Genomic DNA, 57671 nt, shown 5'->3' with positions numbered 1-57671 from the left:
ATAGCCGATCTTTTCCCCATTTTCATAGCCTTCCTTACGCATGGCAAGTCCCCGATTGTAGATGAACCGGCAACATCCCAGGGTCTGATGGATGAAGTTTTTCTGTTCTCTGTTCGGGTAGATTCTGAATTTAATTCCTTTTTGCATTATCCCATCTTATCCTTTTGTCTCTGCGATGTTTTCTGGTTTTCAATATACTGTTTTACTGTTTCCAGCGGAGCACCGCCCACCGTCGATACAAAATAGCTGTTTGTCCAGAGAGTCGGCATTTTCGTTTTAAGATAGGGAAATTCCTGTCTTAAAATTCTGGACGTATAGCCTTTAAATGACTTTACAGCTTTGTGGATGCCAAACTGAGGATCTACTTCCAAAAGCATATGAACATGGTCTGGCATGATCTCCATTTCCAGAATGTCTACAGAAAGATTTGCAGCATACTCTGTGAGCAGCTCCTTCAGCCGGACGTCCACACCATTAATTAATACTTTTCGTCTATACTTTGGACACCATACTACATGGTATTTACAGGAATAGACGACATTGTTGTTTGATTTATATGTTGTGTTCATATTTGTATTATACTATAGTTTATTAGTTGATACAATTACTATTTTGTCCATCTTCAATTACTTGCATAAATTCGATGGACGCGTCTTATATCCCCATAGCTGAAGCAAAGGGTTTTACGACGCATTGGATAATATAATTTTCACACCATAAAAATTCCCCTGAACGCGGATAATTTTCCGTATCCAGGGGATTCTTCTTTCTTCTCTATAATTGCCAGCTCATTACCATCATATTGGTCCGGATTTTCCCGAAAGCTACTCTGTTCAAAGTACTTTTCGTCCGTTTACAGTCAGCTTGAAGGTTGTTCCCAAAATTTCTGCTGATTTTCTGCAGAACATCATCCGATCAAGAAAAATCTCAAAATAGTCATACATGGAACAGATATTTTCATCGATCTGAAGGTTCAGTGCGATCACAGATTTTTCTTCATCAATCTTAAGCTTCGAATCTGTCACAGCATAATTCACACGATCGTGAATATCAAACGCAGATCTTTCCTTCTGGCGTACACGGCTTCTTCTGACATCAGTTTTGTCCGCAATGATAAGTGCTGCTGATATAACATCTTCCGGGCTTCCTGTTGATTCATCGTGATTTCCGATTGCAGCTATGACAGTTACTCTGTCCTCAAGAGACATGTTGGTATCCTTCAGCAGATCATTTGCAAGAAGGGCACCGTATTCCGCATGATGGTTTCTGTTAATCGCATTTCCGATATCATGCATATATCCGGCGATTTTTGCAAGCTCGATCTCATGCTCCGGATAGCCTAGTCTTTTCAGGATCTTCCCGGCCTGATGTGCTACCTGAACACAATGTGCCTGTGAATGATCTGTAAATCCAAGCTGTCCCAGGTTTGAATTTCCCTTTTTCAGATATGCATTGATTTCCTTATTATTCGCTACATCCTTATACTTCAAGTTTTTTTACTCTCCCTACGTGTTTCGTGCAGATATTCCCACTCTGCTTATGCTTCTTAGCCATATAGTCAGAGTCTCTTTATTGCGTCCATTGCCAGCGATGATCTCTCGCATTCTTCAGCTGACAATGTGATCTGCCAGCAAAGAGGACTATCCACCATATGTTTCGCCGCATAGCTTAAACCATTTGTCCTTTCATCCAGAAAGGGCCTGTCGATCTGCTGCGGATCTCCCAGCAGTATGATCTTCGTTCCCTGGCCTGCTCTTGTGATAATGCCCTTTACCTGATTTGGTGTCATATTCTGAGCTTCATCAATGATCAGATATGTCTTCGCAATAGACCTTCCTCTGATGAAATTCAATGCTTCCGTCTGAATGATTCCACGTTCAAAAATCTCCGCTATCTTATCACTCAGCTCGTCTTCATCTTCATATCTCTTCTTTTCATCCGAATCAAGGATCTGTTCCAGATTATCGATCACCGGTCTCATCAAAGGTGCTATTTTTTCCTTTTCATCGCCCGGCAGAAATCCTATATCATCGTCAAACTGTGCGTTGGGTCTGCATACGATCACACGGCGATATTCCTGTGCCGGATTGTTATATACCTTTTCCATTCCAACAGCAAGCGAATAAAATGTTTTCGCGGTTCCCGCCATTCCTTTGATGATAACAAGGGGAGCTTCTTTTGCATCTGTCATAAGGGCTTCCTGCATAAAATATTGTCCGACATTTCTCGGTGATATTCCATAGGGCTTGCTTTTTTTGTAAACAAGCTGGACTATCTTTCCTGAGGATACTCTTCCAAGAAGTGTCTTTTTTGTAGACTGATCCGGCTTCAGTATCACAAATTCATTCTCATGAAATTCCGGTATGGTATGATTTCCTTCCTCGTCACTCTGATAAACCTCTTCAAGAGAAATTCCTTTTTTCTTGAACTCCTTGACCTTATCTTCCGGAATGTATACTTCTGTACGACCGGTATACTGTGCATCATCATCTGAGATCTGCTCACGCTCAAAATCCTCTGCCTGAATTCCCATGATCTGTGCCTTCAGACGAAGTACGATATCCTTTGTCACCAGAATAACCTGCTCATCTGTTTCCGCAAGACCTCTGCATACCTTCAGGATCCTGTTATCCGGTTTGTCATCCGGAAGATCCGGCGGCAGCTCTACGTGTACAAAATTTTTTTCAATACGCAGAATACCACCGCCGGAAAGTGCTACTCCCTGTAACAGATCACCCTTCTGCCTGTACCATTCCAGCTTTCGGACTGCGGCTCTTGCATTGATTCCTTTTTCGCCCTCTGCCTTTTTAAGTCCATCCAGTTCTTCCAGCACCACCAGCGGAAGTACCAGATTATTGTCCTCAAAACACTCCAATGCATATGGAGCCTGGATCAGTACATTCGTATCTATCACATAGGTTTTTATCATATATGCATGCGCTCCTTTTCTGACTTCTGTCCCTTTTTCAGAAAATATGGTAGCATGCTTATTTTTTCGGTACTATCTCATTATTATGATTTTTGTATAAAATTATCGTAAAATCTTCTATTCCATGATGAAGCGGAACCTTCCTACAGTGCCTCTTTATACAGTGCCAGGATATCCTCCCGAACGGTTTTCTGAGGATTTATCGCAATGTTTCCGCTTTTCATGGCATCCTCTGTCATCTGTGCAAAATACTCATCCGTAACCCCTGCATCCGATAATTTCGCCGGGATCCCAACCTGTGTATTCAGCTCACGGACTGCCTGCTCCAGCATTCCTTTTGAAAACTCAGACTCACATTTCTTTTCCGTGGAAATATAATTATAAATCTTCTGATATTTTCCGAAGGCTGCCTCTTCGTTATATTTCACGATATACGGAAACAGGATTCCGTTTGCAACACCGTGAGGCACATTGAAAAAAGCACTGACCGGATGGCTCATGGCATGGATATTTCCAAGTCTTGCCCAGGAAAAAGCAATCCCGGCAAACAGAGAGCCTGCCAGCATATCGGAAGCTGCTTCCAGATTGCTGCGGTCTGCCACGTAGGTGCGGATGCTCCGCCCGATCAGCTCCATCGCTTTTTCGCTCATTGCCTCGGAAAATGGAGATGCGTCCAGAGAAACGTAGGATTCCTCTGCGTGGATCAGCGCATCGATCCCGCAGGCAGCCGCCACGGAAGCAGGTGCGGAGGTAAGAAGCAGCGGATCCAGAAGTGCATAAGCCGGGATCAGCTTATAGGAAAATACTGTAAGCTTGTAATTTCGTTTGTGATCGGTAATAACAGAAAAAGCCGTAACCTCTGAACCGGTTCCGGCAGTTGTGGGAATAGCGATCAGTGGGATGATCTCCCCCGGAACCTTGTCCGCACCTTCATATTCTGTGATGCTGCCGCCGTATTTCGCCACAACGCCTACTGCTTTTGCCACATCCATAGGGGAACCGCCGCCAAGAGCAACAATAAAATCCGCCCCGCTTGTCAGGAATGCTTCAGCTGCACGTTCCACAGTCTCCACCGATGGATTTCCTTCTGTATCACAGAAGGTGCTGACTGCAATGCCGGCCTGTGTAAGGATTTCTTCACACTGCCCCACTACGCCAAGTCTGTTCAGTGTGGGGCCGGAAATGATAAAGCCATGTTTTCCGCCAAGCTTCCCGGCTGCCCCGGGAAACTCCTTTAATACACCTTCACCAAAAAGAATATTCTGCGGTACGGAAAATGTAAATCTTTTCATGCTGTTCGTCTCCTCTGCTTATTCTGAAAGTGCATTTACCGTCTCTTCAATGATGGCAGCCGCCTGATCACAGTCTTCCTCTGTAATGATCAGCGGCGGTACCATACGGATGGTATGTGCTCCGATGGCAGTGATCAGGAGATGTCTGTCAAGACAGCCATGCTTTACATCCACACCGGAAATAGTATCATCAAATTCCACACCTACCAGAAGACCCTGACCACGAACCTCTTTTACATGAGGGATCTTTGCAAGCTTTTCCATAAAATAAGCTCCCATTTTTGCCGCATTGCCAGCCAGATCTCTGTCAAGAAGTTCACCAACCTCGGCCAATGCTGCAGCACAGGAAACCGGATGTCCGCCGAAGGTTGTTCCGTGAGAACCAGGTGTGAAAGCTTTTGCCACTTCCTCTGTAGCACAGATCGCGCCGATCGGCATACCGCCTCCAAGTGCTTTTGCCATGGACACGATATCCGGTTTGATCCCGTAATGCATATAGCTCATCACCTTACCGGTTCTGCACCAGCCTGTCTGAACCTCATCAATAAGAAGGAGCATATCGTTCTCATCACAGAATTCCCGGAGTCCCTTCATAAATTCCATGGTTGCCGGATGGACACCGCCCTCGCCCTGTACAGGCTCTATCATAATGGCAATGGTATTTTCCGTGCAGGCATCTTTGAAAGCCTCAAGATCATTGTACGGTGCATAGGAAAATCCGTAGGTCATGGGACCAAAGCCAACCTGGCATCCGTTTCCCGGCTGTCCGGTGGCGGACATGGCGCCAAAGGTTCTTCCATGGAATCCCATTTTTGCAGTTACGATATGATAACGGTTCGGACCATATTTTTCGATTCCGTATTTTCTTGCCATTTTGATCATGGCCTCATTTGCCTCTGTACCGGAGTTCTGGAAAAAGATCTTATCCATTCCGATGGTTGTGCAGACCTTTTCAGCAAGAAGAGCCTGGGGAATGGTGTACGGATAGTTGAAGGTATGCATCAGTGTCTGCGCCTGGTCTACAACCGCTTTTACTACCTTCTCATTGCAGCTTCCTGCGGAGTTTACTGCGATACCTGCATAAAAATCCAGATATTTTTCGCCCTTCTCATTGTAGATATACTGGTCTTTTGCACTTTCTGCCAGAAAATCCATTCTCTCATAGGTCTCGATCATGTATTTGTTTACTTTTTCCTTGATATCCTCAAATGTCAGTCCTGTTTCTTCCAGCTTCATTTCTTTTCCTCCCCTTTTGTGATCTGTTCTGATAAGATCTGTTCCCGTGTGATCAGACCCTTCATCACCAGATATTCTTCGATCATCTTTACGCATCCTGCAATTCCGACTTTTTCACTGTTCAGCGTCATATCGTAGTTGACGGGATTGGTCCAGTAATTACCTTTTGTATAATATTTATAATAGTCCGCTCTGTACTTATCTGTATTCTCAATGGTGGCTGCTGCCACATCTGAGGATACCTTCATCCTCTGCATGGTCCGCTCCAGACAGAAGGCACGCGGCGCTTCGATATAGATACTTACCACATTTTTTCTGCCCTTTAAGACATAATCCGCACATTTTCCGACAATCACGCAGGATTCCTGATCTGCCAGGTTTCTGATGATCTGTGACTGATACTCAAACAACCGGTCATCGGAAACAAATTTCTCATTTCTTGCAATGTACTGCCTGGATCTGGGCAGCCCTTTAAGGAATCCTGTAAATCCTCCGTTATTCCGGATACGCTCATTGATATCCAGGAAGAGCTTTTCATCCAGTCCGCTCATCTGGCTTGCCAGTGTCAGGATACGGTTTTCATAACAGTGGATCCCAAGATCTTTTGCCAGCATGGAGGCGATTTCCTTTCCGCCGGTTCCAAAACCTCTGGCAAAGGTTACAATAAAATTTTCCATTTTATACTCCTTCCTATCCTGCCAGATAACGGCTCAAAAATTCTCTGGTACGGGCATTTTTAGGATTTTTAAACAGCTCCGCCGGAGGTGCATCCTCCACAATGTAACCCTGATCCATAAAAATCGTCCTAGTGGAAACATCTCTGGCAAATGCCATCTCATGAGTCACAATGATCATGGTAAGGCCTGTGGTCGCCAGCTCCTTCATAACATTTAAAACCTCGCCTACCATCTCCGGGTCCAGTGCTGATGTAGGTTCATCAAAAAGCAGGACCTCCGGATTCATGCAGAGCGATCTTGCAATGGCAACCCTCTGCTTCTGTCCACCGGAAAGCTGTGTTGGATTTGCATTGATAAACGGTGCCATTCCTACCTGCTTCAGATGTGTGATCGCCCTGTCAAAGGCTTCTTCCTTTGACAGATGAAGGACTTTTCTTGTACAGAGCATACAGTTCTGAAGAACAGTCATGTTATTAAAGAGATTAAATGACTGAAATACCATGCCGACCTTTGACCGGTAATCATTGATCTCCTTCTGGACTGCTCCGATCTCTTTTCCATGATAGCGGATCTTTCCGCTGGTCTGGGTTTCCAGCTTGTTGATACAGCGAAGCAGAGTGGATTTTCCGGAACCGGAGGAACCAACGATACAGATGATCTCACCCGGCTCCACGTTGAAATCGATTTTTCGCAGTACCTCATGCTGCCCGAATGCTTTACTTAATTCCTCAACGGATATGATTGCATCACCCATTATTTTTCCCTCCTTACGGATTTTCCATATATTCCACTGCCAGTGCGTAGTTCTCTGTTTTCTTCACCTTCTTTTCAAGGAATGTAAACAGACGGTTGAATACAAAGCAGAGTACAAAATAGATCACTGCAATAACAAGATAGGATTCAAAATATTTATAATAATTTCCGCCTACAGTTTTCGCTGCCATAAACAGCTCCTGAACTGCGATAACATTCAGAACGGAAGTCATTTTCAGATTTGTAAGAAATGTATTTGCCATCTCAGGGATGATGTTTTTGAAGGCCTGTGGAAGTACTACATAGATCATGGTCTTCATAGGTGACATTCCCATGGCCCAGGCGCCTTCTCTCTGTCCCATATCAATGGAACCGATGCCGGCTCTGACAGTTTCTGCCATGTAAGCTCCGGTGTTCAATACCGTTACCATAACACCTGCAAACAATGGTGTAATATTCACATTTGCCTGACGGATACCATAATACAGGACCATTGCCTGAACGATCATTGGCGTATCTCGGAAAACCTCCACATAGATCCTGCAGATTGCCTTTAAGATTTTAAAAATTCCTTTTTTCAGAATGCTGTCGCCTTCATTGATACGGATATCCTGGATGATACCGATGATATAGCCCAGCAGGAAACCAAGAATGGTTCCTGCTACAGCTATATAGAGAGTCAGCCAGGTTCCTTCCAGAAACATACTGGAATATTTTTTTGCCAGAAAGATCATCCATTCCAGGGAATTGGAAGGATCTGTGATTGAAAAGCCTAACATATCTCCACCTCACTTGGACTAGTTCGCTGCCGGCTGCTGTGTCAGAACAGTATCCATCAGCTCATCCATTTTCTCTTTATCGTTCCAGCCGATGTCATCCATAGCACCCTGCAGCTTATCTCTCAGCTCTGTGTCATCTTTTCTTGTTGCGATGCAGACATTGACCATTTCATCATCATCTTTAAAGGTATCCTTCTCATCCAGGTTGATGATCTTCAGATCCTTGTTTGTCAGTGCTGCTGATTCTGCTGTAGGAACATCTACAACGCAGACATCTGCAACTCCGTTGGAGATTGCCATAAAGCACTCTGATGTTGTCTCATAGTTTCCGGACTGCTCTGCACCGTCGATCTGATCCAGAAGCGGTACCCATCCGGTTCCAAGCTGTGTGGTAACCTTACAGCCTGTTCCTGCAAGATCGGAAAGACCTTTGACATCGTCATATTTGCCGCCTGCCTTTACCACGATACAGTTATCTCTGTAATAATATGGTTCTGTAAAAGCATATGATTTTTCTCTTTCTGCCGTTTTTCCCATACCTGCGATGATACAGTCATAATCGCCGGCATCCATGGAGATTCCGATGGAGGACCACTCAACCTTGTGGATCTCCAGCTTCATTCCAAGCTGATCTGCAAGCTTCTGGGCTACTGCCACATCGTAGCCATATGCGTAATAATCACTGTCGTAAATAGGTTCTGCCTTGCTTCCGTCCGGGGTTGTGTCTGTATCCTGGGTCCAGTTGAACGGTGCATATGCACATTCCATACCAACCCTTAACACATCCTTATCGGATTTGTCTGCTGCCCATGTGGAAGCTGCTGTAGATGCTAACATTGCTGCGGAAATAATACCTGTGATCACCATTTTGCCTAAAAGATTTTTTTTCATATTCGTTTCCTCCTCTTCTACATAGCTGGCACAAAACATATTTAACTGGTCGACCTGAACGTTTTCGCCTGTAAACAAAAAGGGCGCTGAAAGAAATTTTTTATTTCCTTCAACGCCTTCGTTGTTTGATAGACTTCATTATACTCAGAAGAAGCCTTTCGTCAACTTTTATTTTGCACAAACAAACTATTCATTTTGCACAGTGTTGTAAATATATGAACCTGCTCTTCAGGAAAACATCAGCTGTTTGATCAGGATACAGTTTATCATATCCAGATATTCCATATAGTCATCCAGCTCAAAATCTATCAGCTCCTGGATCTTATTCATCCGGTACTGCAGGGAATTTCTGTGGATAAAAAGTTCCTTCGCCGTTTTTCCGACGCTGAACCCGTTCATGTAATAGGCAAGCAGGGTATCCAGAAGAAACGTTCCGTTGGCATGATCATATTCCTCCAGCTTTCCCAGCCGTTCATTGCAGTAATTCAGGATCTCATCATGGTTGTCGTTATTGAACAGATACTGATAGATTCCCATGGCTGTTGCACTTAAGACTTTCTTGTGCTTGGGATTTGGAAGTATGTCTTTTTTGGGGATCAGACGCTTTGCCTCCTGATAGCTGGTGCCGAAATCTGCCGGATTGGTGTAGATACCGCCCAGGATACAGGTGCTTCGGATGGTTCCGTGAAACTGCGGACTGGCATCGATCTTCTGCAGAACCTTCTCCAGCTCATGTTCAATGCTTTTGTCTTTTTTTGCCTCAAAAAGAAGAACAAACTTGTTAAGAAACCTGAGGAACATGGGCTTTCCTTCCATTTCCATAACTTCCTGGTTCAGATAATTGGCATAATATTCATAGATATGTTCATCCTGTTCCAGATTGATGCCGTACTTCCGGTCAGCCACAATGATCCCGACTCTGCAGGGTGTGGTAAAGTTGATCCCGAACTGCTGGGAGATTTTTTCGATATAGCGATCATTAATATCATAGCCAAACAAAAGATTGTAAAGATAATCTCCCATCCGTTTATTCTGCATTTCATATTCCAGGATGATCTTTCCCACACTCTGGGCAATATCCACAAAAGAAGCTCCTTCCCACCGGATGTAAAACAGCGGAAGCTTCAGTTCATTTGCTTTGTCGATCATCTCCTTCGGGACGGGCTCCTTGTCATCGGTGATAGAGATCCCAAAGCCGGAAATTCCAAGCCCATACAGTTCTTCCATGGCTTTCTGTGCTTCTTCCAGGTCAAACCGGACATAGTCCACCACACACAGGGCAAAATTCCCCTGGTTCATATGCTCCTCAAAAGGCCGGGTCTGCACCATATAGGTCCATGTGACAGGTCTTGTGAGACCTTTTTCCCCGGCGATCAGTTCCACTCCGTCCAGCTGCAGTTCCAGTATATCCTGACAGGTGATCATATGCATCAACTCCTTATTTTTGCAGTATTTCACACACTCGCATCCATAAACAGGCAAAACAATATCTGATTTTCTCATCCTTCCGTTATCCTAGCAGAAATATCTGATTCCGGCAACTCATAAAAAAACCTGGAAGAACTCAGCCACAGGCACATTATTTCTTCCAGGTTTTTCTGTTTTCAGATTCTCAGTCAGCTGTTTTTGATCCGGCAGCCGGCACAGCTCTGCATCCAGTTACATTCAGATTTATTCTGCCTGTGGTTTGCGTACCTGTGCTGTACCCTTCTTTGCTCCGACAGATTTTTCAGCATGCTCTTTCACAAGATTTCGTCCAAGCAAAGTCAGGCATACAAATGCGATCACTGCAAAAACAGCTCCGATCCCAAATACCACGTTCATCTCATAACCATTGCTGCTCACCAGACCGGAGATCGCCGGTGCGCCAAAGGTTGCGAATACGATACCGAACATAACAAATCCATAATTTTCTCCGGTGTGTTTCATTCCGAAAATGGAGCTTGTCAGAGATGGAAAGCTTCCCATGATGCCGCCATAGCAGCCGTACATCAGCACAACGGCAACCGTTACTGCCAGGGATCTTGATACAGCGAGAACTCCCATAGCGATCACTGCCACGATCAGCACTCCTTTGATGCAGACAATCCTGCCCACTTTATCTGCCAGTGTGGGAAGCACCAGTCTTGCTCCTGCATTGACAATGGATCCAAGCATAACGGCACTGACTGCCACTGCAGACGGGATTCCAAGGTCGATCTGGTAGGTCTGGGATACCGGTGAAACCATAAAATAAGAAATCAGTCCAAAGAACATGGTCGCAAGAAGAAGATAAAAATTCTTTGTTCTCATCATCTCTCCGGATGTATACTGCTTCATCTCCGGTGTCCCGGACTTTTCCGCAGAGCCACCTGCGTTCACCAGACTCTTATCGGGTGCCTGAAAAAAGATACCGCACAGGATCCAGGAAATCGTGATGGCCACGCCAACGATCAGAAGGGTTTTCTGCACACCTTCCGCTTCCAGCAGCTTTCGACTCAGCGGTGCCAGGAAAAATCCACAAAGTCCGTTGGCAGTTACCACAACGCCGGAAGCAAATCCGGTACGGTCCGGAAACCATCTTTGTACTGTTGCCAGGATCACCGTATAGATCATTCCCTGACCAAATCCCTGCATCACTCCATAGGAGAGATACATAGGAAGCGGTGTGGGAACGATCAGAAATGCGGATGCCAGGATTCCTGCTGCAAAGATCCCGCCTCCGATCCATACAATCGTCTTTTCCTTAAAGCGGTTCTGCATCCTTCCGCCTACGATATTTCCGAATACAAAGGTGCTCAGTGCCAGATAAAAGCACATGGATGCCTGTCCCTGGCTCCAGCCTGCCTGCTCCATCACATAAGGCTGGTAAATAGACCATACATGGGGATATCCTGTAAAAAAGATCGCGAAAGCTCCGAATATCATAGTCAGCAGACGCTGTTTTTTCTGTGTTCCTGTCATAATTTCCTCCTCTGAAAAAGATTTCCGGCCTGCTCTGTACTCTCTGCCCACAGAATGCAGCCTGTTTCTGTACACACGATCTGCACGTTTTCCTGCACATTAGCTTCACTTATCTTTGATATTCTTTTGTTTGCGTGCTATTTTCTTTTATTTGCGTGTCAAATGCGTGTTAATTATGTTGTGTGTATGTTATCACACGCAGTCTTATTATGCAATATAAATTTACAGCTTTTTCTGTTTTCTCATTTTTATCCAAAGTTTACGGTTATTTCTTTGTATATTATTCACAACGGCGTTGTTTTATGCACGCATGTGCACGCGTTAATTCTTGTATGAAATCCTTATTTCATCTAATATATTTCAAATTTTGATCCTTTTCCCGCAGCAAAAAGCACGCATTTTAAGCAGGCGTGCTTTTCCGTTTTTTTATCTCTTTTTCACTTTATCTGTTCACAGTCTCATAACTGTCCCTTAAAAAATTATCTATATTGGATATTTTTAAATACACAAGTAAGTTTTATAATCTGGAACCAACAGAAATCAAACACAAAATCAATGATTACGGAGGAAAAGATCATGTCTGCAACAAATGAAAGATATAAACTGAACAAAGAACTGGCACAGATGTTAAAGGGCGGTGTGATCATGGATGTCACAACACCTGAGCAGGCAAAAATTGCCGAGGCTGCCGGTGCCTGTGCGGTTATGGCCCTGGAGCGTATTCCTGCCGATATCCGTGCAGCAGGCGGTGTTTCCCGAATGAGTGACCCGAAAATGATCGAAGGGATCCAGAACGCAGTTTCCATTCCTGTTATGGCCAAATGCCGTATCGGACATTTTGTGGAAGCACAGGTACTGGAAGCCATTGAGATCGACTATATTGATGAAAGTGAAGTTCTTTCTCCTGCTGATGATGTTTATCATATTAATAAAAGAGAATTCAAAGTTCCTTTTGTATGCGGTGCAAAAGATCTTGGAGAGGCACTCCGCCGCATCAATGAAGGTGCTTCCATGATCCGTACAAAGGGTGAGCCCGGAACCGGTGATATCGTTCAGGCAGTCCGCCATATGCGAAAAATGAACAGCGAGATCGCAAAGCTTACCAGTATGCGTGAAGATGAACTTTTTGAGGCTGCAAAAACTCTCCAGGTTCCTTATGAACTGGTATCCTATGTACATGACAACGGCAGACTTCCGGTTGTAAACTTTGCTGCCGGCGGCGTTGCCACTCCTGCAGATGCCGCTCTTATGATGCAGCTTGGCGCCGAAGGTGTCTTCGTCGGTTCCGGTATCTTTAAATCCGGAAATCCGGCAAAAAGAGCTGCTTCCATCGTAAAAGCAGTTACCAACTACACCGATGCCAGACTGATCGCAGAGCTTTCCAGAGATCTTGGCGAAGCTATGGTCGGGATCAATGAACAGGAAATCGCCTTACTGATGGCAGAAAGAGGCAAATAATGACAATTGCGGTACTGGCTTTACAGGGTGCTTTTGCAGAGCACGAAAAGGTTCTTGACCGCCTCAGCGTTTCTCATATCGAGCTGCGCCAGGCAGGTGATCTTAAAAAGCCCTTCGACGCTCTGATCCTTCCGGGCGGGGAAAGCACTGTTCAGAGCAAGCTATTAAAAGAGCTTGATATGTTTGAGCCCCTGAAAAAAAGAATCGAAAACGGAATGCCCGTTCTGGCTACCTGTGCCGGACTGATCCTTCTGGCTTCTGAGATCGAAGGACAGGACAGCTGTCATTTTGGCACCATTCCCATGTGTGTGCGCAGAAATGCCTACGGAAGACAGCTTGGAAGCTTTCATACGGAAGAAACGGTTAAATCTGTGGGCAAAGTTCCCATGACCTTTATCCGTGCGCCTTATGTGTCTGACGTCCACGATGGTACAAGGGTTCTGGCTTCTGTCGAAGACCGGATCGTTGGCGTACAGTACAATGATCAGCTGGCCTTTGCTTTTCACCCGGAACTGGATGAAGACACCCGGATCCATGAAAGATTTCTGGAGATCGTCCGGGATTCCTGCAGCTGAAACTCCGGGATAACAGCCTCTTTTCATCACATGAAATTGTTTTCTGAAAACGAATGCCACCAGGCACACCTGTAAAAAGATGTAAAAATCCGGGAACACAGAGTAATATGAACTGTGTTCCCGGATTTTCTGATATTTTCTGAGCTTTATTTCTCAGCTTATTTGATTGTCTTCAGCTCATACTCCCTGGTTCCCAGACCGATCTTTTCTGCCTGATCCAGAGTTGCCTTCCACTCAATATTCGGATTGGAATCCTTAAAGTGGTCATGATGACAGTGCCATCCCGGCTCTGCCAGATGCTCTCCAAGCTGGCTGTTGGCGATCGGTGTTGCCTTCAGACAGGCATCTGCACAGGCCTGATCCAGTGCAACCGGGTCAAAGCTTGCGAACATTCCGATATCCGGAAGGATCGGCGCATCATTTTCACCATGGCAGTCACAGTTAGGGCTGATATCCTGTACCAGTGCAATATGGAAATGAGGACGTCCGTGACAGACAGCCTGTGCATACTCTGCCATCTTGCGGTCAAGAAGCTCGTTTGCACTGCTATTCGGATTGTATACGGCATCATAGCTGCAGGCGCCGATACAGCGGCCACAGCCTTTGCATTTATCGTAATCGATAACTGCTTTCTTGTTTACATATGTGATCGCATCACTTCCGCACTCTTTCGCACAGCGGCGGCAGCCACGACAGACATCTTCATGGATGGCCGGCTTTCCGCTGGCATGCTGCTGCATTTTTCCGGCACGGCTTCCGCAGCCCATACCGATATTCTTCAGGGCGCCGCCAAAGCCGGTTGCCTCATGTCCCTTGAAATGGCTGAGACTGATAAAAATATCTGCATCCATGATAGCATGTCCGATCAGGGCAGTTTTGCAGTATTCTCCGTTTACTACCGGAACTTCTACTTCATCGGTTCCTCGAACTCCGTCACCGATGATGATCTGACATCCGGTTGTGATCGTGTTAAATCCGTTAAGATTTGCACAGTCCAGATGCTCCAGTGCATTCTTTCTGCTTCCCGGATAAAGAGTATTACAATCTGTCAGGAACGGCATTCCGCCCTGCTCCTTACAGAGATCTGCGACTACCTTTGCATAGTTCGGACGAAGGAATGCCATATTTCCAAGCTCTCCGAAATGCATCTTGATGGCTACGAATTTTCCATCCATATCGATATCTTTGATTCCTGCGGCAACGCAGAGTTTTTTCAGTTTGTCCAGCTGGCTGGTTCCCACCGGACATCGAAAATCAGTGAAATAAACTGTTGATTTCTCCATTCTGGTTTCCCTCCTGTTTGATCATTTCAAAATAAATTTACCCTTTTCCTGACAATATGTCCAGTTTTTACACAAAAAATATATAAAAAATGCGCTACGCTACTCTCGAAAAAGGATCTGCGAAAAATACCGGAACTTTCCATCATTGGTCCAGCACTGCATTCCCACAGCATCTGCCATCTTCTGCGCATCTACACAGTAGGCAGACATACAGGAATTATGCTTGTACGGCCCGGCGCTCATGATCAGAAGATCTGTTTTTCCGCACTCTTTCATCTTCTCTGCGAACTGCTCTGTCAGCTTATTATGTGCAAGCTTGGCTTTTCTGTAATCCATGAGTCTGTCCTGTGTCGTCTGGAGCACCAGTGTGTTCTCATAGCCCAGGGCACGTTCCTTCATTTCTTCTACGGTTCCGCTTTCCGGTGGACATGCAGGATTTTTATCATAATTGCCACAGGCATTTTCTTCACAGAAAACACGGTATTCCGGCACAAACACCAGCTTATCGGTTTTCATGACCGCAGCATCGGAAAAGCCAAGCTTCTTTGCTTCTTCAATAAAATCCATTTTTCTCTCTCCTGTGTTTTTTCTTTTATAGTGCCACATTTTATTTGTATTTACAAGCACAGACTTTCACTCTGCTGCCAGGCGGATAAACTCCTCCATCTCTCTCGTCTTAAACTTATTCTTATGGTAAAAAATCTGCCGGTACATGGATATCTCCACATCCTCCACATGTAAAAGGGCAATTCTTCCTTTCCGGATATCTCGCTCCACAGCCAGATAGGGAAGGAAGGAAAGTCCGTGATTCTTTTCCAGCATGCGGATGATAAAGGCGGTATCACTGATCTCCAGCACCGGTGACAGAGCCTGCTTCTTAAGCGCCAGCTGCTGATCCAGGGCCTGCCGGTAATTGGCATTCTTTTCCGTGAGAAAAAAAGGCTCTTCCAGGATATCCCCCATCTTCAGCGTCTTTCCGGCAAATTCCGAATCTGCGGAGGCCACAAATACCACAGGTTCAGCTTTCTCCATTACTTTGATCCAGTTCTGGTCCCACCTTGGAGTGTCCAGTATGTAAATAAGATCAAGCCCGTTATGCTCCATCATCCGTATCAGCTGTTCCGGTGTATCAATAGTCACCTGCAGGCTGACCTTCGGGTGAAGCTGGCGGAATTTACTCAGGACCGAAGGGAGCTTGGCAGTACACAGGGATTCGATCGTCCCGATATGCAATGGATTTTTCAGTTCTGCATCATCATTCATTGACTTTTTTGCTTTATTTACATCATATAAGATCCTGCTTGCATGCTCCATAAACTCTTTTCCGGACGGAGTAAGCACCACACGCTTTCCTGTTCTGTCAAAAAGTCTTGTTTCCAGCTCATTTTCCAGAAGACGGATCTGGACAGTGATCGCTGACTGGGTGTATCCCAGAACCTCTGCTGCCCTTGAAAAGCTCTGAAGCTGTGCTACATGTACAAACGTCTCCAACTGACGGATTTCCATGATTTTCTCCCTTTTACTATGAAATTTTTTCATCGTGATGATGAAATCTGTGAATTTGCCTTATTTTTATGTCAATGTTACAATACAATCACGAGGACGTCAATCGTATTTTTGTGCAAAATGAATAAATTCATACTTAGGAGGAAAGAATCCAAATGGAAAAGAAAAAAATCAAGATCGGACTTGTGCCAAAGCTGATCATTGCCATCATCGTAGGTATCCTGTTCGGCCAATTCCTTCCGGAAGGCTTCTGTCGCTTTGTTGTAACCCTTTCCGGATTTTTCAGTACCTTTCTGAAATTCGTCATCCCGCTGATGATCCTTGCCTATGTGACCATGGGTATTGCGGATCTTTCACAGGGTGCCGGAAAGCTTCTCCTGATCACAGTGGCTCTGGCTTATGGCTCCACTCTGATCGCAGGTTCCGCATCCTATCTGGTATCATCCAGCCTGTTCCCGCACTTTATGAGTGAAGGTGCACTGGACCAGATCGCAGCTACCGCAGACGCATCTCTGACACCGTTTTTCTCTATCACACTGGAACCGGTCATGGATACTCTTTCTGCTGTTGCCCTTGCCTTTGTCATGGGACTGTGCCTCTCTTCCATGCGTGGAAAAGAAATGGGAAACAGCCTTTATAACGGAATGAGCGACTTTTCCAAGATCATTGACAAAGTCCTTCATACCATTATCATCCCGCTGCTTCCGCTTTACATCTGCGGAACCTTCACAGATATGACTATTTCCGGAAAAACCTTTGCCATCTTAAGCATCCTCTGGAAGGTATTCCTTGTTGTTATCATCATGCACCTGATCTGCATTACGATCCAGTTCGTGATTGCAGGTACTGTCAGCAAAAAGAATCCTTTCACTCTGATCAAAAATCAGATTCCGGGATACACAACTGCTCTGGGAACCCAGTCTTCCGCAGCTACCATCCCGGTCAACCTGGAATGTGCAAAGAAGGATGGCGTATGTGAGCAGATCCGCAACTTCGTAGTACCGCTCTGTGCAAACATCCACATGGCCGGTTCCATGATCACCATCACAGCCTGTGCTACTGCAGTCTGCCTTATGAACCAGCTGCCCATCAGTCTCGGGATCATCGTTCCGTTCATCATGACTCTCGGTGTTGCCATGGTTGCATCTCCCGGTGCTCCCGGCGGTTCCATCATGACTGCCCTTCCATTCCTTTACATGGTATTCGGAGCGGAAGCCGGTGATCCGGACGGTGCCATCTGTGCTATCATGGTTGCCCTTTACATTACCCAGGATTCCTTCGGAACTGCCTGCAATGTATCCGGTGACAACGCCATCGGCGTGATCGTTGACACTATTTATAAGAAATTTATCGCAAAAACACCACAGGAGAATTAAGCAAAATGTCTTTTATCAGTGTATTTGACGTTATGGGTCCCAACATGATCGGCCCTTCCAGTTCTCATACCGCAGGGGCTGCGCGTATTGCTTTCCTTGCCCAGAAGATGATCACGCCGCCCCTGAAAAAAGTAGAATTCATCCTTTACGGTTCCTTCGCCAGAACATACAAGGGACACGGTACAGACCGTGCCCTCCTTGGCGGGATCATGGGCTTTTCCACAGATGACATGCGTATACGGAATTCTTTTGACATTGCCAGGGAACAGGGGATCGACTTTTCCTTTACTCCAAATGAAGCGGAAACGGATGTACACCCCAACACGGTAGATATCCATATGGTCAATGAACAGGGACAGGAAATGACAGTCCGGGGGGAATCGCTGGGCGGCGGCAAGGTCCGTATTGTGGAGATCAACCACGTAAAGGTGGATTTCACCGGCGAATACAGTGCCATCATCGTGATCCATCAGGATACTCCTGGTGTTGTGGCCTACATCACCAGATGCTTAAGTGAACGTAACATTAACATTGCCTTCATGCGTCTCTTCCGTGAATCCAAAGGAACCACGGCCTATACCATCGTGGAATCCGACGGTCATCTCCCGGAAGATATCGTAGAAAGCATTCACCGGAACACCAACATCCATGATGTCATGGTTGTTCAGATGTAGGGAAAAGGAGGATGTGTTTTATGGATTTCAAAAATGCCAAGGAACTCCTTGCTCTCTGCCAGGAAAAAAAGCTTCCGATTTCCGAAGTAATGCGCCAGCGTGAGATCCTTCTCGGTGAAACCACTGCTGAAATCGTGGACCAGCGCATGGACCGTGTTCTGGAGATCATGAAGGACGCTGCTTTTTCCCCCATCAAAGATCCGGTGATATCTATGGGCGGACTGATCGGCGGTGAAGCCCGAAGACTCTGCGAATTTCATGACCTGGGAAAAAGCCTGTGCGGAGATGTTCTCGGAAAGGGTATCACCTACGCTATGGCAACCCTTGAGACCAACGCTTCCATGGGACTTATCGTTGCCTCTCCTACTGCCGGCAGTGCCGGGATCGTTCCCGGAATGATGCTTGCTCTTCAGGAGGTCTACGGCTTTTCCGATAAAAAGATCCGCCAGGCACTATTTAATGCAGGCGCCATCGGCTATCTTGCCATGCGTAATGCAACAGTTGCAGGTGCTGTCGGCGGATGTCAGGCTGAGGTCGGAATCGCTTCCGCAATGGCTGCTTCCGCTGCTGTGGAACTTCTTGGCGGTACACCTCTTCAGTGTACTTATGCGGCTTCCACCGTTCTTATGAATATGCTCGGTCTTGTGTGTGACCCGGTAGGCGGCCTGGTGGAATATCCCTGCCAGAACCGTAATGCAGCCGGTGTTTCCAATGCCCTTATCGCAGCGGAAATGTCACTGGCCGGTATCACCCAGTTCATCCCTCTGGATGAGATGATCGATACCATGTATACCGTAGGCAAAAAGCTCCCTGCAGAGCTTCGTGAAACTGCTCTCGGCGGCTGTGCGGCCACACCGTCTGCCTGTGAGAAGTGTCATCTTTGCAGTTAATGAACAGGGTATAACACATAATAAACAGAGCTTCAACTGAAACAACTCAAACAACAAAACGGAGGATTCCCGAACTTCTTTTTCCAGGAATTCTCCGTTTTCTTTTGGGCATGCGGACATTTTACAGCTCTGCTGTTTTTTATGTATCAGATCTTCTCGATCTTATTTCTCAATTTCAGCATTCTGTAGTCCAGATTTGCAATTTCTTCTGCATATTTTTTTAATTCTGATTCAATTTCCGCATTATCTCTTTTTTTATAATACAATTCGTATTCTAACACAGACCAGTAATCCATTGCAATGGTCCGAAGCTGTATTTCCACCAGCTCCTTCTGTTCACCGTCCGCAGAATAGATCGGAACCTTTACAATAAGATGAAGACTTTTGTAACCGTTTTTCTTTGGATTTCTGATATAGTCCTTGATCCGGATGATTTCGATATCTCTCTGCATTTCCAGAAATTCTGCCACCTGGTAAAGCTCATCCTCAAAAGGACAGACCACGCGGATTCCAATGAGATCCTTCAGGTTTTTCCTGGCTGTGTCAAAATCCGGTTCCAACCCCTTTTTCAGAAGCTTCGCATAAATACTTTCCGCACTTTTGATCCGACTGGTAGTCTGACTGATCACAGTACGCTTTTTCTGCCCGGAAAGCTCTGCATTGATCATCTTAAGCTTCGCCATAAGGATATCGATGGCAGCCTTACAACGGAGGCGATAATCCGCATCTTTGATATAACTGTCGATCGCTGCAGTTTTTTCTTTTGCCAGCTTCTGATGCTCCGGTTCCAACGGATCCGGCTTTCTGCTTTTCTCCGCTTCCTGATCCGGATTTTCCTTTTCCTTCTCTTCTTTGACCTGTGCCAATCCCGTTTTAAAGGATTTCTGTTTTTTCCTTATTTTTTTCTTTGATTTCTTTTTTGTCATGCTTGTCTTATATTATATTTATTATTTTTCTTGTTCATCATATATATTATACCCGACACATGATATTTTTCATCAAATCAACGTAAGGCTATTGTTAAATCTATGGTAAAAAATCCTCCGAAAAGTCTCAGGATCCTATCTTCTGATATACCCGTGACTTCCCGAAGGATTTTTTCATACATAATTTTATTTTAACCGAATCAGACAAGTAGCGAAGCAGATCACGAATATCCGCTTGACTAAAACAATTTACAGAAATTCCGACTGCAGCGCATCGTATCCGGTCTCACCTGTACGGATACGAACAGCGTTACGGATCTCATAGCTGAAGATCTTGCCGTCACCGGGATCACCGGTAAACGCGGCTTTCTGCACAGCATCAATAACTTTGATCTCCCAGTCCTCGGATGATACTACGATCTCAAATTTGATCTTCGGTTTCAGAAATACGTCGATCTTGGAGCCACGGACATATTCCGTGTAGCCTCGCTGTGTTCCGCAGCCCATGATCTGGGTTACTGTAAAACCGTTAACCTGGATCTCATTTAACGCTGCTTTGACATCTTCCATTTTTTCTTCTCTTACGATTGCTTCTATTTTTATAAGCATACGATTTCCTCCATTTTCACACGATCATTGCCATAAAAAATCATTTTTTCATGATCAGTCAAATCCATTAAATGACGGATATGCATTCTCTCCATGCTGGGATGCATCCAGACCGACCATCTCTTCCTTCGGATCTACACGAAGCGGTGTAAAGATCCGCACGATCCCGATACAGATCAGCGTTCCCACAATAGCAATCACAATGGTGATCACAATACTCAATACCTGCGCAAGGAACAGACGGTGATCTCCAAACACAAGGCCGTCCCATTTTGCAACAGAATTAACAGAAGTTTTTCCGAAGAGACCTGTTGCGATTCCACCCCAGATACCACCGATGCCATGGCAGCCAAAAGCATCCAGGGCATCATCGATCTTCAGCTTCTGTTTCAGAAGGATCACAGTAAAGTAACAGATCGGGCTTACCAGGATCCCAATGATAAAGGATGCCCATACCGGTACGAAACCAGCTCCCGGTGTAATGGCTACCAGTCCGATAACAAGACCTGTGGATGCACCAACCAGTGTCGGTTTTCCCTCGCGGATCACCTCGATCAGCATCCAGGTCAGCAGTGCGCAGGCAGAAGAAATGCTGCTGGTCATAAAGGCATGTGCCGCAAGGCCGTCTGCCTTCAGCGCACTTCCTGCATTAAAGCCGAACCATCCGAACCACAGCATAGCTGCTCCGAGAAATACAAATGGGATATTGTGTGTGCGATAGGTTGCTTTTGCATAGCCTCGTCTCTGTCCAAGATAAATGGCAAGAACCAGTGCACTGACACCGGAACTGATATGTACCACATTTCCTCCTGCAAAGTCCACAGAGCCAATGGCTGCCAGAAATCCACCGTCTCCCCAGACCATATGTGCCATTGGATAATACACGATCAAAGACCAGATCGCAATAAAGAAAAACAGCGCCTTAAAACGCATTCTTCCAACCACGGCACCGGTGATCAATGCCGGTGTGATCATGGCAAACATCATCTGGAACGCCACAAATACCAGATGCGGGATCGTATCCGCATAAGGTCCCGGCTCCCAGCCTACGCCATTCAGCGCAAACCAGCGAAAATCTCCGATGATCCCGCCATGATTTCCTCCAAATGCCAGCGAATATCCAAACAATGTCCACATAACTACGGACAGTCCCATGATCGCCCCACAGGCCATCATGGTATTTACCACATTTTTCCTGCGGACCAGTCCTCCGTAGAAAAACGCAAGCCCAGGTGTCATAAAGAACACAAAGGCTGTACAGATCAGCATAAAGCCGGTATCTCCTGCATTCATCATTCATTTCCTCCTCAATTCCCTCAATTATTCTGCAACGCAAAAAGCGCCTGGAAACTCAATTTCCAGACGCCTTTGTCATGTCAGTTAGCATAGCAGATAATTTGTGGGTTTTCAAGAGTTTTTTCGCTATTTTTCTGTTTTCTTACAGAATTACTATGTTTTATGTGGATATGAAATTTATTTTCGGCAATCTATCCGGTTATAAATATTGGAGAGATTTTATTTTATCTCTTACTGTACTATAACACGGACTATGCTCAGAATCAGCAGATGTGCCGGATAAAAGATATAGAAAAACCACTTGGAAAACTTCGGTGCTTTTTCGGATTTTTTGCCATTATAGAAGCACAGGATGATGCTTCCTGATGCCACGATCCCTGCTGCCGAAAACAGAGCATGGATCATTGCCGGTCCGGCTGCCATTTTTTCCACGTAGGAGCTGTAGTTAAACAGCACAAAAAGGGCAGCACCGACTCCGAACGCTGTTATCAGCCTCTTCCTGTTCCCCCAGCTCTCATGGAACCAGATGGTAAAAACCGGTGCCAGGATCGCCCAGTCCGAACAAACGGATAGTAAAAGGAGCAGGATCAGAAGTGGAATTCTCCATTTACTTGCCATCATCTTTTCCTGAACAACCAGGATCATAAAGCAGATAAACAGAGTAAAGATCATATTCAGCTGTGAATTCCCAAAGGCTATCATATAGGGAACCTGGGAGATTCCGGCAAAGATCAGAAGCCTTTCACCGTATTTTCTCCTGGAATGTGTATAGTAAAAGCCTTCCACAAGAAAATAGCACATGGTAATGGCTGTGAAGTAGCCAATGTCTATAAACACTTCCCACAGGATCGTGTTTTCCGGCAGAAGCACGTTGGCGATATGATTCAGAAGCATGGTAAAAATTGCCAGATATTTAATGGCATCCCGGGTCAGTCCCGGCTTTTCTGTTGTTGGCATGATCTTCTCCTTCTGTGCAGAAAAATTTTCAGATCTTTCACATCTTCTGCACAATATAATACATTTATCTTACACTGATTTTCTGACTCATACAACTTTTTTTGTTATTGCTGGAGTTGCCTTTTTCTTAAGGTAAGCTTATACTGTAGAAAGCGTGCTGTATTTTATATGGCAAAACTTCTCAGCAAACACTGTAAAACAATAAATTCGGAAAGGAATTATCGATCATGATCCAGGATATCGCACCACATACCTATCACAATGAGTACAAACCTGTGGCCCCGGATAAAGAAAGCCACATCCTCGCCTATGAAGAAGGAAAGATCCTTATGAAAAAAGATGGCGAGACTATGACTCTTCCAAGCTTTGGAGAGCTGGAAGGAAAAGTTGAAAACCTATATGAGAATTATATCTATCTCTTCTCCATTGACGAAGAGCATTTTTATCTGATCCCGGATCTTGACACCAGTCTCCTTCCTGGTTATCAGTTTGAGATCACAAGAGTTCTCCGCACAGCGGAGCCACAGTATCTGGCTTTCGCAGGAATCACCGGATATCAGCTCTTTCAGTGGTACAGCAAGCGCCGTTTCTGCGGCTGCTGCGGAAAACCGATGGTACATGATAAACATGAGCGCAAGATGATCTGCCCTGCCTGTGGAAACGGTGAATATCCGGTGCTTTCTCCGGCTGTGATCGTAGGCGTTACCAACGGCGACAAGCTGATCCTCTCCAAATATGAGGGTCGAAATCACACCCGCTACGCCATGATCGCAGGTTTTGCCGAGATTGGTGAGACCATCGAGGAGACTGTCCACCGTGAAGTTATGGAAGAGATCGGCGTAAAGGTCAAAAATCTCCGCTACTACAAGAGCCAGCCATGGTCCTTCTCCGGAACACTTCTGTTTGGCTTCTACTGTGATCTGGATGGCGACGACACCCTCACTGTAGACCACAACGAACTCTCCATGGCCTCCTGGTTCAACCGGGAAGACATCCCGGATGAGGGCGATAATATCAGCCTTACCAAGGAGATGATGATGGCATTTAAGCATGGAAAAGCCTGAAATATCGCTTGCCTGATTCCGTAAACAATTTTTCGCAACCAATTTCACAAAAAAACACCGGTCATTCATCTGTACCATGTCCTGTCCAGGCTGCCAGATCATCTCTGACATCTCAGCCCCAGTACATATTCCAATGAATGCCGGCGTTTTTATTTTCTATTTTTCTATTTTTCTTCCGAGCCGGAGCAATCTGCCTAAAACCGTTTTATTTCTCCGGTGTCAGATGCCAGATATCTCTGTTGTACTCTTCGATGGTTCTGTCTGATGAGAAGTATCCTGCTTTTCCGATATTTACAAGCATTTTCTCTGCCCATGCGGTTCTGTCCTCATAATCGGACAGTGCCTGATCTTTCACCTTCGCATAATCCTCGAAGTCAAGAAGAGTCATGAACCAGTCTTTGCTTACGATCTCATGATGCAGTCTTCTTAAATGCTCCTCACTTCCAATAGAAAGAAGCTCGTTTCCTACGATAAAGTCTACTGCACGACGGATGCGCTCGTCTTTCTCATAAAAATCTCTGGAGCAGTAGTCAGCCTTTTCATAGTGTTCGATAACCTGCTCACTGGACTCTCCGAAGATATAGATATTATCCTTGCCTACCAGCTGGCTGATCTCCACATTTGCACCATCCATGGTTCCCAGTGTTACAGCACCGTTGAGCATGAACTTCATGTTTCCTGTTCCGCTGGCCTCCTTGGAAGCAAGAGAGATCTGCTCGGAGATATCGCAGGCAGGGATCAGCTTCTCTGCTGCACTTACGTTGTAGTTTTCCACCATAACAACTTTCATGTACGGGGAAACCTCCGGATCATTGTTGATAAGCTCCTGTAAGCAGAGAAGCAGGTGGATAATATCCTTTGCGATAACGTATGCAGGAGCTGCCTTTGCACCGAAGATAAAGGTTACCGGGCGCTGCGGCTTCTCGCCTGCCTTGATCTTCAGGTAACGGTCAATGATGTAAAGTGCATTCAGCTGCTGACGTTTGTACTCATGAAGACGTTTGATCTGGATATCATAAACACTGTGTGTATTGATCTCTTCACCTGTGTTGGCTTTGATAAACTCCGCACATCTCTTCTTTGCATCCTGCTTGATCTTAAGGATATTTGCAAGAACGTCCTGATTTCCCTTGAAGCCAAGCATCTTGTCAAGCTCAAAGGAATCCTTGCGGAAGCCGTCACCGATCATGGATGTGATGTACTCTGTCAGCGGATGGTTGCAGTGAAGGAGCCATCTGCGGAAGGTAATTCCGTTTGTCTTGTTATTGAATTTCTCCGGATAGATCTCATAAAACTGATGAAGCTCTGTCTCCTTCAGGATATCGGTATGAAGGGATGCAACACCGTTGATGGAAAATCCGTAGTGGATGTCCATATGTGCCATGTGTACCAGGTCGTTCTTGTCGATGATGGCAAGATTTTCCTGCGGATATTTTGCTTTGATACGCTCGTCCAGCTTGCGGATGATCGGCATCAGATCCGGAACAACCTCCTCAAGATAGGAGATCGGCCATTTCTCAAGTGCCTCTGCAAGAATGGTATGGTTGGTATAAGCGCATACATGAGATACGATCTCGCATGCCTCCTCGAACTCGATTCCACGCTCTGTAAGGAGACGGATAAGCTCCGGAATTACCATACTCGGATGTGTATCGTTGATCTGGATCACTGCGTAATCGGCAAGGTCATGAAGATTGCAGCCTTTTGCTGTTGCCTCATCCAGGATCAGCTGTGCCGCATTGCTTACCATGAAGTACTGCTGATAGATACGAAGCTTTCTTCCTGCATCATCGCTGTCATCCGGATAAAGGAACAGTGTCAGATTGTGGAGCAGATCCTTCTTATCAAAGGAGATTCCCTCGCCCACAATGCTCTCGTCTGCAATATCAATATCAAAAAGGCGAAGCTTGATTGCTTTGTTCTCATAGCCTGCAACATCAATATCATACAGTGTGGATTTCAGCATAAAGCCCTTAAATGGGACATAATAGGAAACGCCTGCATCTGTAAGCCAGCTCTCCGGCTGGATCCAAGGATTCGGTGTCTCAAACTGAAGATGATCCTTAAACTCCTGTTTGAAAAGTCCGAGGTGATAATTAAGTCCGATTCCTTCTCCCGGAAGTCCCAGAGTTGCAATGGAATCCAGGAAACATGCTGCCAGACGGCCAAGTCCGCCGTTTCCAAGAGATGGCTCCGGCTCGATCTCCTCGATCATGGAAAGCTCTTTTCCGTTTTCTTTAAGATATTTCGCAACTTCATCATAAACGCCCAGATTGATCAGGTTGTTGGAAAGAAGCTTACCGATAAGGAACTCTGCGGAAATATAATAAATTTTCTTTTTTCCTTCCTGGTAGCCGCGGCCCTTCAGCTGCTCCTTTGTCCAGGAGAGAAGTCCGTGATAGATTTCCTCGTTTGTACAATCTTTTACATTTTTGTTATATTTGTCTTCAAATACTTTGCTTAATGTTTCCATTTTGATCTCCTTTCATGGATCTTGATGGGATGAAATATGTTTTTACAAGGTTGTTTGCTTTGTTTTTGATGATATTAGGATATCACGCATTTCTTTTCAAAAATATAACAATCCTGTCATGATATGCAAGATATTTGTCAGACTGTTTTTCACTTTTTACTGTAGCTCTGCATAAAAACATAACCGATACATATGCGGTTGCTTCGGGAGATTTCTCAGATCTGTCTCATACTCTTCCTGTACTTATGCGGTGAAACCTTATTGGACTGCTGAAATTTCTTTATAAAATAACTTGTACTGTTAAATCCCACCTGCATGGCGATCTCCGTCACAGGTGCATCGGAATGCGTAAGAAGATACTTCGCCTTCTCCATACGGAAGTCATTGATGTATTCCACCAGGGTTTTTCCCGTATACTGGCGGAAAAGCTTCATAAAATAATACTCACTGTAATTGGAAAGTCCGGAAAGCTCTGAAACGGTAAGATTCTCCTGGTAGTGAAGGCTGATATGATCCAGCACTTCCTTTACTGCCGCAAGGCTCTTGTTCTGCTCTGTGCTTACCGGGATAATATAATGCTTCGTCAGCATCTCATAAAAGAAATCAAAGAACAGCATTTTCAGCTTCACATAGAAATATGGCTTCTTCTCCGAATGACAGTCATGGATCTCCAGAAAAATTTCCCGTAGCTTCTCATATCCGGAATCTCCTTCTTCTATATGATGGCAGAATTCTGCCTTGTTTTCTATTAATGGTGATACCACACATTCCTGGCAGATATCTCCCGGCTGACCTGCAAGGAAGCCCAGGCTGAAAACCACACTCTTATAATAAAGAGGCTTCTTAAGATCCGTGCGCATACTATGGAGAACTCCGCAGTTCACGATCAGGAGATCCCCCTTTTTCAGGCGGATGCTCTCCCGGTTCAGTCTGGCAAAGCCACTGCCTTTTTCAATATACATGATCTCCATCTCACTGTGCCAGTGGTCATACAGTGCATGAAAGATCTCACAGTTCGCCATATAGGTTTCCACCGGCAGCTCAAAGGAACCGTGAGGGCTTAATTCTTTTAAATTATCATCCACTTCGGATACGTGAAGAGGATTTTTTGCGGATGTGTCTGTTTCTGGCATGATTTCCTCCGTGATCAATATCTATCCTGCGAACACTTGCCTTACGCTGGATATACAATCCTTGCATGATGATTCTGTTTGACTCCCTTAGTGTAAAGGATATTTACAACCATGACAATATTATATTTTCCTGTTTTCTTTTTTATGACGTTACGGTTACTCTGTTCTCAGCAGCACGCTTCGCGATGCACTTCCATAAACGGCAACCTTGACTTTTCCCCTTCCAACTGCTATATATAATATTTAGAATAAAATAATTTGACTTTAAAAGGAACAAAAACTACCATGAATCCATTAAAAAAAGCTTACTGCCGGGTTTTCCAGAATGTCTTTAAATTCGCCCTTCCACTGCTTCCTTACCGCAATCCGAAGATCATCGGAAGCGTCAAAGGTATTCCGGAAGTTCTGGAAAAAAGAAACTATAACAATGTACTCATCATCACAGATGCAGGGATCCGAAGCCTTGGCCTTACAGAAAGGCTGGAGCAGACACTGAAGCGAAGCTGCATCTCTTACCACATCTACGACAAAACCGTTGCCAATCCAACAACCGTCAATGTGGACGAAGCCCTTCACATGTATCTGGACAATGACTGCCATGCGATCATCGGCTTCGGCGGAGGTTCCAGTATGGACTGTGCAAAAGCCACAGCAGCCCGCATTGCCAAGCCACACCAGTCTCTTGCTCAGATGAAGGGAATCCTGAAGATCCACAAAAAGCTTCCTCTTCTCATCGCCATCCCCACGACTGCAGGAACAGGAAGTGAAACAACACTTGCTGCTGTCATTACCGATGCAGAAACACGGCACAAATATGCCATCAACGATTTTCCGCTGATCCCACGCTACGCAGTCCTTGACCCGAAAGTGACTTTAAGCCTTCCGCCGTTTATCACAGCTACCACCGGCATGGATGCCCTGACTCACGCAGTGGAAGCCTACATTGGAAATTCCACTACACCTGGCACAAGAAAAAATGCCCTGGATGCTGTCAGACTGATCTTTGAAAATCTGGATACCGCCTACACAGACGGCAATAATATTGAAGCAAGACGAAATATGCTCCGCGCCTCCTATTTCGCAGGCTGCGCCTTCACCAAATCCTACGTTGGATATGTCCACGCAATTGCACATTCCCTCGGCGGAAAATATAATGTTCCACATGGGCTTGCCAATGCAGTGATCCTTCCTATGGTACTGGAAACATACGGAGATCCCATCACTCACAAACTCCGCAACCTTGCCGTAACTGCCGGTCTCTGCGATAAACATGAGGACGATAAAACTGCTGCCCGGATGTTTATTGATGCAATAAAAGATATGAAAAAACGCTATGGCATCGGAGACTATATCCCGGAAATCCAGGAAACGGACATCCCGGAGCTTGCCCATTACGCAGATAAAGAAGCCAATCCTCTGTACCCGGTTCCTGTGCTGATGGATGCCGGCGAACTTGAAACACTGTATTACAGACTGATGCCTCCGGCAGGCAATTGCTAAAACAGCCATTGGCATAGAAAGATTTTTTCGATATTTCGAATACAGTTTTTTCAGAAAGGACTACAATTCCATGGAAAAAGAACAGATCAACCAGCTTTTAGATAAACAACGCCAGTACTTCTACTCCGGCGCAACTCTTGACCTTGATTTTCGCATCAGCGCCCTGAAACGTCTCCGCGCTTCCATCCGGAAACACGAAGATCAGATCCACGCCGCGCTGAAAAAGGATCTGGGAAAAAGTAATTTCGAAAGCTATATGTGTGAGACCGGACTGGTGCTCTCCGAGATCACACATATGCTGAAAAATATCCGCTCCTACACAAAAGAACAGACCGTTCCAACTCCACTAGCACAGTTCCATTCCCACAGTTTCCGCAAACCATCCCCCTACGGTGTTGTTCTCATTATGAGTCCGTGGAACTATCCGTTTCTTCTCACCATAGAACCACTGGTAGACGCCATTGCAGCCGGAAACACAGTCATCCTGAAACCAAGCGCCTACTCACCGGCAACAAGCGAAGTGATCCGTCTTCTCATCCATGAATGTTTCGATGAAAAATACGTTGCAACTGTCACAGGCGGACGTGCGGAAAACACACATCTTCTCAGTCTGCACTTTGATTACATCTTCTTCACGGGAAGCCAGTCTGTGGGAAAAGAGGTCATGAGAAAGGCTTCCGAACACCTCACACCAGTCACTCTGGAGCTGGGTGGAAAAAGCCCCTGTATCGTGGACAAAACAGCCAATCTCCGCCTTGCGGCAAAACGTATCGTATTCGGCAAGTTCCTGAACTGTGGCCAGACCTGCGTGGCTCCGGACTACATCTACTGTGATCCGGAGATCAAAGAAGCCCTGGTCGCAGAGCTTCGCAGACAGATCACACGCCAGTATGGAAAAGAACCACTGAAGAACCGGAATTATGGAAAGATCATCAACGAAAAGCATTTCGACCGTATCAATAGTCTGATCGATCCTGCCAAAACTGTCTGCGGCGGTGGTTCCAACCGTGAAACACTTCAAATCGAGCCGACGGTTCTTGATAACGTAACCTTCGAAGATCCGGTCATGCAGCAGGAAATCTTCGGTCCGGTACTTCCGGTCCTCACCTATGACTCTCTCGGAGGTGCCGTAACAAAGATCAATTCCATGGCGCATCCGCTGGCTCTTTATATCTTCACCGAAGATGAAAAAAATGCCCGGGAAGTTACTTCCCGATGTGGTTTCGGCGGTGGCTGTATCAACGATGTCCTCATACATCTGGCAACCAGCAATATGGGCTTCGGCGGCTTTGGTGAAAGCGGCATGGGATCCTATCATGGCATCGACGGCTTCCGGACATTCTCTCATTATAAGAGTATTGTAGATAAAAAGACCTGGATCGATCTTCCTATGAGATATCAGAAATATCGGAAGATTTATGAGAAAATGGTACGGTTGTTTATGCGTTAGATATAAAGGGAGGGCGCTGCCTGATGCAGCGCCCTCCTGTTACTTTAGATTTTCTTATTATTTTTCCCAGATGATCTTTACCGGCATGATCCCGGTCAGTTCTTTGCTTTTTTCATCCGGCTGGCTGCAGCCTGCATAAATTTCAAATTTCTTTCCTTCTTCCATCCGTTTTCCTGTTTCATCTACTACGGTGAATGCTTTTTCCCATATTGGGATTTCTATTTTTCGGCATTCTCCCGCCTTCAGGAATATCCGCTGAAAACCGGCCAGCATCGGATTGGGAATGGCATTTTTGCTGTCGATATTTTTTACATAGATCTGAACAACATCCTCTGTATCATATGCGCCGTTATTCTGCACTTCTACCTCCACGTTTATCTTCTGTTCACATGTTTTGACCTCTGCTTTATCTACTGCCACCTTACTGTACGTCAGACCATATCCAAAAGGAAACTGTGCTTTTCGTTCCATATAGCGATATGTTCTGCCTTTCATGGAATAATCGGTAAAATCCGGAAGTTCTTCCAGGCTTTCATAAAAGGTCACCGGAAGTTTTCCTGATGGCGAGATTTCTCCAAACAGTACCTTTGCCGCTGCCTTCCCGCCCTGGCATCCAGGGTACCACAGCATCATGACTGCATCAAATTTCTCTGCCGCATATTTCAGATTAAGGTCACTTCCTGCCAGCAGACAGAATACTACCGGTTTTCCGGTGTCTGCGATTGCTTCCATCAGTTCTCGCTGTACTCCGGGAAGTTCAATATCTTCTTTATCTCCCGATACATAGCTGTTTCCGGTGTCTCCCTCTTCTCCTTCCAGTGTCTCATCCAGTCCCATACATAAGATCACCACATCGCTGTTTTCCGCAACCACCTTTGCTTCCGCAATACGATCTCTGGTAAACGCAAGGTGCTCCGTTCGGTCTCGGAACAGATCACAGCCTCTGGAAGTAAGGATCCTTACATCGTCTCCCACATAATCCTGGATGCCTTCCTGTATGGTAATATACCTGGAAGCTGTCCCGTGATAATTGCCGATCAGCGCCTGTCTGCTGTCCGCATTTGGTCCGATGATCCCTATTGTTTTCAGTTTTTCTTTATCAAGCGGAAGAATCCCGTTATTTTTCAGCAGAACAAAGCTTTTTTCCGCTGCTTTCTCCGCTGCATCCAGATGCCTGGGGGATTCTACCTCCAGATAGGAGATATTGTCATATTCGCTTCCATCAAACAACCCCAGCAGATACCTTGTGGTAAAAAGCCGCACTGCTGCCCGGGTTATGGTTTCTTCTGTGACAAACCCCTTTTCGTATGCCTTCATAATGTGAAGATAGGTATTTCCACAATTCAGGTCACAGCCATTATTAATAGCCAGTGCTGCAGATTCAACGGCTGTATCCGTTACCATATGGTGTTCATGAAAATCACGGATCGCCCAGCAGTCTGATACAAAATGCCCCTGAAATTTCCATTCGCCTCTGAGTTTTTTCTGTAATGTGGGACTTCCGCAGCAGGGTTCCCCGTTTGTCCGGTTATAAGCTCCCATAACCGCTTCTACTTTGGCTTCTTTTACCAGACCTTCGAATGCCGGCAGATACGTTTCTTCCATATCTTTTGCGGATGCTTCCGCATCAAATTCATGACGGAGTGCCTCCGGCCCGGAATGTACTGCAAAATGTTTGGCACAGGCTGCTGCCTTCATTGTATCCCCATTTCCCTGAAGTGCTTTTACAAAGGAAACTCCCAGTTCTTTTGTAAGATACGGATCTTCCCCATAAGTTTCATGGCCTCTACCCCATCGTGGATCACGGAAAATATTGACATTAGGAGACCAGAACGTCAATCCCTTATAAATATCTCTGTCACCGTTTACGGAATATGCATTATACTTTGCTCTGCCCTCTGTTGCCACGATACCGGCCATCTCTGCCACACTTTTCCGGTCAAAAGCTGCCGCCATTCCGATCGCCTGTGGAAAAACCGTTGCCTGCCCTGCTCTGGCAACACCGTGAAGTCCCTCATTCCACCAGTTATACGCCGGAATTCCCAATCTTTTTATTGCAGGTGCATCGTACCTTAACTGACTGGCTTTTTCCTCCAGAGTCATCCTGGCAACCAGCGCTTCTGCTTTCTTCTTTGCTTCTTCCCGATTCATCCCCAATTTCCTCCTCACCTTTTTTTATATCATCTATCATTTGGTCTCTGACTGTCAAGTAGATATTTCCTGCAATTTTTCCGGCCTCTGTTCAGAGCAGAAAAAAATCTGCTTTACTCTTTCTTTGGGATAAAGCAGATTTTTATTACACTTTGTGATCTGTGTTCCAATTTCAGCCGGGAACTTATCTGATTGCATCCTTCATCTCTTTCACATAAGCCTTCACCTTCGGCACGCAGTCTTTGCCGTAGGCACCACAAAGCTTCACGATCGCAGATCCTACAATGGCACCGTCTGACTGATCTGCCATTTTTTTTGCCTGCTCCGGTGTGGAGATTCCGAATCCTACTGCACATGGAATGTCTTTCTGAGCTTTTACTAATTTCACCATAGCTCCGATATCTGTGGTAATGCTGGTACGCATTCCTGTTACACCAAGGGAAGATACGCAGTAAACAAAGCCTTCCGCCTCTTTTGCGATCATGGCGATCCGCTCATGGGAGGTCGGTGCGATCAGGGAGATCAGGTCAAGGCCGTACTGTTTGCACACAACATCAAACTCTTCTTTTTCCTCAAAAGGAACATCCGGAAGGATCAGTCCATCCATTCCAACTTCCGCTGCTTTCTTGATAAAACGCTCTGTTCCGTAAGAAAATACTACGTTTGCGTAGGTCATAAATACCATTGGGATTTTTGTATTTTTACGGATTTTTTCTACCATTGAAAAAACTTTATCTGTAGTCACGCCGCCTGCAAGTGCCCGGACATTGGCTTCCTGGATCACAGGTCCCTCTGCGGTAGGATCTGAGAACGGGATCCCAAGCTCGATCAGATCTGCTCCTGCTTCTTCCATTGCATAAACCAGCTGCTCTGTTACCTCCAGAGACGGATCTCCGCAGGTTAAAAAAGGAATAAATGCTTTTCCGTTTGCAAATGCTTCTGTAATTCTCTTATTCATGAATATCCTCCCCTCTGTAGCGGGCAATTGCCGCACAGTCCTTATCTCCACGTCCTGAAATGGTAACTACCATGATCTTGTCCTTTCCAAGTGTCGGTGCGATCTTTTTCGCATAGGCCACTGCGTGGGCACTTTCGATCGCAGGAATGATTCCTTCTGTTCTGGAAAGATATTCAAAAGCATCTACTGCTTCGTCATCTGTAACAGGAACGTACTCTGCTCTTCCGATATCATAAAGGTGTGCATGCTCCGGACCTACACCCGGATAATCAAGACCTGCGGAGATGGAGTATACCGGTGCGATCTGTCCGTATTCATCCTGGCAGAAGTAGGATTTCATACCATGGAAGATTCCGAGACGACCGGTTGCGATGGTTGCCGCAGTCTCCGCAGTATTCACGCCACGTCCTGCTGCCTCACAGCCGATGAGACGAACGTCTTTGTCCTCAATGAAATTGTAGAAGGTTCCGATAGCATTGGAGCCGCCGCCTACGCAGGCCAGGACAACATCCGGAAGTCTTCCCTCTTTTTCCAGCATCTGTTCTTTGATCTCCTTGGAGATCACTGCCTGGAAATCACGTACGATAGTCGGGAACGGGTGCGGTCCCATAACAGATCCCAGTACATAATGGGTATCTGCAATACGGTTTGTCCATTCACGCATGGTCTCGGAAACGGCATCCTTTAAGGTTGCGGTTCCGCTTGTGACTGCATGGACTTTTGCTCCGAGAAGACGCATTTTGTAAACATTCAGTGCCTGACGTTCCGTGTCCTCTTTTCCCATGAATACCTCACATTCCATTCCCATCAGTGCTGCTGCAGTTGCAGTTGCAACACCGTGCTGGCCTGCGCCTGTCTCAGCAATGACACGGGTCTTGCCCATTTTTTTTGCCAGGAGCACCTGACCAAGTACGTTGTTGATCTTGTGGGCTCCTGTGTGGTTTAAGTCTTCTCTTTTCAGATAGATCTTGGCTCCGCCAAGGTCCTCGGTCATATGTGCCGCATAGTAAAGACGGGATGGTCTTCCTGCGTATTCATTGAGAAACTCTGTGAGCTCGCGGTTGAATTCCGGATCGTTTTTGTAATGGTTGTATGCTTCCTCAAGCTCCAGAACGGCGTTCATCAGTGTTTCCGGGATATACTGTCCGCCATGGATGCCGAATCTTCCTTTTGACATGTTATATTTCCTCCTTTATGTTCCTTACTGCGTATACTGCTTCTAATATTTTATCCGGGTCTTTGTGACCGTCGGTTTCTACACTGCTGCTTAAATCTACTGCCCAGGGGTGAAGCAGATGTATGGCCGATTCCAGATTTTCACAGCCCAGACCTCCTGCCAGAAACCAGGGACGTTTGATCGCCGGTACCAGACTCCAGTCGAAAGTTTCTCCTGTTCCTCCTGCGCCCTGATCCAGAAGAATATAGTCTGCTTCCGAACGAATCGCTTTCTTTATATCTGCTTCTGTTTTTATGGAAAAAGCCTTTATCAGAAGCTGGTCTGTCATGGTCTTAAGCTGTCTGATATAATTCTCGTCCTCCTGGCCGTGAAGCTGTGCCAGTGCGATGGTTCCTTCGTTTAAAAGCTGTGCGGGAAGCTCCACCGGTGCATTGACGAATACGCCTACCGGCAAAATGCTATCATCCAGTTCTTCCCGGAGAGCCTTCAATTGCTCCACGGTAACGTTTCTTCTGCTTTTTGGGAATTCTACAATGAATCCTGCAAAGTCCGGTTTAGCCTGGTTCACTGCCTGGATATCTTCCGGGCGGGTCAGGCCGCAGATCTTGATCCTGGTTCTGCTCCCATGTTTCAACGGTTGTTCTCTCATATTCAGCCAATCCTGCCCTTTCTGTCTGACCCTGCCCCTTCCTGTTTCGTTACTATTTGCTGCTGGTCAGCTCTGTTACTTATTTGCTCTATTCTTTCGTTTGGCCTTTATACAAGCGCTCCACCATTCAGATTTTCCAATGCAGCTTTCTTATCCGGGCTTCGCACCAGGGTCTCACCGATCAGGACTGCACCTACCCGGTTTCTTTCCAGGATAGCGATATCACCTACATTTTTGATTCCGCTCTCAGACACAAATACCACATTGTCCGGTGCCAGATTTCGAAGACGGATGCTGTTATTCATATCAACCTTAAAGGTTTTCAGGTCACGGTTGTTGACTCCGACGATCTTTGCACCTGTCTTTAATGCTCTTGCCACTTCATTCTCGTCATGAGCTTCCACCAGCGCATCCATTCCCAGAGTTTCTGTAAGCTCTCGGTATTCCAGGAGTTCCTGGTCATTTAAGATAGCACAGATCAGAAGCACTGCCGATGCACCGAATGCTTTTGCCTGATAGATCATGTACTTATCCACCGTGAAGTCCTTCCGAAGGACCGGAATATCCACTGTTTCTGTGATCTCACGGAGATAAGTGTCACTTCCCATGAAATAAAATGGCTCTGTGAGGCAGGAGATCGCAGATGCACCTGCTGCCTCGTATTCTTTCGCAATTTCCAGATACGGAAATTCCGGTGCGATCAGCCCCTTGGAGGGGGAAGCTTTTTTTACTTCACAGATGTAGGACATACCCGGCTTTTTCAACGCTTCCAGAAAGGACGGCTGCTGTGGCGCTTTTTCTGCCAGGGTTTTCAGCTGATCCAGGGGAAGCTGACGTTTTTCCTTCCGGATACGTTCTCTTGTTTTTTCTGCGATTTCCTCCAGAATGTTTTTTTCGCTCATTCTTTGTTTGTCTCCTTGATATTTCAGTTCAACTCTCATTCGGCAATTTCAAGAAGTCTGACAGATTAATGTTTCCGTTCATATCTCTTCCGATAGGGATTGCCGATTTCTCTTCTGCCGCTATTATTTTCAAATCTCGTTACTTAATTTGATAAATTCCGCAAGCTTGGCAGCAGCTGCACCACTGTCGATCAGGTTTTCAGCCATCTTCACGCCATCTTCTATAGTTTTCGCCTTTCCTGCGATATAAAGTGCTGCACCTGCGTTCATGCAGACCGCCTGACGCTTCGGGCCTTTTTCGGTTCCGTTTACAATGGCTTTTGTGATCTCTGCGTTCTCTGCCGGTGTGCCGCCTGCCAGATCCTCTTTGCTGCAGCGTGTATAGCCGAACTGCTCCGGTGTAATCTCATAGGACTGGAACCATCCGTCCTTGATCTCGCACACAGAAGTCGGTGCGCTCATGGAGATCTCATCCAGCTTATCCTGTCCGAAAACTACCATTCCGCGGTTCACGCCAAGCTTCATCATAACCTGTGCCAGCGGCTCTACCAGAGACTGGTCAAAGACTCCCATCAGCTCCATGTTTGCGCCTGCCGGGTTGCTTAATGGTCCGAGGATATTAAATACCGTGCGGATTCCCAGCTCTTTACGGATCGGTGCCACATATTTCATGGCAATATGATAATTCTGGGCGAACAGGAAACAGATGTTAATCTTTTTCAGGATCTCTGCACTTTTTTCCGGCGGGATGGTGATCTTTACGCCAAGTGCTTCCAAAACATCTGCTGCACCGCTCTTGGAAGATGCTGCACGGTTTCCGTGTTTTGCTACCGGAACGCCACCTGCTGCGATCACAAGAGAAGATGTCGTAGAAATATTAAAGGAGTTTGCTCCGTCACCACCGGTTCCTACGATCTCCAGAACATTCATATCGTGGAGAAGCTTGATGCAGTGTGCACGCATTCCGGCTGCTGATGCAGTGATCTCATCAATAGTCTCTCCTTTCAGGGAAAGTGCAGTAAGGTAGGATGCCATCTGTACCGGTGTTGCCGCTCCGTCCATGATCTCATTCATTACGGCTTCTGCTTCGTCATATGTAAGATCTTCTTTTTTTGAAAGCTTGATGATTGCTTCTTTGATCATTGTTGTTTCCTCCTGTTCTGTAACGATTCTATCTTTTATGGATTGCTGTTCTCTGTCTTATCTGTCTCTGATAACCTTCATAAAGTTCTCGACCATTGTTTTTCCATCCGGTGTCATAACAGATTCCGGATGGAACTGTAATCCGAATATCGGATATTCTTTATGCTCCAGTGCCATCACCTCTCCGTCCTCAGACTCAGCGGTAACAACCAGTTCCTCCGGTAAGGTATCCCGGATAGCTGCCAGTGAGTGATATCTGGCTGCCGGAAAAGTTTCCGGAAGTCCTTCAAACATCCGGCTCTTTCCAACTTTATGTATCTCTTTCTGCTTTCCGTGCATCAGCTCTTTTGCGTAGGATACTGTCCCTCCGAAGGCTTCACAGATGGACTGATGTCCAAGGCAGATACCCAGGATCGGCAGCTTGTCTTTGAAATATTTTATGGATTCAATACAGATTCCCGCATCCTCCGGTTTTCCCGGACCAGGGGAAAGGATCAATGCCTCCGGCTTCATGGCCTCCAGCTCTTTGATGGTCACTTCATCATTTCTTACCACTTTGATATCCGGCTCCACAGAACCGATCAGCTGATAAACATTGTAGGAAAAGCTATCATAATTATCGATCAGTACTATCATTCCAGTCCCTCCTGTGCAGTTTCGATTGCCTGTACAACGGCTCTTGCCTTGTTGCAGCACTCCTGAAATTCACTTTCCGGAATACTGTCTGCTACGATCCCTGCTCCTGACCGGATACAGATCTCACCGTTTTTCTTATAAACCAGGCGAATGGCAATACAGGTATCCAGGTTTCCGGCAAAATCCAGATATCCGATAGCACCGCCGTAAATGCCTCGCTTGCACTGTTCCAGTTCCTGGATGATCTGGCAGGCACGGAATTTCGGTGCTCCGGAAAGTGTTCCTGCCGGAAGGATGGCATCCACTGCATCCACCGCATCCCTGTCATCCCGGATCTGGCCGGTAACTGTGGAACCAATATGCATCACATGAGAAAAACGCTCGATGCACATATATTTTTCTACGTTCACAGTACCGATCTTACTGATCTTTCCGATATCATTTCGCCCAAGATCCACAAGCATATTATGCTCGGCACGTTCCTTCTCATCAGCCAGGAGTCCTTTTTCCAGCGCCAGGTCTTCTTCTTTTGTCTTGCCTCTTGGTCTTGTTCCTGCAAGCGGGAAGGTACTTAATTCTGTTCCTGCAAGCCTGGCAAGTGTTTCCGGGGAGGCTCCTGCAATCTCAATATCATCACTGGAAAAATAAAACATATAGGGGGACGGGTTTGTGGCCCTTAAAACACGATAGGTATCAAAAAGGCTTCCCTCTGCTCTGGCTCTCATGGGATTGGAAAGCACCACCTGGAAGATGTCTCCCTCACGAATATAATGTCTGGCGGTTTCTACCATCTCACAGTATTTTTCTTTCGGGAACTGCGGCTCAATGGAGGATTGCAACTTCAGGGATGGAAATTCCTTCTGCTCTCCCTTTCTGATCAGATCTGCCATCTCCTGCAGTTTCTTTTCTGCCTTTCCAAAAGAGTTCTCCAGATCATCTGTCATCACCCCTGTGATCAGAAGCACCTTCTGTCTGTAATGATCAAAGGCAATGACCTGGTCAAAGAGCATTAGATCCATATCTCTGAAATCTTCTACCGTCTTATCGGTAAGCTCCAGCTTCGATTCACTGTATTTAATATAATCGTAGGAAAAATAGCCTACCAGGCCGCCGGTAAAGGTTGGCATTTTTTCCAGTACCGGGCTTTTGTATTCCTTCAGGATCTTTCGAATAGCATCTCCGGGATGTTTTACCTGCTGCTTTGTTATTTCTTCGGTACCGTCCTCATGGATCTTTCGGATCTGAAGATTTCCATCGGTACAGGTGATCTCCATGGATGGTTCATATCCCAGGAAGGAATAGCGTCCCCATACCTCTGTCTGGCTGGCACTTTCCAGCAGATAGCAGTGTCTGCTGGCTGTGCGAAGAGTCCGCATCACTTCTACAGGTGTATAGCGGTCGGAATACAGTTCTCTGCATACGGGAATACGCCGGTATTCCCCTGACTTTGCGATTTCTCTTAATCCTTCTAATGCTGGATACATATTCAGTCCCTCCTGATCTACATTTATGTAACAAAAAAAGCCCGTCTCCGGCAGAATCCAGTTCTGCCAGGGACGAGCGTTCAAAATCCAATACACCCGCGGTGCCACCCTGCTTCACAGTATGACCTGTGCACTTGTCGGAATACCTGCATATTCCCGGCAACTGACGTATGCCTTCACGTCACAGAATACTCGGTATCCGGGATACCTTTCCCTGTGCCCTCAGCGGTCCATTTAGTAAACTGCTTCTCGACCCGGCTCTCACCCTCCCGGATTCTCTGTGCGCGCATGAAAACTTTTATCTCCGCTTCAACGGTTTAGTGGTTTACTTGATTAAACTTTTCATATAAAATAGCACAGGATTTTTAATCTGTCAATACAAAAGTTGAAAAAAATGTCATTTTATTCTATAATTATCTTATCACATTGCCGAAAAATAACAGGAACAGATCAGAATCTGTCTTTACTGTTTTCAGCAGATTTCACATACGAAAGGAGTTTCTCTCAAAAAATACCATGGCAAAAGAAAATACCAATACCTGGCTGGATACACCGGATCCCCGGGTTTTTATCAAAAATTCCGCAAAATTTAACGACCTGATGATGATGTACCGCTGTACTGTCCGGGAGGTCCGTACCAAGCTGGAAGTCCTCAACGATGAATTTTCCGTGGAATATAAACGTAATCCCATTTCTTTTATCAAAACCAGGATCAAAAAACCGGAAAGCATTTACAAGAAGCTTAAGAAGCTTGGCTATGAATTTACAGCCGAGAATATCCAGAATCAGCTGAATGATGTAGCCGGCATCCGGGTTGTGTGCGCTTTTATCGATGATATCTACACCATTGCGGATCTGATCTCCAAGCAGGACGATATCACTGTTATCCAGGTAAAAGATTACATCAAAAATCCAAAGCCCAACGGCTACCGCAGCTATCACATGATCGTAGAAATCCCCGTATTTTTCTCCAAAGGAAAAACACCGATGAGAGCCGAGATCCAGATCCGTACCAACGGCATGGATTTCTGGGCCACACTGGAGCATCAGCTTCGTTATAAGCAGAATATCGAAGAAATGGATGGATATGAAGAAGTCAGTGATGAACTTCTCAACTGCGCCAGAGCTGTCATCGACATGGATAATGAGATGCAGCGGATCAAGGATAAGATCGGACAGTTCCACGATATTTAAAAAGCAGGTGGGGTTAAAGCCTCACCTGCTCTTTTTTGCTGTTCTTTACCCGGAATGCTCTGGGTGTCATATGATAATGTTCTTTAAATACCCGGTGAAAATAACTGTTATTCTCATATCCCACCGCGGCAATGATATCACTGATGGGAAGATCTGTGTCACACATCAGTTCCACCGCCTTGTTCAGACGTTTTCGCTGAAGAAGTTCCTTAAAGTTAAATCCTGTCGTTTTTTTGATCATCTTGCTTAATACATGCATGGGCAGATGAAGACGGCTGCACAGCTCTGTCAGGGTAGCTGTCCGGTATTTCTGCTCAATGTAGTCCAGTGTGGTCATGGAGATCATGTTTTCGTACTGGTTGGGAAGACGCATCTCCACGTACTGTACGGATTCCACCAGGTACATAAAGATCAGGCCCATTGTGGTCTGATTAATCCGTTCCCGGTTCTCTTCTCCATTTACCAGGGAATAGATGATGTTTTCCAGAAGATTCTGGATCTGTAGCACCTCTGCCACCTTAAAATGCAGATATTCTCCCCGTTCCTCATCCTGTCTGAGCACATTCACAAGAAAATCTGCCAGCATATTATCATTGCCGGTCATGGAATAAGCCACATCAAAAAACTCTGGCAGCACCATAAAGTTAATGGCAATATCGTTCTGTCCAGCCTTCAGGATCTCATGTTTCGTAAACTGGTTGAGAAAAAGCAGCTCACCCTTATTAACGATGACTTTTTTGCCATCAATGATGTTAGTCAGAGAGCCTTCGCAGACATAGAGCACTTCCACGAAATTATGCCGGTGTGCCGGAAAATGCACAAAACGGGTATGGGTACGGACCGCGATCAGCCGGCCTTCCTCCAGCATTTTTCCGCTGTCCACGGTAAAGTCCCTGCCGGAGGTATAAAGGTCTCTGTCCACCTCTGCCTCTCCATCCAGGATCTTTCGTTCTTCTTCTGTGATCTTTCTCAGCTGATCCAGTAGCGCCTGCTGCATGCCTTCCTCTTCTTTATCCGTTTCTTCTTTCTTTGTTCCTCTTTATCCTCATTTTAGCACTGCTGTCACATCCACACAACTAAAATCCTCATATAAAAGATCTGCGCAAAAGAACCTCCAACGTCTCTGCACACAGAAACAGGCGGAGTCCAAAGACCCCGCCTGCTCTGAAAGGATTTATCATATGAATATTACAGTCAATATGAGGATTGATTAGTACAGTTTAGCCATCTCTTCGATGTTGCTTGTATCGAATTTCAGAGGTGCGCCAAGAACAACTTCTGTACCACCGTCATCAGCATCTGTTACTGTGTAGTCGCCAAGGTCACCAGCTGTGAACTTGTCATCTTTAGCACCTGTGATGTCGCCGTTGATCAGAGCGATTGTTGTGTAAGCGCTGAGTTTTCCAAGGCCCTGCATATCCCACAGATAGAAGTATGGGCACTCTTAAAATATTTTCATAATAATCCAGAAAAGCAACATCTGCAATCCAATGCCTATAACTGAAACTAATACATAAAGTAGCATGTTCATGTTTTTGTCTTCCAACATATTCAGACAACTCTGCTCTACCAATGTTATAATTCCCAGCTCTGGCAAACAAAATAATGCAAATCCCAAAATATTATTTACAACACCAAATAAAAATCCCAGTACACTTTTATTTGATAATCCTGTGAAACCGCTAAAAAATATCCATAAGAAATAGATCATCGGCAATATTCTCGCACAATCGCATAATGAACACAAAAATATTTTTCCTAATCCAAGTTTTGATTCTTTTGCAAAAACCAAAGTTCTTATAACACTTGCCAATAATATTATCGCCAAAACAATTTCGAAATTTTCTGCAATCCATGCCCCCAAAGCCCCTACTGTTGTTATACCTAATACAGTTAAAACCAAGATTACAACTCCAATTAACCCCAAATCAAAAATGATATACATATATATTTCCCAACCTTTTCTATTTTTGTTTAGATGACTCACTGTTCATATTTTATTTAGATTTCGTACAACTCGATACATACGGCAATTGTTCTATATACTGGACAAGATTTTCACCATCTGCATTTTCCTTCAGATAAACAATAAAATACTTAAAATCAGATAAAGGATTTTCTAAATCTGATGAACTTGAGCCTTGCATATACTTATTTACATAATCCTTCCAAGCCTCCTCGCTTCCTATTTCTTCTATGTAAGCAACTTCTGGTTTCTTTTCTATTGTATGCTTAATCTGTTCTAGATTTTTCTGAGAAGCCTCTTCAGTAAAAAAGACTTCAATACATTTTAGCTCCTGCTGATTATCAGAATAATCTTTCATTTCAGTTTTTTCTGTATTAGTATTTTCTTCTATCGCATCATTCATCTGTTTTTTTCTATTCTCTTCTTTTGTTATCTGTAAATTTTCTCCATCGCTCACTTTTTCTTCATTACATCCACAGAGTAACACCATAATTCCAACTAAAACTGTTAATTTCCATATTTTTTTTATCATTTTGTTTTTCCTTCCCTATTATTTGATATATTTTTCATTATTTACCCTTCTCTCATCATTATCAACCCGTGGCATTTTTGTGGACAACATTTTTCTTGCAATTTTTTTTTATATATGTATAATATTTCTAAAATAAAATATTATACTAAGGAGCATTTTATAATGTCAGAATTTTCAGATTATTTAAAAGAGTTAATACATTCCAAAGAAAACATAAGTACTAATTCCCTTATCAAATACTGCAATATAGATCGTTCCACCATGTACAAAATTATCAATGGGACCCGACGACCTCCAAAGCGTGAAATCTTTATAAAAATGGCTAAATTTTTTCAATTAACCCCTTCCGAATATCAAAAATTTTCAAAAACATATCAACTTAGCCTCACCAGTCCTAATTATTATTATAGAAGAAAAAGCGTAGAAGAATTTTTAATACATTTTCCTGATATTTGCTCTGTCAAATCCAGAATTTCTGTGAATGAACCTTTAAACGATGTTTTGGAAAAAAACTTAGAAAACACTTCCTGTTTTCCATTACATACAGAATTTGAAATCAATCACATTCTAAGAATCATTTTTGCAAAAGAGTCTTCCATAAAAAATGGGTTGATTCAGTTACTTCTCCAACCAAATAACAAATTTTTATTTTCTTTATTAGCTAGTATGAATTTTCCTGATTCATTAGAAATACGACATATATTTTGTTTAAACAAAACCGATTCACTCACAACCGATAACAAATCATGTAATCTGGAATACTTAAAAACAATATTTCCTCTTTATTCACAATCTCTATACTACCAAACGTACTGTTTTTATGATAATGTGCATTCACATTTCTATAATATGAATATTTTTCCTTACTTAATTCTCACTACGGATTATGCAGTATCTTTATCATCGGACTTCCAGTCGGGTATATTTTTTAAAGACATTAATTTAGTTTCTCAGTTTCATAAATTATATAATTCAATTCAAGAGAAATGTTTTTTATTATTTCAGGTCTCTCATATGACTCCTAAAAATCTCTCATTTCTCAACAGTATTACAGTTCAAACTGCTCCTAATTATATTTTGCAACCAGAATCCTGTTTCACACCTTTTATATCTGAAAAAATCATAGAAAATGCGCTCCGATCTCAAATACCAAATCGCGAACAGATTCTTCCTATGATTAAATGTTTTTTCAAAGAAGCAATTCATACAATCAAAGATCAGGATATGCATATTTATTTTACAGAAAATGGAATTGAACATTTCATATATACTGGATGTCTTTGTGAAATACCTTATGAATTTGCTAGACCTTTTCTACCAGAAGAACGGCTTTTGATGCTTAAAGCGCTTCTTCCTTACTGTCTTTCAGGACACTACCACCTTTTAAAAAAACCGTTAGATCAACTTCCTATAAATCTTCATTTATGCGTAAATACTCAATCTGGGTATCTTTCATTTGAAAATTCAAACGGACAAACAATGTATCTTTTAATTAATGAACCTGGATTTTTATCTATTTTTATTGATTATATAGAAAATCTTAATAATGAGTATAATTCTTATATAGCTACTCCAGAAGAAACGGCAAATTTTATAAAAAAAGAAATTGAAAAATTAGAATTGTAAAAAAATAAAATCTCCTTATTCAGCAATAAGCGTGGGCAGATGCAGACCGTCCGCCACGGCCCGCCTACTCCTATGGAAAGTCCACAGGCACATGATGAGATCGGTAATCTTATCGATACCTACAACTATATGACTCGAAAAATGGAGGAACTGATGGAGAAGCAGGCTAAGGCTGCAGAAGATCTCCGGATCGCAGAATTCAATTCCCTCCAGGCACAGATCAATCCACATTTTCTTTATAATACCATGGATATGATCAACTGGATGGCACTGCAGGGACAGACCAATGAGATCAGTCACGCAGTGCAAAGTCTTTCCCGTTTTTATAAGCTGACTCTGAGCCGCAAAAAAGGAATCTCTACCATTGCAAGGGAGCTGGAGCATGTAACCATCTACGTGCAGCTTCAGAATATGCGCTACCACGACAGCATTGAGCTGATCACGGATATCCCGGATGAGCTTTCAGAATACCAGATCCCGAAGCTGACTCTTCAGCCTGTTGTGGAAAATTCCATTCTTCACGGGATCTTGGAAAAAGAATCAAAATCCGGAACTATTGTTATTACCGGATGGATGGAAAATGAGGATATTGTTCTTCTGATTTCTGATGACGGTGTTGGGATTTCGCCGGAAATCCTGTCAACTATCCTTTCCGGAAAGGGAAAAAGCCAGTCCGGCGGCACCAATATCGCAGTTTATAATACCCACCGGAGACTCCAAATTCTCTATGGAAAGAATTACGGACTTACTTATTCCAGCAAGCCTGGAGAGGGGACAGAGGTTGAGATCCGGTTCCCTGCACATCGTGAAAAGTAACTTACGTTCCAAAAAAATCTTTATTCAGAAATGAGGTATGACACTATATGAATACACAGCCAGAAGCTCTTTTATATAATTTTAACGACCCGGAACGGCTTCGCCAGATCCGCCGCTATCTGAACCGTCAGAAGGTTAAGACACGGATCGTCACTGCGCCGGAATTTCTTCATCCGCTGGGATATCTTTTTGAGATTCCGGGATTTCATCCCTCATCCCAGTTTAATCTGGGAAGCAATTTCAGTGATGAGATGATCGTGCTGAAGGATTTTTCCAGTGCACAGATGGATGATTTTCTTGCTTTTTTCCGTGAAAACCAGATCCCGCCTGTTGCACTGAAGGCCATGCTCACACCGGTAACTCAGCACTGGTCTTCCATCCAGCTGCACGATGAGCTTTCCAGGGAGCACACACTTATGCATAAAAAATAACTGCAAAACCAAAATCTGCCGAATCTGCCTGCTGCATTTCCGGCAGATCTTTTTTATCTTATTTTTCCCACTGAAAAAGGAGACCGCTCCGCGCAGTCTCCTTTTTTGAATATGTTTTAGGTTGAATACATAAGAAAGAATTTATCTTGTCACGATATCTACCGGTACGTTAAAGATTTTTGCAACCTTCAGGATCGTATCGATGTGTCTTCCTGTAGCAGCTGCCATATGATGTGTCGGGCCAGCCTCGCTCCAGCGGTTAACGAACTCTCTTGCTCCGCATGTGAAGCGTGTTCTCATGTTTGTATCACCGAAGGAAAGGATCGGTCCCTCCTCGTTTACGCCCTCAGCTACAACGAATTTGAAGTTTCCGTCTTTATCCTGAGTGATTGCAAGGTAGGTTACAGGGCCTGTGTATGGATAGAACTGTGTCAGGTATCCGCCGCCTGTTTTGCCGTGGAATACCGGCACGATTTTCATGGTTGGTTTCTTGTCGGAGATGTCAGCGTCACCGCTTCCGGAATGTCCGATGATGCAGATGTCATCGTTGAAATCGATGGAGTACATCTCAGAAAGCTGGCCTGTACCGGAAATTGTCTTTAAGATACTCATTGCCATGGCAACCTTCATGTCACCCTCTACCGCACATGCAGTACCCTGTTTGATCAGCATGGAGAAAGCCGGGATCAGCATACTGTCAAGGACTCCTGCTTTACCCTGTGCAAATCCGTCGTAATGGGAAGCGATCATTCCAAGATGCTCGTCTTTTACCCACTCCTCAAAAGCAACTACATATTTTGCCATATCCCATACTTTCTCAATGGTGCCGCCGCCCTCAATATCGAATGTATCAAGGATATCCTGTGCTTTTGCCCGGATTGCCTCCTCATCTGTAATATCATCAGCGATCGCCCACATCTTCTCCCAGTCGAACTGTTTTGTGTAGAGGAACATTCTGTTATAGAGGTTTGTCTCATCAATATACAGATCCATCATACCCGGATATGGTCTTCCGATCTGCGCAATGTTAGTCTCACGGAATCTTCTTCTTACCTGAGCAGCCTTGCACCAGTCTTCGATCTCAGCCTGAACTGTAGGATCTCCGCCTTCTACAACGCCTGTGATAACCGCATGTCTCTTGCCTGCTCTCTCAAGGTCAGCAACTGCCTCGCCTACAGCACCGCATGCATAGCCTTCACCCAGCCAGGAGGCAATGTCAGTGTGCTCATAATCCAGCGCTTTGATCTTCTGAACGTTTACAAGAACAACCGGAACATCCAGATCACGGATCGCCGGAAGCATGTTGTAGGATGTTGCGTATGTCAGCATCTGAAGAAATACAAGGTCAACATCTGCTGCACGGAACTTATCTCCTGCCACCATTGCCTGCTCTTTTGTTGTCACCATTCCGCCGTCAACGATCTCTACTGTATCCGGGATCGTTTTCTTGAATGCGTCGTACTGTGCCTCAAATTCCGGCACCAGTGACGGGAACTGCGGAAGATATGCGCCTAAAGCAATTGAAAATACACCAACTTTTGCCTTTGTGTTAACTAACATAATAAAACCTCCAGTTATTTTTATTTATGCTTTGTATACTTTGATACCGAAGGACTCATGGATGGTTGTACGAGCCTCCTCGATCGTTTTAAACTCCTCGGCCTTCAGCATCTGTGCTGTGATATTACCGATTGCAGTAGCCTCACCAGGGCCTGCATGGATTTCTTTCTTTGTAGCTTTTGCAGTCAGCTCATTTAAGTATCCTGCATTGGAACCACCGCCTACGATATGGATACGGCTGTAGGTTCTTCCTGTCATCTCCTCGATTTCTTTTGCGATCTTAGCGTAACAATCTGCAAGGCTTGTATAGATAACGGTTGCAATCTCGCCAAGAGTTTCCGGAACCTGCTGTCCTGTTCTGCGGCAGTAGTCCTGAACCTCTTTTGTCATGTTCTCAGGAGAAAGGAAGCACTCATCGTTTGCGTTTACTCTTGACGGGAAGTCTTTTGCCTCCTCAGCCATCTCGCAGATCTGTGCAAAGCTGTACGCATCATCAAACTCATGACGTACAGACTGGATCATCCAGAGACCCATGATGTTCTTCAGATAACGGAAACGTCCTGCATATCCACCCTCGTTTGTGAAGTTCATCTCACAGCTCTTCTCAGAGCAGTCTGCTTCTTTTCTCTCGATTCCCATCAGAGACCATGTTCCGGAACTGATATAAATGAAATCGTCATCATTTGCAGGCACAGCCAGAACTGCAGACCCTGTATCATGTGTAGCCGGTGCTACAACCTCAAGATCAAAGCCAACTGCTTCCTTCACTGCGTCTGTTAAATGTCCGATGCTTGTGCTAGGCATGATCAGCTTCTGGAATATCTTTCTTGGATATCCCAGCATATCGATCAGCTCATAATCCCAGTCCTTGGTTGTCGGGCATACAAGCTGTCCTGTGGTTGCCTCTGTGTACTCGCAAGTTTTTTCGCCTGTAAGAAGAAAATGGAAGTAGTCCGGTACATGAAGAAGTGTCTCAGCCTGCTCCAGATACTCAGGATGTTTCTTCTTCACTGCCATCAGCTGATATACTGTATTATAGATCGCTTTCTGGATACCGGTTCTTGCATACAGATCCTTCAGGGAAATTGTCTTATAAACTTCCTCGTCCATTCCCTCTGTACGATGATCACGGTAGCCTACCGTGTTGCCAAGAACCTTGTCATCCTTGTCAAGAAGTACGAAGTCAACACCCCAGGTATCAACACCCATGCTTACCGGGATCTTGCCGATCTCTTTACATTTCTTAAGACCATTTACGATCTCGGTGAAAAGGCGGTCAAACTCCCAGCAGAGCTCTCCATCCTTCTTAACCATGCCGTTCTCAAAACGATAGATTTCTTCCAGGATCATTTTTCCGTTTTCCATATGTCCCAGAATGTGACGTCCACTGGATGCTCCGATATCTACTGCTAAATAATATGTTGCCATTTTTAAATCCTCCTCAATATGTAAGCTTCTGATCACTTTCATATCTGATGTTGTATTTATCATACATCAGGATCCTTCCGGTGATAAGAACCTCTTTTGTCAAAAAAAGTGTCTTTATTTGCCAATAATACAGCGATTATTTATGAACTACTACATTATTTATTTAAAAAATCCGCTGACTGAATCAGCCAGCGGATCTCTTATTTCATACGTCCGTGAACGCAATCCGCGTTCATTATAACTTCACGATCTTATCAATTATATGATTAGTCATAAAGGTTAGGAGCGATATCCTCGTCTTCCATATTTGTTGCATCATACCAGTAACCGTCTGTAGGAACATCCTCAAGCTCCTGGCCGTTTGCTGCTGCTGTCAGAGCGTAGATTGCATAGTATCCCATCATAAGAGGAGACTGTGTAACAGCACCGATGAATGTGCCATCTTTAACAGCTGCTTTGATGATAGAACCAGCATCGAAACCAACACCAACTACATCACCGTTTGCCGGGTCAGAACCAAGAACGTTAAGGTTAGCATTTGCTGCAAGAACACCCTCTGCGGAAACCTGGTTAGAACCGAATACTGCGATACAGTTCTCCTGGGAAAGGATTGCCTGTGCCTCTGTGGAGCAGAGCTCTACAGTTGTCTGTGCCGGAACAGCTACCTGGATAACAACGTCAGCGTCTTTAGCGTCTGCGTCAGCACCCTCTGCTGCGTTTACATAGAACTCGTTGCCGCTTACTGCTACAGTCTTGCCATCAGCCTGAAGAAGCTCGATCATCTTGTTGATGAATCCTGTACCACGCTGCTGAATGTTCTGAGCTGTTGCATCCTGGTTAACCTCACCGATGATAACCTGTCCGTCAGCATCTTTAACAACGTCTTTAATGGAGTTGTACATATTCTCAGCTGCTACTGCACCAGCCTGTGCGTTGTCTGTACAAACCTCGCATACTACAGATCCTTCCGGAGCATCAGCGATACCTGTATCGAAAGTTACAACCGGGATACCTTTTTCTGCACATGTCTTAAGAGCATCCTGAACAGAAGATGTATCGCAAGCTGCAAGTCCTAATCCAACAGGATTGGAGCCGATAGCTGTGTTGATCATGTTAACCTGGTCAGCGATATCGGACTCACTGTTCGGTCCCTGTGCTTTATAAGTAACGCCCAGCTCCTCAGATGCTTTCTTCATACCTTCCTGAGCTGCATCCCAGTATGTAGACTGGAAAGATTTAACCATCATCGGGAACTCATAAGCTTCGTTTGCTTTCAGTCCGTCGAACTGTGCGGTAGGATCCTCAGCTGCTGTGGAATCTGCGGATTCCTCTGTTGCTGCATCTTCTTTCTCCTCAGCTGCAAAAGCTGCTGTTGCGCTCATGCTTGTTACCATTGCTGCACAGAGCATTAATGCCATAACCTTTTTTGCTTTCATATAATATTTCCTCCTTAAAATATATTATATAGTTTTTTATGTTCATACGCCGTTGCTACCCCTTGGCGTTTCACATCTTTGATTATCGGGTGCTGTTCACATTTCTCTGTAAACAGCACCCTTACTTATTATACACACTTCTTAATATCAATGTGCTGCTTTTTTCTCTTTCAAGATATCGATCAGAACGGCTACGATCAGAACGATACCAGTGATGATCTGCTGCCAGTTTGCCTGCAGGCCGATATATGGAAGACCTGTTTTCAGAAGCATGATGACGAAGATACCAACGAATGTACCGATCACGGAACCATATCCACCGGTAGCTGCTACACCACCAACGAATACACCACCGATAGCATCCATCTCAAGTCCGGCACCAGTACCAGGCTGTACAGTAGGTGTTACTGCTGCGTATGCGATTGCTGCAAGACCTGTAAACAGACCGCAGACAACGTATACCATTACGTGATAGAACTTTGTATTGATTCCAGAAAGGGCTGCTGCCTCTTTGTTGGAACCGATTGCAATTGTGTAACGACCGAATTTGGTGTGGTTCAGGATGTACTCCATAAGAAGAACCAGAATGATCATCCACAGGAAACCGAGCGGATAACGTGAAGCACTTCTTCCTGTACCAACGGTTACTTTAAAGATTGTGTGGAACCATCCACCCGGCTGTGTAAGTCCCGGCCAAGGTGTCGCACTGCAGAGAGATCCGGCACCACGGGTAATCATACAGGTACAAAGTGTTGCCAAAAATGGCGGCAGGTTCATAACACCGATCAGTACACCGTTCAGTGCACCGACTGCGATACCAAGAACAATACAGATCAGCATTGCCAGAGCTACCGGGCAATTGTTGTTTCTGATCAGTGTTCCTGCGATCAGTGCGTATGCTACCATACCAGTTCCGATTGACAGGTCAACACCACCAGTGATAAGCGGGAATGTAACTCCGATCGCCATAAGAAGATCGTAATATGAGAAATCCAGCATACTCAGGATCGTGGTGTACTGTCTGAATTCTTTACTCAAGCCTGAGAATATTGCACACAGGACAATGATAACGAGCAAAACAATAAATCTCTGATCACTTAAAATACTTTTTTTCTTCTTAGTCATGACTTTCCTCCTTAATTGATATTCCGTGTGGCCTTGTCCATGATGTTTTCCTGGGTTGCCTCGGAGATATCAATACATCCGGTAACTTTACCCTCACACATGATGATGATACGGTCACTCATTCGGAGAACTTCTGTCATCTCAGAAGAAATCATGATAATGGATTTGCCTTCTGCTGCCAGTTTGTTCATTAATTTGTAGATTTCGTTCTTAGCACCAACATCGATACCTCTGGTAGGCTCATCGAAAATAAGGATGTCACTGTCTCGTGTCAGCCATTTTGCGATAACTACCTTCTGCTGGTTACCACCGGAAAGGTTAACTACCAGCTGGTCTGTAGTAGGTGTCTTAGTTGCAAGTTCGTTTACATATTTCTCAGCAACTTTTTTCTCTTTTGCTTTGTTGATAAAGATACCATTGGTAAACTCTTCCATTGTTGCCAGTGTTGTATTCTCTGTTACAGATTTCTGTACAACACAGCCGTATCTTCTTCTGTCCTCTGACAGATAACCAATACCGTATTTAACAGCATCCTGCGGGCTGTTGATGGTAACTTCGTGAAGCTGTCCATCTTTACCCATAACAGAGATCTTACCACTCTGTTTCGGGTCTGCTCCGAACAGTGCTCTGGCTGTCTCGGTACGTCCTGCACCCATCAGTCCTGAGAAGCCAAGGATCTCGCCTTTTCTCAGCTCAAAGCTTACATCCTGGACCATCTTACCTGCGTTCAGATGCTCAACCTTAAGAACTACTGGTGCATCTGCCGGAACCGCACTCTCCTGCTTCGGATCCTCATAAATAACACGACCAACCATCATGTTGATGATATCTTCTTTTGTACTGTCTTTTGTGATGAGGGTTCCTACGTAACCACCATCTCGCATGACTGTTACACGGTCTGTGATGGTTTTGATCTCATCCATACGGTGAGAGATATATACGATACCAAGATTCTTCTTACGAAGGTCACGGATGATCTCGAACAGGTCCGCGATCTCTTTCTCTGTCAGTGCTGCGGAAGGCTCATCAAAAATGATAACCTCAGCTTTATGGGAAATTGCTTTTGCGATCTCACACATCTGCTGTTTTCCGACTGTCAGGTTTTTCATCTTTTCCTTCGGATTGATCTCAATGTTCAGATCCTGGAAAAGCTTCTTTGAATCCTCGATCATCTTTTTGTCATCAATGCGGAAACCTTTTTTCGGTTCACGTCCGATGAAGATGTTCTGAGCAACGGTAAGATCACCTACCATGTTCAGCTCCTGATGTACGATTACAACGCCGGCATCCTGTGCCTCACGTGTATTGTGGAATTCTGTTTCCTGTCCTTTGTAAACGATGGAACCTGAATCCTTCTGATAAATACCGGTAAGAACCTTCATCAGTGTTGATTTACCGGCACCGTTTTCTCCCATAAGTGCATGTACTTCGCCGCGTTTTACTTCGAAATTAACGTGATCCAGAGCATGAACTCCAGGAAAGGACTTATCAATGTCCTTCATAGTTAAAATAACTTCACCCATTGTCGCATCCTCCCTCTAAGATCAGTTCTTTCTGCGTCTTGCAGAAACGTCGATATAAACTGCAACGATAACGATGATACCTGTGATGATCATCTGCTGTCCTTTACCAAGGCCAAATGCCATGATGCCCTGCTGAAGAAGAGAGATGATAAATACGCCGATTACAGTACCGCCGATGGAAGCAAGTCCACCAACCATGGATGTACCACCCATAACGCAGCCTGCAATAGCCTCATTGTTGTACTGATCGCCATAACCAGGCTGAACAGTTGTGTATGTAGCTACAAAGAAGAGTGCTCCAATACCTACCAGGAATCCGCAGATCACATAAGCAAGCATTTCCCATTTCTTTGTGTTAACACCGGAAAGGCGGACAGCCTCTTTGTTGGAACCAAGGCAGAGGATGTAACGTCCCGGTTTTGTGTTGTAAAGAACGATACCGCAGATAACTGCCATTCCCAGGAAGATAATGATTCCTACAGGGAAGCCGTTTACGGAAACGATATTACGGAACCAGCCGTTTGCATCGCTGGCTGCCGGCCAGCTTACAGACTGTGTTTTTGTGAATACAGAAGCAATACCTTTTGCAATGTTCATGGATGCCATGGAAATAATGAATGGTGGCACTGACATGTAAGAAACCATCCAGCCATTGAAAATACCAAAGCAGAGACCGATCAGAATGCAAAGGATCATGGCAACTGCACAGGGAACCTTGTAAGATGTCATGCAGTAACCGGATACCAGTGCACAGCAGAACATTACAGGTCCGATGGAGAAATCAATTCCTCCTGTAGCGATTACGAATGTAACGCCAAGTGACAAGAAGCCCAGGAAGTACACATAGTTCAAAGTAGACTTGATACTATCAACAGCCGGAAACTTGTTTCCAAGAACTACTTTAAAAACCAGGAACATAAGAATCAGAACACAGACAAGAAGTATTCTGTTCAATCCGAGCTTCTTAACGATTGGATTTTGTTTTAAGTTTTCCAATTTTTACCCTCCTCACGTTTTGCACGTATCTTGTGTTTTCTTGGTTATTATAATACCGTCAAAAATCAATAATTGTAATAGAATATCTTTCAAAAAAAGGTTAAATATTTACTGTATGGTAAATATTTAACCTTTTTCTTTGTGCATTTATGACTATTTACGATGTAAGATCACCATATGTTTTTAACGTATTAAACGGGAAAAGCAGTTTTTCGATCTCACTGGTATACATATTGTCAGGTGTCACCAGCTGGCACCCGGAATTAATATTCTTCTTATAGTCTCCTCCACGCAGCATCTTAACAGTTTCCCGAACACCCACATATCCCATTTTAAATGCCTTCTGTACAACGATTCCTTGGAAGATTCCGTGTTCCATCAGCTGGACGGCCTCCTGTGAGCTGTCTACTCCCACCACCCTGATCCGGTTCTCTGCTTTTGCTGCCTTTACTGCTCTTGCAGCACCTACAGAGGAATATTCATTCATTCCCGCGATCATCTTGAGATCCGGATATTTTTTCATCAGCTCTTTTGTAAGCTCATAGGACTTGTCATACTGAGAATCACAGTATACCACATCTACGATATTATCCTTCAGACTGCCAAGTCCTGTCCGGAAACCTTTTTCTCTTTCAACTGCCGTAGATACACCCTTTACATGTGAAACGATCGCAATCTGATCATCCGTTCCCACAAGATCCTTCGCAAACCTGCCAAGGATCTGTCCCGCTTCCAGATTATCGGTCGCAACGGTAAGATCCTGGACCTCTTCCTGTGTGTAGGAATCAATAAATGCGATATGTATTCCCTGTTCCTTTGCCTTCTTCAAAAGCTGGTCGGATTCAGTGAAGCTGGACGGCGAGATCAGGATCGCGTCCGGTTTTTCTTCTGTTGCCCTTTCGATCAGCTTGTTCTGCCCATCCACATCATTCTCTTCCTCAGGTGCCCATACGCGGATATCTGCATTATATTCCTTTGCAGCCATCTCCGCCCCCTGGATCAATGATGTCCAGAAATCGTTGGTACCGTCCACAACCTTCGGAATATAAATCAGCGATAGTTTTCTCTCTTCTTCTACCTGTTTATAATAGACTATTCCGGCTACAAGCCCCGCCACAAGGCAGATGACCACTCCTAAAGTCAGGAGTTTTCTATGTTTTTTCATATTGATTCCTCCTGTATTCCCGGAATGGTGATCGTGGCAGTGGTTCCGACACCTTTTTCACTTTCATAGGTGATCCCGTAATTTTCTCCATAATAAAGCTTCAGACGTTTCTGTACATTGTAAACACCCACACCATTGGAATGATAATTCACCTTATGCTTATCATAAATATGTGACAATGTTTCCTCATCCATACCTACACCGTTGTCGATCACCTGAAGAACTGCATTTCCGTCCTTCATAAAGCCTTTTACCTGCAAAAGTCCCTTACTCTCTTTATATTTCAGTCCATGATAGATGGCATTTTCAATGATCGGCTGGAGAACCAGCTTGATCAGAGGGATATTTAATATAGAAGGTTCTACATCGATCTCGAATTCCAGCTTGTCCTTGTAACGCATCTTCTGGATCGTAAGATAACCCTTGGCATACTCCACTTCCCTTGCAAGAGGAACCACTTCATCTTCATTACTGATGCTCTGACGAAGAAGACGCGCCAGGGATGCTGTCATCAGAACAACCTCTTCGTACTTTCTGCCCTCTGCCATCCAGATGATCGAATCCAGGGTATTGTAGAGAAAATGAGGATTGATCTGGGACTGAAGGGCCTTAAGCTCACTTTTTCTCTTTGCTTCCTGTTCCTTCACGTTCTGCTCCATAAGATCCTGTATCCTATGTGTCATCACATTGAAAGATTTCGTCAGGCTTCCGATCTCATTCTCTGAATCGATCTCCACATCTGCTCCGTCAAAATGCCCTTCCTGTACTCTGGACATGGAATCTCTGAGACGCTGAAGAGGATATGTAAGACTCTTTGCCAGAAATCTGGAAAAAAGCAGTGCCACGATCATCAGAAGTGCGGAAATAAGCACATAAATACTCTGTGCCTGATTGCTTTTGCGCAGAAGCTCGCTGACGCTCATACAGCCCACAACGGTCCATCCGGTTTTATTTGATCTGGAAATGGAATACAGCTTTCCTCTGTTTCCCTTTTCGGTACGCACCGTATCTTCTTTTGATTTCACGATCAGGTCGATGTTCTCAGTCTGCAATTCATTGTAAAGCTGCTGCTGTTGGGGATGGTATACAATATTTCCGCTTTCATCCAGAATGAATGCGTATCCCTTTTTCCCGATCGTATTCTGATCACAAAGTTCACTGATGGCACTGTAATTCAGATCAATAAAAAAGACTCCCTCTTTCTCACCACTGTTGGAAAAATTACGGATTCCCCTGCTTAAAGTGATCACCCACGGACGCTCTCCGCTGATGATGTGCTGTACATGAGAAGATGTAAGAAGCGGGCCTTCCGGCTTCTGTAAAGCTTCCAGATACCACTCCTGGGTGGAAAGCTTCAGATCCGGATTCACAGACTGTTTGCCGTCGTTGATCAGCTTCCGTCCATTACTTCCAATGATCCCAAGATTTCGGATATCACTTCGTCCATCCAGAATAGTCTTGAACTGATTGATCAGACGCTCTCTTGTTCCATTGTCCACATTTTCGCCAAAAAGATATTGCTGTACATCCTCGTTACTGGAGATCATATAGGCTATATTTTCCATGTAATCAATATAGGAATCAATATTCTGATTCATCTGCTGCACGATATTCTGGGTGTAGACAGCAGAATTTTCAAAAATAGAATTGCGGGTATATCTCATGGAAACACCTGTTATGACCAGCACCGCACTTAAAAGCAGCACCGTCACTACCGCAAAGATCGCACTCTGGATACTCTTAAATTTTCCTATGATCTTTGCCGCAAACCGGATATCTCTCATTTACGTTTCTCCCTTGCATATTCTGTTGGTGTGCAGCCGGTCATTTTTTTGAAGGAGATCCCAAAATAATGGGGATCTGCAAATCCGACTTTCTCGGCAATTTCATAATTCTTCATAGTTGTATTCTCCAGAAGTTCCTTCGCCTTCTCCATACGGGTACGGATCAGAACCTCTGTAAAAGTCTCTCCCGTAAGATCCTTAAAGATCGTACTGAAATAGCTTGTACTGATATTCAGATAGGAACAGATACTGTTCAGGCTTAAATCCGGATCCATATAATTCTTCTGGATATAATCCAGGGCAAGTCTGGCCTGACGCT

The 57671-nt window shown here is 44.8% G+C and carries 54 protein-coding genes (2 of these 54 running past the window's edge); 12 read left to right on the top strand and 42 right to left on the bottom strand.

From position 1 onward, the window contains the following. The 12 genes from tnpB to NQ489_RS04860 form a co-directional block, all read right to left on the bottom strand. On the bottom strand, positions 1 to 147 hold the beginning of the coding sequence (gene tnpB, locus NQ489_RS04915; RefSeq protein ID WP_227945591.1) for an IS200/IS605 family element RNA-guided endonuclease TnpB. It extends 951 nt beyond the left edge of the window; the window shows 147 of its 1098 coding nt (coding positions 1-147); its start codon is at positions 145 to 147; its stop codon lies beyond the left edge, outside the window. Further along, the gene (gene tnpA / locus NQ489_RS04910; RefSeq protein WP_059086115.1) at positions 147 to 569 is read right to left on the bottom strand and encodes an IS200/IS605 family transposase; all 423 of its coding nucleotides are present in this window, start codon (positions 567 to 569) and stop codon (positions 147 to 149) included. Before tnpA ends, tnpB begins: the two co-directional genes overlap by 1 nt. Positions 570 to 833: 264 nt before the next feature. Next, positions 834 to 1490: an HD domain-containing protein gene (locus NQ489_RS04905; protein ID WP_021652193.1), complete on the bottom strand. Its 657-nt coding sequence runs from the start codon at positions 1488 to 1490 to the stop codon at positions 834 to 836. A 68-nt stretch (positions 1491 to 1558) separates the two neighbouring features. Then, a complete protein-coding gene (locus tag NQ489_RS04900) occupies positions 1559 to 2929 on the bottom strand; it encodes a PhoH family protein (RefSeq protein WP_021652192.1) in 1371 nt (456 codons plus the stop codon). Between the two features lie 143 nt (positions 2930 to 3072). Then, a complete protein-coding gene (locus tag NQ489_RS04895) occupies positions 3073 to 4221 on the bottom strand; it encodes an iron-containing alcohol dehydrogenase (protein WP_021652191.1) in 1149 nt (382 codons plus the stop codon). A gap of 18 nt (positions 4222 to 4239) precedes the next feature. After that, positions 4240 to 5457: an aspartate aminotransferase family protein gene (locus NQ489_RS04890; RefSeq protein WP_021652190.1), complete on the bottom strand. Its 1218-nt coding sequence runs from the start codon at positions 5455 to 5457 to the stop codon at positions 4240 to 4242. Next, entirely contained in the window at positions 5454 to 6134 is a 681-nt protein-coding gene (locus NQ489_RS04885; RefSeq protein ID WP_021652189.1) for a cytidylate kinase-like family protein, read from the bottom strand. The genes NQ489_RS04890 and NQ489_RS04885 overlap by 4 nt, the downstream gene beginning before the upstream one ends. Positions 6135 to 6147: 13 nt before the next feature. Beyond that, positions 6148 to 6891 (bottom strand): amino acid ABC transporter ATP-binding protein, encoded by a 744-nt coding sequence (locus NQ489_RS04880; RefSeq protein ID WP_276530704.1) that lies wholly within the window; start codon positions 6889 to 6891, stop codon positions 6148 to 6150. A 10-nt stretch (positions 6892 to 6901) separates the two neighbouring features. Continuing rightward, positions 6902 to 7666, bottom strand: a complete 765-nt coding sequence (locus NQ489_RS04875; RefSeq protein WP_021652187.1) for an amino acid ABC transporter permease — start codon at positions 7664 to 7666, stop codon at positions 6902 to 6904. 18 nt (positions 7667 to 7684) lie between these two features. After that, entirely contained in the window at positions 7685 to 8557 is an 873-nt protein-coding gene (locus tag NQ489_RS04870) for a transporter substrate-binding domain-containing protein (RefSeq protein WP_044961899.1), read from the bottom strand. 228 nt (positions 8558 to 8785) lie between these two features. Continuing rightward, on the bottom strand, positions 8786 to 10060 hold the full coding sequence (locus NQ489_RS04865) for a PucR family transcriptional regulator (protein ID WP_021652185.1): 1275 nt from the start codon (positions 10058 to 10060) through the stop codon (positions 8786 to 8788). 168 nt (positions 10061 to 10228) lie between these two features. Further along, positions 10229 to 11500 carry an MFS transporter gene (locus tag NQ489_RS04860; RefSeq protein WP_044961897.1) on the bottom strand — a complete coding sequence of 424 codons (1272 nt, stop codon included), beginning with the start codon at positions 11498 to 11500 and terminating at the stop codon, positions 10229 to 10231. A gap of 576 nt (positions 11501 to 12076) precedes the next feature. Between NQ489_RS04860 and pdxS the strand changes: the two genes are divergently transcribed. After that, positions 12077 to 12958, top strand: a complete 882-nt coding sequence (gene pdxS, locus NQ489_RS04855) for a pyridoxal 5'-phosphate synthase lyase subunit PdxS (RefSeq protein ID WP_044961895.1) — start codon at positions 12077 to 12079, stop codon at positions 12956 to 12958. After that, positions 12958 to 13533 (top strand): pyridoxal 5'-phosphate synthase glutaminase subunit PdxT, encoded by a 576-nt coding sequence (pdxT, locus tag NQ489_RS04850; protein WP_021652182.1) that lies wholly within the window; start codon positions 12958 to 12960, stop codon positions 13531 to 13533. The genes pdxS and pdxT overlap by 1 nt, the downstream gene beginning before the upstream one ends. Before the next feature lie 158 nt (positions 13534 to 13691). On the opposite strand, the gene NQ489_RS04845 is transcribed toward pdxT, so the two are convergent. From NQ489_RS04845 to NQ489_RS04835, 3 genes are all read right to left on the bottom strand, one after another. Beyond that, positions 13692 to 14816, bottom strand: coding sequence for a DUF362 domain-containing protein (locus NQ489_RS04845; protein WP_021652181.1), 1125 nt, complete (start codon positions 14814 to 14816; stop codon positions 13692 to 13694). A gap of 99 nt (positions 14817 to 14915) precedes the next feature. Continuing rightward, a complete protein-coding gene (locus NQ489_RS04840) occupies positions 14916 to 15383 on the bottom strand; it encodes a DUF2284 domain-containing protein (protein ID WP_044961893.1) in 468 nt (155 codons plus the stop codon). Between the two features lie 66 nt (positions 15384 to 15449). Beyond that, on the bottom strand, positions 15450 to 16322 hold the full coding sequence (locus NQ489_RS04835; protein WP_044961890.1) for a LysR family transcriptional regulator: 873 nt from the start codon (positions 16320 to 16322) through the stop codon (positions 15450 to 15452). A 155-nt stretch (positions 16323 to 16477) separates the two neighbouring features. Here NQ489_RS04835 and NQ489_RS04830 point away from each other — a divergent pair, with 155 nt between their 5' ends. From NQ489_RS04830 to sdaAA, 3 genes are read left to right on the top strand one after another with little or no spacing between them, the layout of a single operon-like run. Beyond that, on the top strand, positions 16478 to 17698 hold the full coding sequence (locus tag NQ489_RS04830; protein WP_021652178.1) for a dicarboxylate/amino acid:cation symporter: 1221 nt from the start codon (positions 16478 to 16480) through the stop codon (positions 17696 to 17698). A gap of 5 nt (positions 17699 to 17703) precedes the next feature. Beyond that, entirely contained in the window at positions 17704 to 18372 is a 669-nt protein-coding gene (gene sdaAB / locus NQ489_RS04825) for an L-serine ammonia-lyase, iron-sulfur-dependent subunit beta (RefSeq protein ID WP_015527273.1), read from the top strand. 20 nt (positions 18373 to 18392) lie between these two features. After that, positions 18393 to 19262 (top strand): L-serine ammonia-lyase, iron-sulfur-dependent, subunit alpha, encoded by an 870-nt coding sequence (sdaAA, locus tag NQ489_RS04820; protein WP_021652177.1) that lies wholly within the window; start codon positions 18393 to 18395, stop codon positions 19260 to 19262. Between the two features lie 146 nt (positions 19263 to 19408). Here sdaAA and NQ489_RS04815 read toward each other — a convergent pair whose 3' ends face one another. The 4 genes from NQ489_RS04815 to NQ489_RS04800 all read right to left on the bottom strand — a co-directional run bounded on the left by NQ489_RS04815 (position 19409) and on the right by NQ489_RS04800 (position 23050). After that, complete coding sequence (locus tag NQ489_RS04815) at positions 19409 to 20188, bottom strand: GTP pyrophosphokinase (protein ID WP_021652176.1); 780 nt, start codon at positions 20186 to 20188, stop codon at positions 19409 to 19411. Between the two features lie 249 nt (positions 20189 to 20437). Next, complete coding sequence (locus NQ489_RS04810; protein WP_015527276.1) at positions 20438 to 20797, bottom strand: P-II family nitrogen regulator; 360 nt, start codon at positions 20795 to 20797, stop codon at positions 20438 to 20440. Positions 20798 to 20851: 54 nt separating this feature from the next. Then, positions 20852 to 22090 carry an ammonium transporter gene (locus NQ489_RS04805; RefSeq protein ID WP_044961908.1) on the bottom strand — a complete coding sequence of 413 codons (1239 nt, stop codon included), beginning with the start codon at positions 22088 to 22090 and terminating at the stop codon, positions 20852 to 20854. Positions 22091 to 22324: 234 nt separating this feature from the next. After that, positions 22325 to 23050: a TraX family protein gene (locus NQ489_RS04800; protein WP_021652173.1), complete on the bottom strand. Its 726-nt coding sequence runs from the start codon at positions 23048 to 23050 to the stop codon at positions 22325 to 22327. Between the two features lie 227 nt (positions 23051 to 23277). Here NQ489_RS04800 and nudC point away from each other — a divergent pair, with 227 nt between their 5' ends. After that, entirely contained in the window at positions 23278 to 24114 is an 837-nt protein-coding gene (gene nudC, locus NQ489_RS04795; RefSeq protein ID WP_021652171.1) for an NAD(+) diphosphatase, read from the top strand. A gap of 205 nt (positions 24115 to 24319) precedes the next feature. Here nudC and glgP read toward each other — a convergent pair whose 3' ends face one another. Next, positions 24320 to 26587 (bottom strand): glycogen/starch/alpha-glucan family phosphorylase, encoded by a 2268-nt coding sequence (gene glgP, locus NQ489_RS04790; RefSeq protein ID WP_021652170.1) that lies wholly within the window; start codon positions 26585 to 26587, stop codon positions 24320 to 24322. A 215-nt stretch (positions 26588 to 26802) separates the two neighbouring features. Further along, entirely contained in the window at positions 26803 to 27720 is a 918-nt protein-coding gene (locus NQ489_RS04785; protein WP_021652169.1) for an AraC family transcriptional regulator, read from the bottom strand. Positions 27721 to 28005: 285 nt separating this feature from the next. Here NQ489_RS04785 and NQ489_RS04780 point away from each other — a divergent pair, with 285 nt between their 5' ends. Together NQ489_RS04780 and NQ489_RS04775 are read left to right on the top strand one after the other, a co-directional pair. Then, the gene (locus NQ489_RS04780) at positions 28006 to 29220 is read left to right on the top strand and encodes an iron-containing alcohol dehydrogenase (RefSeq protein WP_021652167.1); all 1215 of its coding nucleotides are present in this window, start codon (positions 28006 to 28008) and stop codon (positions 29218 to 29220) included. 70 nt (positions 29221 to 29290) lie between these two features. Further along, positions 29291 to 30670 (top strand): aldehyde dehydrogenase, encoded by a 1380-nt coding sequence (locus tag NQ489_RS04775; RefSeq protein WP_021652166.1) that lies wholly within the window; start codon positions 29291 to 29293, stop codon positions 30668 to 30670. Positions 30671 to 30727: 57 nt separating this feature from the next. On the opposite strand, the gene NQ489_RS04770 is transcribed toward NQ489_RS04775, so the two are convergent. The 8 genes from NQ489_RS04770 to trpE all read right to left on the bottom strand — a co-directional run bounded on the left by NQ489_RS04770 (position 30728) and on the right by trpE (position 39770). Then, a complete protein-coding gene (locus tag NQ489_RS04770) occupies positions 30728 to 32821 on the bottom strand; it encodes a glycoside hydrolase family 3 C-terminal domain-containing protein (RefSeq protein WP_021652165.1) in 2094 nt (697 codons plus the stop codon). Between the two features lie 184 nt (positions 32822 to 33005). Beyond that, positions 33006 to 33779 (bottom strand): tryptophan synthase subunit alpha, encoded by a 774-nt coding sequence (gene trpA, locus NQ489_RS04765; protein WP_021652163.1) that lies wholly within the window; start codon positions 33777 to 33779, stop codon positions 33006 to 33008. After that, on the bottom strand, positions 33772 to 34956 hold the full coding sequence (trpB, locus tag NQ489_RS04760) for a tryptophan synthase subunit beta (protein ID WP_021652162.1): 1185 nt from the start codon (positions 34954 to 34956) through the stop codon (positions 33772 to 33774). The genes trpA and trpB overlap by 8 nt, the downstream gene beginning before the upstream one ends. 1 nt (position 34957) lies before the next feature. Beyond that, positions 34958 to 35605 (bottom strand): phosphoribosylanthranilate isomerase, encoded by a 648-nt coding sequence (locus NQ489_RS04755; RefSeq protein ID WP_021652161.1) that lies wholly within the window; start codon positions 35603 to 35605, stop codon positions 34958 to 34960. Positions 35606 to 35712: 107 nt separating this feature from the next. Continuing rightward, entirely contained in the window at positions 35713 to 36507 is a 795-nt protein-coding gene (gene trpC / locus NQ489_RS04750) for an indole-3-glycerol phosphate synthase TrpC (RefSeq protein ID WP_044961888.1), read from the bottom strand. 129 nt (positions 36508 to 36636) lie between these two features. After that, positions 36637 to 37650, bottom strand: a complete 1014-nt coding sequence (trpD, locus tag NQ489_RS04745) for an anthranilate phosphoribosyltransferase (RefSeq protein WP_021652159.1) — start codon at positions 37648 to 37650, stop codon at positions 36637 to 36639. Positions 37651 to 37707: 57 nt separating this feature from the next. After that, entirely contained in the window at positions 37708 to 38286 is a 579-nt protein-coding gene (locus tag NQ489_RS04740; protein ID WP_021652158.1) for an anthranilate synthase component II, read from the bottom strand. Beyond that, positions 38283 to 39770: an anthranilate synthase component I gene (gene trpE, locus NQ489_RS04735; protein ID WP_044961886.1), complete on the bottom strand. Its 1488-nt coding sequence runs from the start codon at positions 39768 to 39770 to the stop codon at positions 38283 to 38285. The genes NQ489_RS04740 and trpE overlap by 4 nt, the downstream gene beginning before the upstream one ends. A 516-nt stretch (positions 39771 to 40286) precedes the next feature. Between trpE and NQ489_RS04730 the strand changes: the two genes are divergently transcribed. Continuing rightward, the gene (locus tag NQ489_RS04730; protein ID WP_021652156.1) at positions 40287 to 40964 is read left to right on the top strand and encodes a GTP pyrophosphokinase; all 678 of its coding nucleotides are present in this window, start codon (positions 40287 to 40289) and stop codon (positions 40962 to 40964) included. A gap of 13 nt (positions 40965 to 40977) precedes the next feature. Here NQ489_RS04730 and NQ489_RS04725 read toward each other — a convergent pair whose 3' ends face one another. The 4 genes from NQ489_RS04725 to NQ489_RS04710 form a co-directional block, all read right to left on the bottom strand. Next, positions 40978 to 41961, bottom strand: a complete 984-nt coding sequence (locus NQ489_RS04725; RefSeq protein ID WP_021652155.1) for an AraC family transcriptional regulator — start codon at positions 41959 to 41961, stop codon at positions 40978 to 40980. Between the two features lie 213 nt (positions 41962 to 42174). Then, positions 42175 to 42381 carry a hypothetical protein gene (locus NQ489_RS04720; protein WP_021652154.1) on the bottom strand — a complete coding sequence of 69 codons (207 nt, stop codon included), beginning with the start codon at positions 42379 to 42381 and terminating at the stop codon, positions 42175 to 42177. A 27-nt stretch (positions 42382 to 42408) separates the two neighbouring features. Continuing rightward, positions 42409 to 42909, bottom strand: a complete 501-nt coding sequence (locus NQ489_RS04715) for a hypothetical protein (RefSeq protein WP_021652153.1) — start codon at positions 42907 to 42909, stop codon at positions 42409 to 42411. A 52-nt stretch (positions 42910 to 42961) separates the two neighbouring features. After that, a complete protein-coding gene (locus NQ489_RS04710; protein WP_021652152.1) occupies positions 42962 to 43462 on the bottom strand; it encodes a permease-like cell division protein FtsX in 501 nt (166 codons plus the stop codon). 162 nt (positions 43463 to 43624) lie between these two features. On the opposite strand from NQ489_RS04710, the gene NQ489_RS04705 reads away from it, so the two are divergent. The 3 genes from NQ489_RS04705 (at position 43625) to NQ489_RS04695 (ending at position 46335) form a co-directional block, all read left to right on the top strand. Beyond that, a complete protein-coding gene (locus NQ489_RS04705; RefSeq protein ID WP_044961884.1) occupies positions 43625 to 45088 on the top strand; it encodes a helix-turn-helix domain-containing protein in 1464 nt (487 codons plus the stop codon). 72 nt (positions 45089 to 45160) lie between these two features. Further along, positions 45161 to 45904 carry a sensor histidine kinase gene (locus NQ489_RS04700; RefSeq protein ID WP_021652149.1) on the top strand — a complete coding sequence of 248 codons (744 nt, stop codon included), beginning with the start codon at positions 45161 to 45163 and terminating at the stop codon, positions 45902 to 45904. A 47-nt stretch (positions 45905 to 45951) separates the two neighbouring features. Further along, positions 45952 to 46335, top strand: a complete 384-nt coding sequence (locus tag NQ489_RS04695; protein WP_021652148.1) for a DUF3783 domain-containing protein — start codon at positions 45952 to 45954, stop codon at positions 46333 to 46335. Between the two features lie 141 nt (positions 46336 to 46476). Here the strand turns inward: NQ489_RS04695 and NQ489_RS04690 are convergent, their stop codons facing one another. The 9 genes from NQ489_RS04690 to NQ489_RS04650 form a co-directional block, all read right to left on the bottom strand. Next, positions 46477 to 47895, bottom strand: a complete 1419-nt coding sequence (locus NQ489_RS04690) for a hypothetical protein (RefSeq protein ID WP_021652147.1) — start codon at positions 47893 to 47895, stop codon at positions 46477 to 46479. A 24-nt stretch (positions 47896 to 47919) separates the two neighbouring features. Next, positions 47920 to 49323 (bottom strand): rhamnulokinase, encoded by a 1404-nt coding sequence (gene rhaB, locus NQ489_RS04685; protein WP_044961882.1) that lies wholly within the window; start codon positions 49321 to 49323, stop codon positions 47920 to 47922. A gap of 266 nt (positions 49324 to 49589) precedes the next feature. Further along, the gene (locus tag NQ489_RS04680; protein ID WP_021652145.1) at positions 49590 to 50759 is read right to left on the bottom strand and encodes a substrate-binding domain-containing protein; all 1170 of its coding nucleotides are present in this window, start codon (positions 50757 to 50759) and stop codon (positions 49590 to 49592) included. A gap of 147 nt (positions 50760 to 50906) precedes the next feature. Beyond that, a complete protein-coding gene (locus tag NQ489_RS04675) occupies positions 50907 to 51884 on the bottom strand; it encodes an ABC transporter permease (RefSeq protein ID WP_021652144.1) in 978 nt (325 codons plus the stop codon). Positions 51885 to 51895: 11 nt separating this feature from the next. Next, positions 51896 to 53407, bottom strand: a complete 1512-nt coding sequence (locus tag NQ489_RS04670; RefSeq protein WP_021652143.1) for a sugar ABC transporter ATP-binding protein — start codon at positions 53405 to 53407, stop codon at positions 51896 to 51898. A 21-nt stretch (positions 53408 to 53428) separates the two neighbouring features. Then, positions 53429 to 54403, bottom strand: coding sequence for an ABC transporter permease (locus tag NQ489_RS04665; protein WP_021652142.1), 975 nt, complete (start codon positions 54401 to 54403; stop codon positions 53429 to 53431). Between the two features lie 157 nt (positions 54404 to 54560). Then, positions 54561 to 55568 carry a substrate-binding domain-containing protein gene (locus NQ489_RS04660; RefSeq protein WP_021652141.1) on the bottom strand — a complete coding sequence of 336 codons (1008 nt, stop codon included), beginning with the start codon at positions 55566 to 55568 and terminating at the stop codon, positions 54561 to 54563. After that, a complete protein-coding gene (locus tag NQ489_RS04655) occupies positions 55565 to 57352 on the bottom strand; it encodes a cache domain-containing sensor histidine kinase (protein ID WP_015527303.1) in 1788 nt (595 codons plus the stop codon). The genes NQ489_RS04660 and NQ489_RS04655 overlap by 4 nt, the downstream gene beginning before the upstream one ends. Further along, on the bottom strand, positions 57349 to 57671 hold the end of the coding sequence (locus NQ489_RS04650; RefSeq protein ID WP_021652140.1) for a response regulator. Its footprint extends 1294 nt past the window's final position; 323 of the gene's 1617 nt are visible here — the last part of the coding sequence; the start codon falls outside the window, past its right edge — the gene reads right to left on this strand; the stop codon is at positions 57349 to 57351. Before NQ489_RS04650 ends, NQ489_RS04655 begins: the two co-directional genes overlap by 4 nt.

It is taken from the genome of Blautia sp. KLE_1732_HM_1032, assembly GCF_025147905.1.
Taxonomy (GTDB): domain Bacteria; phylum Bacillota; class Clostridia; order Lachnospirales; family Lachnospiraceae; genus Blautia_A; species Blautia_A fusiformis.
The sequence above is the reverse complement of the archived record's forward strand: the minus strand, read 5'-3'. Positions and strand labels throughout refer to the sequence as shown.

What these genes read in the sequence shown, in the direction of transcription:
- NQ489_RS04830 (WP_021652178.1), top strand. Translation starts at nt 16,478, where the DNA reads ATGGAAAAGAAAAAAATCAAGATCGGACTTGTGCCAAAGCTGATCATT.
- NQ489_RS04770 (WP_021652165.1), bottom strand. Translation starts at nt 32,821, where the DNA reads ATGAATCGGGAAGAAGCAAAGAAGAAAGCAGAAGCGCTGGTTGCCAGG.
- trpC (WP_044961888.1), bottom strand. Translation starts at nt 36,507, where the DNA reads ATGAGCGAAAAAAACATTCTGGAGGAAATCGCAGAAAAAACAAGAGAA.
- NQ489_RS04870 (WP_044961899.1), bottom strand. Translation starts at nt 8,557, where the DNA reads ATGAAAAAAAATCTTTTAGGCAAAATGGTGATCACAGGTATTATTTCC.
- NQ489_RS04755 (WP_021652161.1), bottom strand. Translation starts at nt 35,605, where the DNA reads ATGAGAGAACAACCGTTGAAACATGGGAGCAGAACCAGGATCAAGATC.
- NQ489_RS04810 (WP_015527276.1), bottom strand. Translation starts at nt 20,797, where the DNA reads ATGCTTATAAAAATAGAAGCAATCGTAAGAGAAGAAAAAATGGAAGAT.
- trpB (WP_021652162.1), bottom strand. Translation starts at nt 34,956, where the DNA reads ATGTCAAAAGGAAGATTCGGCATCCATGGCGGACAGTATATCCCGGAA.
- NQ489_RS04690 (WP_021652147.1), bottom strand. Translation starts at nt 47,895, where the DNA reads ATGTTAGTTAACACAAAGGCAAAAGTTGGTGTATTTTCAATTGCTTTA.
- NQ489_RS04710 (WP_021652152.1), bottom strand. Translation starts at nt 43,462, where the DNA reads ATGATAAAAAAAATATGGAAATTAACAGTTTTAGTTGGAATTATGGTG.
- NQ489_RS04800 (WP_021652173.1), bottom strand. Translation starts at nt 23,050, where the DNA reads ATGCCAACAACAGAAAAGCCGGGACTGACCCGGGATGCCATTAAATAT.
- NQ489_RS04700 (WP_021652149.1), top strand. Translation starts at nt 45,161, where the DNA reads ATGGAAAGTCCACAGGCACATGATGAGATCGGTAATCTTATCGATACC.
- trpD (WP_021652159.1), bottom strand. Translation starts at nt 37,650, where the DNA reads ATGATCAAAGAAGCAATCATCAAGCTTTCAAAAAAAGAAGATCTTACA.
- sdaAA (WP_021652177.1), top strand. Translation starts at nt 18,393, where the DNA reads ATGGATTTCAAAAATGCCAAGGAACTCCTTGCTCTCTGCCAGGAAAAA.
- NQ489_RS04860 (WP_044961897.1), bottom strand. Translation starts at nt 11,500, where the DNA reads ATGACAGGAACACAGAAAAAACAGCGTCTGCTGACTATGATATTCGGA.
- NQ489_RS04865 (WP_021652185.1), bottom strand. Translation starts at nt 10,060, where the DNA reads ATGAGAAAATCAGATATTGTTTTGCCTGTTTATGGATGCGAGTGTGTG.
- NQ489_RS04785 (WP_021652169.1), bottom strand. Translation starts at nt 27,720, where the DNA reads ATGCCAGAAACAGACACATCCGCAAAAAATCCTCTTCACGTATCCGAA.
- NQ489_RS04670 (WP_021652143.1), bottom strand. Translation starts at nt 53,407, where the DNA reads ATGGGTGAAGTTATTTTAACTATGAAGGACATTGATAAGTCCTTTCCT.
- NQ489_RS04840 (WP_044961893.1), bottom strand. Translation starts at nt 15,383, where the DNA reads ATGGATTTTATTGAAGAAGCAAAGAAGCTTGGCTTTTCCGATGCTGCG.
- NQ489_RS04740 (WP_021652158.1), bottom strand. Translation starts at nt 38,286, where the DNA reads ATGATAGTACTGATCGATAATTATGATAGCTTTTCCTACAATGTTTAT.
- pdxT (WP_021652182.1), top strand. Translation starts at nt 12,958, where the DNA reads ATGACAATTGCGGTACTGGCTTTACAGGGTGCTTTTGCAGAGCACGAA.
- NQ489_RS04775 (WP_021652166.1), top strand. Translation starts at nt 29,291, where the DNA reads ATGGAAAAAGAACAGATCAACCAGCTTTTAGATAAACAACGCCAGTAC.
- NQ489_RS04720 (WP_021652154.1), bottom strand. Translation starts at nt 42,381, where the DNA reads ATGCAGGGCCTTGGAAAACTCAGCGCTTACACAACAATCGCTCTGATC.
- NQ489_RS04895 (WP_021652191.1), bottom strand. Translation starts at nt 4,221, where the DNA reads ATGAAAAGATTTACATTTTCCGTACCGCAGAATATTCTTTTTGGTGAA.
- NQ489_RS04780 (WP_021652167.1), top strand. Translation starts at nt 28,006, where the DNA reads ATGAATCCATTAAAAAAAGCTTACTGCCGGGTTTTCCAGAATGTCTTT.
- NQ489_RS04655 (WP_015527303.1), bottom strand. Translation starts at nt 57,352, where the DNA reads ATGAGAGATATCCGGTTTGCGGCAAAGATCATAGGAAAATTTAAGAGT.
- NQ489_RS04835 (WP_044961890.1), bottom strand. Translation starts at nt 16,322, where the DNA reads ATGGAAATCCGTCAGTTGGAGACGTTTGTACATGTAGCACAGCTTCAG.
- trpA (WP_021652163.1), bottom strand. Translation starts at nt 33,779, where the DNA reads ATGAATAAGAGAATTACAGAAGCATTTGCAAACGGAAAAGCATTTATT.
- NQ489_RS04730 (WP_021652156.1), top strand. Translation starts at nt 40,287, where the DNA reads ATGGCAAAAGAAAATACCAATACCTGGCTGGATACACCGGATCCCCGG.
- nudC (WP_021652171.1), top strand. Translation starts at nt 23,278, where the DNA reads ATGATCCAGGATATCGCACCACATACCTATCACAATGAGTACAAACCT.
- NQ489_RS04875 (WP_021652187.1), bottom strand. Translation starts at nt 7,666, where the DNA reads ATGTTAGGCTTTTCAATCACAGATCCTTCCAATTCCCTGGAATGGATG.
- sdaAB (WP_015527273.1), top strand. Translation starts at nt 17,704, where the DNA reads ATGTCTTTTATCAGTGTATTTGACGTTATGGGTCCCAACATGATCGGC.
- glgP (WP_021652170.1), bottom strand. Translation starts at nt 26,587, where the DNA reads ATGGAAACATTAAGCAAAGTATTTGAAGACAAATATAACAAAAATGTA.
- NQ489_RS04705 (WP_044961884.1), top strand. Translation starts at nt 43,625, where the DNA reads ATGTCAGAATTTTCAGATTATTTAAAAGAGTTAATACATTCCAAAGAA.
- NQ489_RS04680 (WP_021652145.1), bottom strand. Translation starts at nt 50,759, where the DNA reads ATGAAAGCAAAAAAGGTTATGGCATTAATGCTCTGTGCAGCAATGGTA.
- NQ489_RS04660 (WP_021652141.1), bottom strand. Translation starts at nt 55,568, where the DNA reads ATGAAAAAACATAGAAAACTCCTGACTTTAGGAGTGGTCATCTGCCTT.
- NQ489_RS04725 (WP_021652155.1), bottom strand. Translation starts at nt 41,961, where the DNA reads ATGCAGCAGGCGCTACTGGATCAGCTGAGAAAGATCACAGAAGAAGAA.
- NQ489_RS04815 (WP_021652176.1), bottom strand. Translation starts at nt 20,188, where the DNA reads ATGACAAAAAAGAAATCAAAGAAAAAAATAAGGAAAAAACAGAAATCC.
- NQ489_RS04695 (WP_021652148.1), top strand. Translation starts at nt 45,952, where the DNA reads ATGAATACACAGCCAGAAGCTCTTTTATATAATTTTAACGACCCGGAA.
- tnpA (WP_059086115.1), bottom strand. Translation starts at nt 569, where the DNA reads ATGAACACAACATATAAATCAAACAACAATGTCGTCTATTCCTGTAAA.
- trpE (WP_044961886.1), bottom strand. Translation starts at nt 39,770, where the DNA reads ATGTATCCAGCATTAGAAGGATTAAGAGAAATCGCAAAGTCAGGGGAA.
- NQ489_RS04805 (WP_044961908.1), bottom strand. Translation starts at nt 22,090, where the DNA reads ATGAATGCAGGAGATACCGGCTTTATGCTGATCTGTACAGCCTTTGTG.
- NQ489_RS04890 (WP_021652190.1), bottom strand. Translation starts at nt 5,457, where the DNA reads ATGAAGCTGGAAGAAACAGGACTGACATTTGAGGATATCAAGGAAAAA.
- NQ489_RS04715 (WP_021652153.1), bottom strand. Translation starts at nt 42,909, where the DNA reads ATGTATATCATTTTTGATTTGGGGTTAATTGGAGTTGTAATCTTGGTT.
- NQ489_RS04675 (WP_021652144.1), bottom strand. Translation starts at nt 51,884, where the DNA reads ATGACTAAGAAGAAAAAAAGTATTTTAAGTGATCAGAGATTTATTGTT.
- rhaB (WP_044961882.1), bottom strand. Translation starts at nt 49,323, where the DNA reads ATGGCAACATATTATTTAGCAGTAGATATCGGAGCATCCAGTGGACGT.
- NQ489_RS04845 (WP_021652181.1), bottom strand. Translation starts at nt 14,816, where the DNA reads ATGGAGAAATCAACAGTTTATTTCACTGATTTTCGATGTCCGGTGGGA.
- NQ489_RS04885 (WP_021652189.1), bottom strand. Translation starts at nt 6,134, where the DNA reads ATGGAAAATTTTATTGTAACCTTTGCCAGAGGTTTTGGAACCGGCGGA.
- pdxS (WP_044961895.1), top strand. Translation starts at nt 12,077, where the DNA reads ATGTCTGCAACAAATGAAAGATATAAACTGAACAAAGAACTGGCACAG.
- NQ489_RS04900 (WP_021652192.1), bottom strand. Translation starts at nt 2,929, where the DNA reads ATGATAAAAACCTATGTGATAGATACGAATGTACTGATCCAGGCTCCA.